Here is a 55,928-nt window from a genome sequence, read left to right on the forward strand (position 1 = left end):
GACCTGATCGGCGGCGCCGACTACACCTTCGACTGCACCGGCAACACCAAGGTGATGCGCCAGGCGCTGGAATCGTCGCATCGCGGTTGGGGCAAGTCGGTCATCATCGGCGTTGCGGGCGCCGGCCAGGAAATCTCGACGCGTCCGTTCCAGCTGGTCACCGGCCGCAACTGGATGGGCACCGCCTTCGGTGGCGCGCGCGGCCGCACCGATGTGCCGAAGATCGTCGACTGGTACATGGAAGGCAAGATCCAGATCGACCCGATGATCACCCACACCATGCCGCTCGAAGACATCAACAAGGGCTTCGACCTCATGCACAAGGGCGAGAGCATCCGCGGCGTAGTGGTCTATTGACCACCTCACCCAACTACACGGTCGACGCGCGGAGGCTCGATGGGCTCTCCGCCGTCGAGCTGTACGCTCTGCTGAAGATGCGCGTCGACGTCTTCGTCGTCGAGCAGAACTGCCCCTATCCGGAACTCGACGGCAAGGATGCGGACGCCCTGCATCTGCGCCTCCTGCAAAACGGCGACCTGATCGCCGCCGCCCGCATCTTCGCCCCGGCGGACAAGGACGCACCCGCTAAGATCGGCCGCGTCGTCGTCTCCCCGGCTCATCGTGGCAAGCGCCTCGGCGACGCCGTCATGCGCGAGGCCATTTCGGCTTGCGAGAAGCTGTTCCCGCAAGCGCCGATCTACCTCTCCGCCCAAAGCCACCTCTCGCGCTTCTACGGCAGCTTCGGCTTCGAGACGAGCTCAGAGGAATATCTCGAAGACGGCATCCCGCACGTCGACATGGTCAGGGCGGTATGCTGACGTGAAGCCTGACACCAGCGAATTCCACCATGCGGATTCGCTGGTTTTCATCAGGCCGGTTTGTTAGATTTGCATTCGACGTCCGACCCTGCCCAACAGGGCTCTGGGAGCGCCCACGCCACCCACCACGCAATGCGGCACGACTTTGAAATGGCCGGCGGCTTTTTCACAAATCAGTCCTGATTTGGGAGCCATCGGCAGCTGAGGAGGAGAAGCTGAGCATGGCATCCCAGGTATCTATCCACCCCGCGCTCGATGGCGGGGTCAAGAAAGGCCAAGCGAATTTCGGTGGCGGCACACTCGTCTGCGCCTGCGCCAGCCGCCCGGTCAAACTCGCGGTGAAGGGCACGGTCGCCCACAACCATGCCTGCGGCTGCACCAAGTGCTGGAAGCCGAAGGGCGCCGTCTTCTCGGTGGTCGCGGTCGCCTCGACCGACAACATCACCGTTCTCGAAAATGGCGACAAGCTTGCGGTCGTCGACAAGGACGCATTGATCCAGCGCCACGCCTGCAGGGAGTGCGGCGTCCACATGTACGGCCCCGTCGAGCGCGACCACGCCTTCAAGGGACTGTCCTTCTTGCATCCCGAACGCTTTGAGGAGGCAGGATGGCCCGAGCCGACCTTTGCCGCCTTCGTCTCTTCGATCATCGAGAGCGGCACGCCGCCCTCGGCCATGGCCGACGTACGCAGCCGCCTGGGCGACCTCGGACTTCCGCCCTACGACTGCCTGAACCCAACCTTGATGGACGCGCTAGCGACCTTCGCCGCGAGGAAGGCCGGCACGCTGAAGGAGGCGTGACGATCCAGCGAGTTATCAGCAGAGCCGCTGCGCGCCGCCCGGCGCGTAGCTTTCGGCCGGACAAAACGACGCGTCGCAAACCTGTGCGCAAACCGGTCTGCCAGACACGTCGCCATGTGGTGACGACGCTGGTTTTCCTCGCAAAGAGTTGAAATATTTGGTACCACCCCCCCGCGCTCCTTCGTTCTCGCTGCGCAGCGGACCGGAGCCATCGCACCAGACTATCGCACGAGCGCATCGACAGGACACCGACGAACACCCATGCACCACATCTACGTTGACGCAGACGCCTGCCCGGTCAAACCAGAGGTCCTCAAGGTTGCGGAGCGCCTGTCGATCGAGGTCACCTTCGTCGCCAATTCCGGCCTGCGCCCCTCGCGCGATCCTATGGTGCATAACGTCATTGTCTCCAACGCCTTCGACGCCGCCGACAACTGGATCGCCGAGCATGCCGGCCCGGGCGACGTAGTCGTGACCGCCGACGTGCCGCTCGCGGTGCGCTGCGTCACGGCCGGCGCCTTCGTCACCGGTCCCACCGGCCGCGTCTTCGACGACACCAATATCGGCATGGCGAGCGCCATGCGTGATCTCGGCGCGCATCTGCGCGAGACCGGCGAAAGCAAGGGCTACAACGCCGCATTCAGCCCACGGGATCGCTCTCAGTTTCTCGAGACATTCGACCGGCTGTGCCGCCGCGCCAAAGCCGTCACGCCACCATCAGGAGAATAGAATGAACATCCTATCCCAGGCGACCGCCTTCGGCGGCATGCAGGGCGTCTTTAGCCACACCTCGGAGGCCTGCAAGTGCGACATGACCTTTGCGGCCTTCGTGCCCCCGCAAGCGATCAAGGAGCCCTGCCCCGTCCTCTGGTATCTGTCGGGTTTGACCTGCACGCACGCCAACGTCATGGAAAAGGGTGAATACCGACGGATGGCCGCAGAACTCGGCTTGATCATCATCTGCCCAGACACGAGCCCGCGCGGCAACGATGTGCCCGACGAGCTGACAAACTGGCAAATGGGCAAAGGCGCAGGCTTCTATTTAGATGCGACCGAGAAGCCGTGGGCTGAAAACTACCAGATGTACAGCTACATCACCGAAGAGCTGCCCGCCTTCGTCAGCCAGCACTTCCGGACGGACATGAGCCGTCAGGGCATCTTCGGTCACTCGATGGGCGGTCACGGCGCAATGACGATCGCCTTGAAAAATCCCGACCGTTTCAAGAGTTGCTCTGCCTTCGCGCCGATCGTCGAACCGTCGACCGCGGACTGGTCCGTACCGGCCTTCGAAAAATATCTCGGCTCCGATCGCGCCGCCTGGCGTCAGTATGACGCCTGCTCATTGGTCAGCGACGGCGCACGCTTTCCCGAGTTCCTGATCGACCAGGGCAACGCCGATGGCTTCCTGGAGAATGGTCTGCGACCGTGGCTGTTCGAGGAAGCGGTAAAGGACACGGACATCAAGCTGACCCTGCGCATGCATGAGCGCTACGACCATTCCTACTACTTCATCTCCACCTTCATGGATGACCATCTTCAGTGGCATGCGGAGCGCCTCGCCTGAGGCGCCCTCGCGGGTAGTTTAAATTCCCCAAAACTGTTGCGGCCGCCCTTCCGGCCGCCGCAGTGATAATCAGGCAGCTTTGCGCTTATCGACCGACAACGCGCCTGCACCTGCGAAGAACAAGAACAGGAATACGAAGCAGAAGAGAATGGCGCCGTCGCCACCGTTCAGCGCCGGGTAGAAGCTCTTCGGATAGTGCGCCATGAAATAGGCAAACGCCATTTCACCGGAAAGAATGAAAGCAATCGGCCGCGTCAGGAAGCCGACGAGCACGAGTACGCCGCCGACGACCTCAAGCAGGGCGGCAACCAGCATCAGCGGAGGCAACGAGCCCTCCATCTGAGCGGCAGGAAACGCAAAAAGCTTCATCGTGCCGTGTTCGATGAACAGCAATGCGGTGATGATGCGAAGAGCGGCGAGCGCGTAGGGCTGATACGCGCTCAGACGTTCTAAACTGGACATGAAAACTCTCCTATTAAGTAAAGACAAGCGAGCGTTAGCCGGTCCGTCAAATGAAATGAATACACGGATTACTGACGTGCAATCACTTCCTTTTGATTTTACTCGGCTTTTGACAATACTTCACTTCAAAGTGGAATATTGTCGTGCTTCTTCCACGGATTTGCCAAATCCTTATTCCGCAACATCTTCAGTCCACGCGCAAGCCGTCTGCGGGTCGAGTGAGGCATGATGACCTCATCGACGTAGCCACGCTCCGCCGCGACGAACGGCGAAAGGAAGCGGTCTTCGTACATCTTCGTGTGGGCCGCGATCTTCTCCGGATCGGCAATATCCTTGCGGAAAATGATCTCCACTGCGCCCTTCGCGCCCATGACAGCAATCTGTGCCGTCGGCCAAGCGTAGTTGAGATCGCCGCGCAGATGCTTCGATGCCATCACGTCGTAGGCGCCGCCGAATGCCTTGCGCGTGATGACAGTCAGCTTCGGCACCGTCGCCTCGGCATAGGCAAACAAAAGCTTCGCGCCATGCTTGATCAGCCCGCCGTATTCCTGCGCGGTACCCGGTAGGAACCCCGGCACGTCGACGAAGGTGACGATCGGAATATTGAAGCAGTCGCAAAAACGCACGAAGCGCGCGGCCTTGCGTGACGCATCACTGTCGAGCACGCCGGCCAGAACCATCGGCTGATTCGCGACGAAGCCGACCGTCGATCCCTCGACACGGCCGAAGCCGCAGACGATGTTTTTCGCAAAGCTCGCCTGGATCTCGAAGAAATCGCCCTCGTCCACCGTCTTCAGGATCAGTTCTTTGATGTCGTACGGCTTGTTGGCGTTCGCCGGAACCAGCGTGTCCAGAGACGAATCGATATCGGTCACCGACTGGTAACATTCGACCTCCGGCAAGGAAGATGTGTTCGATTGCGGCAGAAGGTCGATCAGACGTCGCACCTGCAACAGCGCTTCGACGTCGTTGTCGTAGGCACCGTCTGCGATGGACGAGCGCGTCGTGTGGACCGATGCCCCGCCGAGTTCCTCGGCCGTGACCGTCTCGTTCGTCACCGTCTTGACTACATCCGGTCCGGTCACGAACATGTAGGACGTATCGCGCACCATGAAGATGAAATCGGTCATGGCAGGCGAATAGACGTCGCCACCGGCGCACGGCCCCATGATCACCGAAATCTGCGGAATGACACCCGAGGCCAGAACATTGCGCTGGAATACCTCGGCGTAGCCCCCGAGCGCTGCCACGCCTTCCTGGATGCGCGCCCCGCCCGCGTCGTAGATGCCGATGATCGGCGCTCGATTCTTGAGCGCCATGTCCTGCACCTTCATGATTTTCTCTGCGTGCGCCTCGGAAAGCGAGCCGCCGAAAACCGTGAAATCCTTCGCGAAGACGAATACCGTGCGTCCGTTGACCGTGCCCCAGCCGGTGACTACGCCATCGCCGGCAATCCGGTTCTTTTCCATCCCGAAGTCGCTGGAGCGATGCTCGACAAACATGTCGAACTCCTCGAAGGACCCCTCGTCGAGAAACAGGTCGATGCGTTCGCGCGCGGTAAGCTTTCCGCGCTGGTGCTGTGCATCGATCCGCTGCTGCCCGCCGCCCAACTTGGCGACACCACGGCGGCGCTCGAGTTCTTCGAGAATTTCCTTCATGGACACTCCTCGCCGCCAAGGCGGCTGCTGATTACGCGGGGCCGGCCTTGAGCGTGAAGATCGAGCGAATCCGCGCCGAAATATCCTCGGCCAGGATTTCGTCGGCCGAGCTGGAATTGTTGGATACGCTGGTTACGGAGAACTTGCTGACGGCAATGACCGAACCGTCTTCGACAGAGGCAGCATCGATGGTGATGTCGGCCACAGTCTGGTTCTTCTCGTAGCCCTGCTGCCGCCTGATCGACACGATGCGGATCGTGAGCACGACCCGAGGATAAACCTCGGTGCGCACGGTGGTGTTGATCGCCTTGTTGACGCGATCGCCTATGCCGGAAAGCAGAGCCGGAGGCATGTTCGGCCCGGAGAGAATGATCGCGTTACGGACATCATAAACCGGGCCGGGATCCTGCTTTCCAAACAGGGAAGCACAAGACGCCAAAGCCATGCAGACAAGTGCGACCCGAAAAAAGCACGACTTGAACCAGTTCATTCAAAAATCCGCATCCGCCCCCGATAGAGTCGCAGATTTTCGCTATAACCGGCATCAAGGCAACTGGTTTCAGCCCTTCAAGGCCAAAAAAACGTCCGTGGCAGCCTTGAAATCTTCGAAGCGCTGAGCGCGCCTCTGTTCCGCCTCTTCGTCCTGCCCCCAATGCTCGATCGTCCAGTCCTCATCGAGATGAGCAAGCGACCAGATATCGTCAGGCGGAAGAAACGCCTCGGCGAATGCCAGCGCCAGCAGCGCCGACCCCGTCAGCGTCGTCAACGTATGAAGTGCAGCCAGCTCAACAGCGCTCGAGTGCCGGCGCAGAGCCGCTGAAAAGGCCGAGATGGCTTCGCCGGGCTGAGCACGGTGGATAATGCCCTCGATCAGGATGAAGCGCGCACCGAAGGCTTCCGCCGCCCAGTCGAGAACGGGATCCCAGCGATCTCTCTGGCGATCCACAAGCTCTTTCGGTCCGTCCGCGCGGTAGCAGAGCAGATCGCTTGTCGAAAAGCGCAGGATATCTTCAAAAACCGCCTGCGTGTCGGTGGCGACCCCGTCGATCGCAGTGTTCACGAGCCTGGTGACCGGCATCGTCGCGGGATCGATCACATCAGCCTGTGCTTCCCACTCCCGCGCAACCAGTTCGGCCAACGATCTTGTCGGAACGGCAAGCACGTGACGCGCGGGGGTGAGGACGGCCTTGCCGTCGAGCGCAAGGGCGAAATCCTCGTCGCGCGGTGTGATTTCGACATTCTTGTAGAAGCGCTTCGGCAGCGGCTTCTTCATCTGAACCTGTGCCCGCCGGATCGGATCGGGATGGCTCAGGCCCTCGGACAAGTCGTTCAGAAGATCGCGCATGGTTACCCTCGCGGAAAGTGTTTCAGAATGTCGTCCGGGTGATCGGCGATGCTATCGGCGCCAGCAGCGACGAGATCGCTGACACTGGCATAGCCCCACGAGACGCCCACGGCGGTCGCACCGGCTGCCTTTGCCATTTGCATATCGTAAACAGCATCGCCGATGACAATGGTATCCGCTGGATTCATTCCCGTTTCATCGCAGCATTCGCTGACCATGGCCGGATGAGGCTTCGACGGGCAATCGTCGGCGGTCCGCGAGACGATGAAATGCGGCGCAAATCCGTGGGTTTCAAGCACATGCACAAGGCCACGCCTGGATTTGCCGGTTACCGCGCCAATCAGGATTTCATCCTGTGCGGCCAATGTGTTGACGAGCAGGTTGATGCCGTCGAACAGACGTACATCCATACCCGGCTCGTCGCGAACATCTGCGTAGATCGCCTTGTAATGCGCCGTCATCGCAACAGCCTCGTCATCGACATGCGGTTTGCCCAGCATGCGAGCGATGGCGATATCAAGCGTCAGACCGATGATAGATTTGGTCAGCGCAATGGGGGGGCAGTCATAGCCGAAATGCACGAATGTCCGAGCCATGACCTCATGGATCAGCCCGGCGCTGTCGACGAGCGTGCCATCGCAATCGAACAACGCCAGTTTCATTCGTAGTCTTCCCTGTCTGCGGATGCGAGATCGAGGCCGAGCAGATTCCAGGTCTGGACCATGTGCGGCGGCAGCGGCGCGGTAACGCGCAGCCGGCCACCGTTGGGATGCGGGATATCGATCTTGCGCGCATGCAGGTGCAGCTTCTTCTGCACGCCGCCCGGGAACGGCCAGTTGAGATCGTCGTCGAAGTACTTGGGGTCGCCGATAATCGGATGGCCGATATGGAGCGCGTGGACGCGCAGCTGGTGCGTGCGGCCGGTATACGGCTCCATCTCCAGCCAGGCGAGGTTCTGCGCCGCGGTCTCGCGCACACGGTAATAGGAGATCGCGTGGTCGGCGCCCTCCTCGCCATGCTTGCACACCCGCATCCGGTCGCCGTCCGGCGTCTGTTCCTTGACGAGCCAGGTCGAGATCTTATCCTCGTGCTTGCGCGGCACGCCCTTGACCAGCGACCAGTAGGTCTTCTTGGTGTCGCGCTCGCGAAACGCCGCCGTCAGCTTCTGTGCGGCCCCGCGCGTACGGGCGATGACGAGCACGCCAGAGGTATCGCGGTCGAGGCGATGCACCAGGCGCGGCTTCTCGCCCTTCGGGCTCGTCCATGCCTCCAGCATCTTGTCGATGTTGCGCGTCACGCCGGAGCCGCCTTGGACGGCAAGGCCGGCCGGCTTGTTCAGCACGATCACCTTGTCGTCCTCGTGGAGCACCATGCGCTGCAGGAGCTCGTAGTCGCCGCCGTGCTTCAGGTCGTGGCTGGCGATGGGCCCGGTCTTCTTCGCGTCGACATCCAGCGGCGGCACGCGCACCATCTGGCCGGGCTGAACGCGCGCGTCGGTCTTGACGCGACCGCCGTCCACACGCACCTGGCCGGACCGCAGAAGCTTCTGCAGCGGCCCGAAGCCAAGCCCGGGGTAATGGATCTTGAACCATCGGTCGAGCCGCATGCCCGCCTCGTCCGGCTCCACCTTGATGTGTTCGATACCTGCCATGATGATCTTTCGGAAAGAGTTGCGCGCATGAGGCGCGGCCTTTGCCCGTGGCTTTAGAGCATTTTCGCCAAAAACGGAAACCGGAATCTCAAAGCAGCGCGCGCATGATTGCAAGTCCGGCAAAGACGGCGCCTATCGAAAGACCAACGCTGGCGATCATATATATCGTTCCCTCGACTATCGCGCCGCGTTCAAAGAGCGCGATCGAGTCGAGTGAAAAGGTCGAGAACGTCGTGAGGCCGCCGAGGAAACCGGTCATGAGCAGCATCCGCAACTCAGGCGAGCCGCCGAACCTGCGCCCGATCAGCTCCGAAAGTACCCCGATGACGAAGCAGCCGACGACATTCACGGTCAAGGTGCCCCAGGGAAATGCCGGGCCGGCCAGCCGCAGCGCCCACTGCCCGACATAATACCTCACAACGGAACCAAGCGCACCACCAAGTGCAACGAGAAGAGCTTGTGTCATCCGATGGGTCTAGCGCAACTTTGCGCTCCAAGCCAATTGTCCGAAGAGACAGGTTTCACAATCACTTAAAATGCCAGCCTTTTTATTAGCCGGATGCCAAGAGCGGTCCGCTATTCTTATGCGATGTCAGTCTCGCTTATCTCCATATCCGCCGACACCGCCGTTGTGGCGCTGGAAAGCCTGAGAATCCCGAAGCGCGTTCCCGCCAGTATCGCCGCGAAGGAAGCGCGACGCGTTGCCGAGCGGCGCGAAAAGCTCGATGCCGGCGCGGATATCGATGACACTGCCGCAATCATCCAGTCGACGGAAGTGGCGCTTGACTTGATGACGATGGGCCAGCGCCAGCCGCAGGCAAGTCTCAACCAGGCTCTCAAACTCTACGAAGAAGACTGATCGTTCGCCGGCGTCCTCCCGAGACTCGCGACAAAAATTTGCTCGGCGGCGACATTCCCCCCTTGCCAAGTGCAGCCATCGCCAGATAATTGCGCTCAACCTTGTTGGGAGAAGCCGGCTCGTCGCAGTCGGTGCCGAAGGAGCAACCGCCCCGGAAACTCTCAGGCAAAAGGACCAGCAAGGGGCAGACGGAACTCTGGAGAGATGCGTTCTTGAAACGCGCGCCGAAGGGATAACAATCTCAGGCAAACAGACAGAGGGGGCTCGAAACAAGGCGCAACCGCGCCCGAATATTTGAGCCCGCGCATGGAACCCACGCGCAAACACCGGAGGCGTCCTTGGACGATACTGCTGCCCTGAAGAAAACCCCGCTGCATGACCTGCATCTGTCGCTCGGCGCCCGCATGGTTCCCTTCGCGGGCTATGACATGCCGGTGCAATATCCAGCCGGCGTCATGAAGGAACATCTGCAGACCCGCGCAGCCGCCGGTCTCTTCGATGTGTCCCACATGGGCCAGGTCGTCATCAAGGCGAAGTCAGGCAAGTATGAGGACGTCGCGCTTGCGCTCGAAAGCCTCGTTCCCGTCGACATCCTCGGGCTTGCCGAGGGACGCCAGCGCTACGGTTTCTTCACCGATGAAAACGGCGGCATTCTCGACGACCTGATGATCACCCATCTCGACGACCACCTCTTCGTCGTCGTCAACGCCGCCTGCAAGGATGCCGACGTCGCGCATCTGAAGAAGCACCTTTCCGACACCTGCGACATCACGGTGCTCGACCGCGCGCTGATCGCGCTGCAGGGTCCGCGCGCCGTCGAGGCCCTGGCCGAACTCTGGGCCGATGTCGCCGCCATGAAGTTCATGGACGTGCGCCACTGCCGCCTGCACGACGTCTCCTGTCTCGTCTCGCGCTCCGGCTACAGCGGCGAGGATGGCTACGAGATCTCGATCCCTTCGGACATGGCCGTTGATGTCACCAAGCGGTTGCTCGAGCACCCCGACGTCGAGCCGGTCGGCCTCGGCGCCCGCGACAGCCTGCGACTCGAAGCCGGCCTCTGCCTCTACGGCAACGACATCGACACCACCACGACCCCCGTCGAGGCAGCCCTCGTCTGGGCCATCCAGAAGGCCCGCAAGACCGGCGGCGCCCGCGCCAGCGGCTTCCCGGGCGCTGAGCGCATCCTCTCCGACCTCGACCACGGCGCCATCCGCCGCCGCGTCGGCCTGAAACCCGATGGCAAGGCGCCGGTGCGCGGCCACGCCAAGCTCTACGCCGACCAGGAAGGCACGACCGAAATCGGCGAAGTGACCTCAGGCGGCTTCGGCCCGAGCGTCGAAGGCCCGGTCGCTATGGGCTACGTGCCGGTCGCGTCTGCCGACGTCGGAACGGTCGTCTACGCCGAGGTTCGCGGCAAGTACCTGCCGGTGACAGTCGCGGCCCTGCCCTTCGTCACGCCGACTTACAAGCGCTAGGAATAACGGATGTCTGCGCCGGGTTATACCCCCTCTGGCCTGCCGGCCATCTCCCCCACAAGGGGGGACAAGACCCGTGGCACAGCCGCCGGGTTAAGCCCTCCCCCTTGTGAGGAGGGTTGGGAGGGTCTTTCCCGGTCTCCACCGCACTATCTCATTTCAATATCACACCCCATTCCCCAGAGAGGACCATCCCATGCTGAAATTCACCGAAGAACACGAATGGCTGCAGATCGAAGCCGGTGTCGCCACCGTCGGCATCACCACCTATGCCGTTGAACAACTCGGCGATCTGGTGTTCGTGGAACTGCCTGAAGTCGGCGCCACCTTCGGCAAGAACGACAACGCCGCCACCGTCGAATCCGTCAAGGCCGCCTCGGATGTCTACTGCCCGCTCGCTGGCGAAATCACTGAAGTGAACCCCGCCATCGTCGCCGATCCGTCGCTGGTCAATTCCGACCCGCAGGGCGCCGGCTGGTTTTTCAAGCTGAAGCTCGCCAACGCCGCCGATGCCGACGGCCTGCTCGACGAAGCGGCCTACAAGGAGCTCACCGCGTAATGACGACGCCGACGGAATTCCAGTTTACCGACTACCAGCCCTACGACTTCGCCAATCGTCGTCACATCGGCCCCTCGCCGGCCGAAATGACCGATATGCTGAAGGTTATCGGCTATAACAGCCTCGACGGGCTGATCGACGCGACCGTCCCGCCCTCCATCCGCCAGAAGGCGCCGCTCCTCTGGGGCGCGCCGATGACGGAGCGCGAGGCGCTCGACAAGCTGCGCGAAACCGCAAACAAGAACAAGGTCCTGACCTCGCTGATCGGCCAGGGCTATTACGGCACGATCACGCCGCCGGTCATCCAGCGCAACATCCTGGAAAACCCGGCCTGGTACACGGCCTACACGCCTTACCAGCCGGAAATCTCCCAGGGCCGCCTCGAGGCGCTCCTGAACTACCAGACGATGATCTGCGACCTCACCGGCCTCGACGTCGCCAACGCCTCGCTGCTCGATGAAGCGACCGCTGCCGCCGAAGGCATGGCCATGGCCGAACGCGTCTCCAAGTCGAAGGCCAAGGCCTTCTTCGTCGACGCCGCCTGCCATCCGCAGACGATCGAGCTGATCAAGACCCGCGCCGAGCCGCTCGGCTGGAGCGTCGTCATCGGCAACCCCTTCACCGATCTCGACCCGGTCGACGTCTTCGGCGCCATCTTCCAGTATCCGGGCACGCACGGTCATGTGCATGATTTCACCGGCCTGATCTCGCGCCTGCACCAGACCGGCGCCATCGCCATCGTCGCCGCCGACATCCTGGCGCTGACGCTGCTGAAGTCGCCCGGCGAAATGGGCGCCGACATCGCCATCGGCTCGTCGCAGCGCTTCGGTGTTCCCGTCGGCTACGGCGGCCCGCACGCGGCCTACATGTCGGTCAAGGACGCCCATAAGCGCTCTATGCCCGGCCGTCTGGTCGGCGTCTCGGTCGATGCCCGCGGCAACCGCGCCTATCGCCTGTCGCTGCAGACCCGCGAACAGCACATCCGCCGCGAAAAGGCGACGTCGAACATCTGCACCGCGCAGGTTCTGCTCGCCGTCATGGCCTCGATGTACGCCGTCTTCCACGGCCCCAAGGGCATCAAGGCGATCGCCCAGCAGGTCCACCAGAAGGCCGTTCTGATGGCCAAGGGCCTGGAAAAGCTCGGTTACACCATCGAGCCCGAGACCTTCTTCGACACCATCACCGTCGATGTCGGCCACATGCAGGGCGTCATCCTGCGCGCGGCGGTCGCCGAAGGCGTCAACCTGCGCAAGGTCGGCGCCACCAAGGTCGGCATGAGCCTCGACGAGCGTACCCGCCCGGCGACGCTGGAAGCCGTCTGGCGCGCCTTCGGCGGCAACTTCGCCGTCGCCGATTTCGAGCCGAGCTATCGCCTGCCAAAGGGCCTCGCCCGCACCAGCGAGTACCTGACGCATCCGATCTTCCACATGAACCGCGCCGAAAGCGAGATGACGCGTTACATCCGTCGTCTGTCGGACCGCGATCTCGCGCTCGACCGGTCGATGATCCCGCTCGGCTCCTGCACGATGAAACTCAACGCCACGGCGGAAATGCTGCCGATCACATGGCCGGAGTTTTCGGATATCCATCCCTTCGTGCCGGCTGATCAAGCGCTCGGTTATCGCGAGATGATCGATGATCTCACCGAAAAGCTCTGCGCCGTCACCGGCTACGACGCCTTCTCCATGCAGCCGAACTCCGGCGCGCAGGGCGAGTATGCGGGCCTCTTGACGATCCGCAACTACCACATCGCCAACGGCAACGGCCATCGCGACGTCTGCCTGATCCCGACTTCTGCGCACGGCACCAACCCGGCATCCGCCCAGATGGTCGGCATGAAGGTCGTGGTCGTCAAGGTTCGCGAAAACGGCGACATCGACCTCGACGACTTCCGCGCCAAGGCCGAGCAGTATTCGGACAACCTCTCCTGCTGCATGATCACCTACCCCTCGACGCATGGCGTGTTCGAGGAAACGGTGAAGGAGATCTGCGATCTCGTGCACAAGCACGGCGGCCAGGTCTATCTCGACGGCGCCAACATGAACGCCATGGTCGGCCTGTCCCGCCCCGGTGACATCGGCTCCGACGTCAGCCACCTCAATCTGCACAAGACCTTCTGCATCCCGCATGGCGGCGGCGGTCCCGGCATGGGCCCGATCGGCGTCAAGTCGCACCTCGCCCCGCATCTGCCCGGCCATCCGGAAACCGACGGTCGTTCGGGCGCGGTATCGGCAGCAGCCTTCGGCTCGGCATCCATCCTGCCGATTTCCTGGAGCTACTGCCTGATGATGGGCGGCGAAGGCCTGACACAGGCGACCAAGGTGGCGATCCTCAACGCCAACTACATCGCCGCCCGGCTCAAGGGCGCCTACGACGTGCTCTACAAGTCCGAGGCCGGCCGCGTGGCGCACGAGTGCATCATCGACACGCGTCCGCTGGTCGACAGTTCAGGCGTGACCGTCGACGACGTCGCCAAACGCCTGATCGACTGCGGCTTCCACGCGCCGACCATGAGCTGGCCGGTAGCAGGCACGCTGATGATCGAGCCAACTGAATCGGAAACCAAGGCCGAACTCGACCGCTTCTGCGAGGCCATGCTGGCGATCCGCCAGGAAGCCCGCGACATCGAGGAAGGCCGCTCGGACAAGACCAACAACCCGCTGAAGAACGCCCCGCACACGGTCGAAGACCTCGTCGGCGAATGGGACCGCCCCTATTCGCGCGAACAGGCCTGCTTCCCCCCCGGCGCCTTCCGCGTGGACAAGTACTGGTCCCCGGTCAACCGCGTCGACAACGTCTTCGGCGACCGCAACCTGATCTGCACCTGCCCGCCTCTGGAGGATTACGCCGAAGCGGCCGAGTAAGGATACGAGATCGAAACGCCCGGCTTTGCCCGGGCGTTTTGGTATCTTCGGGGCATCCAACACCCCAACGCCCGAACTTCAAGGCTTCTCTACCGCGCAACCGCCGCCGCCGACACACAAGCTCACCACGGCGACGAACCCGCCATCATCGGTCAATGGTTGATATCAGCGTCTTTCCGCTTGCCGCCGCACGCCCGCCGCTCTAAGCAAGCCGCCACTCGACAACAGACAACAGGTGACCAGTCCCATGGCAAAATCCGACGGCGATATCACCCAGCAGCCCTGGCCGCACCCCGTCATGCTGGCGCTGGAAGAGCCCGGCGAGTACGTCACCATCGCTACGACCCAGGCAGCTTCCTGGGCGATGATCGAGGACTGGCCGACGGAAGACGGCCCCGCCCTCGACAAGGCCCTGCTCATCTGCGCCGACGTCATCAAGGGCAAGCGCAGCAACGAAGACGCTCGCAAGGCCTTCATCGCCGCCGCCATCGAGGCTGGCATCGATATCAAGAACGACTGAGCGGGAGGCTAACCCTCACGCGGCACGGTCAGCGGCGGTCCTAGAAACTCGACGTCCCAGGTTCTGGCGAAGACGTTGAGCGCTACTGTATCCGGTCGCCCGTCGCGCATGACGCCGGCAAGCCCGAGGAAGAAGGCTTTTGCATCAAGCCCGGGCGCGATCAGGATATACTGCCGCGCCGGCCGGTCAGTGACGTTGACGAAGGCATGCGCCGCCCCACCCGGCACGGTGACGACGTCGCCCTCCTCGGCGTAAAACTGGCGGCCATCCACCTCGAACAGATACCGCCCCTCCATCACCCGGAAAACTTCCGTCTCGCGATGCCGATGGCGTGGCGGCCCGAAGCCCGGCGCGTTGATCGTGTCGATGAAGCAGAACTGCCCACCCGTCGTCGAAGGGTCGACCCGGACGCTGAGTTCCAGCCCGATCGCAGGGATCTTGATGACCTCCTCGGTCGATTTCGAGTGAAACATCTGGCTGGTCATGAACAGGATCCCTGAGCGGACAGAAGGGGCCGCCGTTCCCGGCTATCGCACATAGCTTCGCAGCGTGGTCACGCGATTCTTGCGAATTCAGGAGGGTCCAAACAAATTTGTGAAAAGAAATACTACAGAGAAATAAAAAACAAATCGAAACGGATATTTGGAACTGTGCAGTTCCATAAATATAGCAGACCCGGTCACGACAATTTTATACTTAAATTCACCAAGAATACTCTACCAACTTTTTGGTAAGTTGGAGTTGACGCTATCCTTGTGTAGCGTGCTAATCGAAATAGTTATGCGGAGATGCGACCGATGGAAAGTAAAATCCGTAGAGCCCTTGCCAGCCACGCGAAGCTTGCGGTCGATGCCGGCGAAATTTCCAACACCCAGAATCTGTTTGACGTCGGGCTCACCTCGTTTGCCTGCGTTCAGCTGATGATGCGCCTCGAAGAGGTTTTCGACGTCGAGTTTCCCGATGAACTCCTCAAGAAGGCGACCTTCGAGAGCATCGCTGCAATCGAGCAGAATATCGAGCGCTTGAGCGAGGATACCGGCACCGTGAGCGGCATCACCAGCCTGCCGGGCCTGCTTGGTATGGGCACGATAATGTTCGCCGGTGCCTTCCACCGATCGCTGATGGCGGCCGCTGATATTGGCATCCTCTAAAGCGGCCGGTTGTCAGGCAGCCCTAGAGGTAAGAATAGGCGGCTGAGCCGAGCGCCAGAATTCCGAATGCGATCAGCAGATAGCTCGTGGCGCGCAGGACTTTGCCGGTAAAATCCTGCGGCAACCGTCTTCTGGCGAGGCTCACCGCACCACTCAGGAAAAACCACCAGGCAAGAGAGCCGCTGAAGACACCGCCGACAATGACGGCGGAGCTGAAACGCCGCGTTTCCTCCGTCAGGCCAAAGCCGGCGAAGAGTGCTCCAAAAGACAGGATCGTTGCAGGATTGGAGACTGTGAGCAGGAACGTCGCCAATGTCGTTCCGAGCAGCCCGCCTGCCTTGATATCGGCAGCCTGGATGGGATCATGGTTGAGTCCGCGATATCCGAGCCACAACAGGAGTAGGCCGCCGCCGATTGCCAATGGCAACGTTGCCGCCGACATGGTCTGCTGAAACACCGCAATACCGGTCACGGCCACAAGCGCATAGCTTGCGTCGCCAACCGCAGTTCCGAAACCACACGAAAAGCCTGCGGCAAAGCCGCGCTCGAGCGTGCGGTTGATGCAGAGCATTCCGATCGGTCCTAGCGGCGCGGTGATGATGACACCCAGAAGAGCGCCCTTCAGGAACAACAAAAGCATTTCGTCGGTCTATTCCTCTTCCGCGGCGGTGATGGCACGGCGTACAGCCAAGGCCCTTAAAGCCCGGCTGCGGCGAGGTAAAATGAAAAAGGCCACCGAGACGGCGGCCTTGTCGATAATTCGGTCGATAGTGGCAATCAGTGCGCCGGAACGACGGCGTTGCCCTCGGCGGCAAGCGCTGCGAGATCGGCCGGCTTCAACTCGACAGATTCGCCGCAGCCGCAGGCTGAGGTCTGATTCGGATTGGTGAAGGTGAAGCCCGAACGCAATGTCGTGCTTTCGAAGCCCATTTCGGTCCCGAGCAGGTAGAGCACGGCCGAAGGTTCGACCCAGACCCTGGCGCCATCCCGCTCGATCAGGTCGTCCTTCGCATTCGGTTCGGTCACGAGGTCGATGGTATATTCCATCCCTGCGCAGCCGCCCTTCTTGATCCCGACGCGAAGGCCCTTGGCTTCCGGTCCGGAATTTTCGACGATAGCCTTCACGCGGTTCGCGGCGGCCTCCGTCATGCTCATTATTGCAAAGCCCATGGGCCTCTTCTCCTTCCGCGCACGGATTAAAGGTCCGGCGTTTCACGATTCAAATGTAGTGCCAGCAGCTTAACCGATCAATACCAGGCGCGCGGCAAGATCGGATCAGTACCAGCCGACCGCGACCTGCGCCTCTTCCGACATGCGATCGGGTGTCCACGGCGGATCGAAGGTCATCCCGACCTCGACGCCGGATACGCCTTCGACAGCGCCAACGGCGTTCTCCACCCAGCCCGGCATCTCGCCGGCAACGGGGCAACCAGGCGCCGTCAGCGTCATCATGATCTTGACCATGCGGTCGTCTTCGATGTCGATCTTGTAGATCAGCCCGAGTTCGAAAATGTCGGCGGGAATTTCCGGGTCATAGACGGTCTTCAGCGCCATGATGACGTCGTCGCTGAGGCGCGCCAGTTCATCGGCCGGAATGCTGGAATGCACGATTCCTTCGCGCACGTCGATCTTCTGTTCGCTGTCATCGAGGCTCATACGGCCTACTCCTTATGCAAAGAACTTGCGCGCATACTCAAGCGCGTCGGCCAAGGCATCCACCTCGGCGCGGGTATTGTACATGCCGAAGGATGCACGGCATGTGGAGGTCACGCCGAAGCGTTTCAAGAGCGGCATGGCGCAATGGGTCCCTGCGCGAACTGCAACACCCTGCCGGTCGATCACCATCGACACGTCATGCGCATGCAGTCCGGCGAGTTCAAAGGAGAAAATTCCGCCCTTGCCTGGCGCAGTTCCGAACACCCGCAACGAATTGACCGCCTGTAGTCGCTCCGCGGCGTAGGCAGCTAGACCCGCCTCGTGCTTTGCAATCGCCTCGCGGCCGACCTTCTCCATGTAATCAAGCGCATAGCCAAGCCCGATCGCCTGCACGATCGGCGGCGTTCCGGCTTCGAAGCGGTGCGGCGGATCGTTGTAGGTCACGGCATCCTCCGTCACCTCGAAGATCATCTCGCCGCCGCCCTGGAAGGGCCGCATCTCGCGCAGCCGATCCTTCTTGCCATAGAGCACGCCGATGCCCGACGGCCCGTAGAGCTTGTGGCCGGTCATCACGTACCAGTCGCAATCGATGTCCTGCACGTCGACAGGCATATGGACGGCGCCCTGCGAGCCGTCGACCAGCACCGGAATGCCGCGTTCATGGGCGATACGGCAAATTTCCTTGACCGGAACCACGGTGCCGAGCGCATTCGACATATGCGTGATCGCAACGAGCTTCGTCCGTTCCGTCAGGCTCTTTTCGAAATCCTCGATATGGAACGCGCCCTCGTCGTCGACGGGCACCCACACCAGCTTGGCGCCCTGCCGCTCGCGGATAAAATGCCAAGGCACGATATTGGAGTGATGCTCCATGATCGAGATGACAATCTCGTCGCCCTCGCCGATGTTGGGCATTCCCCAGCCATAGGCGACGGTGTTGATCGCTTCCGTCGAAGACTTCGTGAAGATGATGTCGTTGACATCGGGCGCATTGAGAAAGCGCCTGACCTTCTCGCGTGCCCCCTCATAAGCGTCCGTTGCCGCGTTCGAGAGAAAATGCAGGCCGCGATGAACGTTCGCATACTCGTTCGAATAGGCGTTCGAGATCGCATCGATGACGACCTGCGGCTTCTGTGCGGAGGCGCCGTTGTCGAGATAGACCAGCGGCTTGCCATAGACTTCCTTCGCAAGGATCGGAAAATCCTTGCGAATGGCTTCGACGTCGTATGCGGTGGCCGGAACTATCTTGTCCATGACGCTATCCGATCACGCGTGCTTTTCGAGCCAAGCCGAGATGACGCCTTCCAGCGACTCGACCAGGGCTTCGTCTTCAAGTTCCTCGACGATCTCGGCAACGAACGCATTGACGAGCATTGCGCGCGCCTTGTTCTCCGGAATGCCGCGGGCCATCAGATAGTAGAGATGGTTGTGGTCGATATCGGCGACCGTGGCGCCATGACCGCATTGAACGTCGTCAGCGAAGATCTCGAGCTCCGGCTTCACCGAGAATTCGGCGTCGTCGGACATCAGCAGCGTGTTGCACGCCATCTTGGCATCGGTCTTCTGCGCATCAGGCGCAACGCGAATCATCCCCTGGAAGACACCCTTGGCGCGGTCGAAGACGACGTTGCGGATGACTTCGGTGGAACCCGTATGCGGAACGTTGTGGCCGAGAACCATGGTCACGTCGGTATGGGTTTCGGCGCCCAGCAGATTGATGCCGCGTAGCGTCAGATCGGCGCCCTCGCCCGTCACCTTGATATGCAGTTCCTGACGAACCAGCTTGCCACCGGCATTGATGACGAACAGCTTCAGCTTGGCATCGGCGCCGAGGTCGACGCGGATCTGGCCGAGGTGCGTATCGTCGGCACCCTGCTGCTGGATGATGATCCAGGTAAGCTCGGCGCCTTCACCGACCGTGATGTCGCTGACATGCGACACGAAGGCCGCATCCGGTGTCACCGCCAGGTGACGCTCGATGATAGTCCCTTTGACGTTGGCGCCGAAGTTGACCGGCAGGCGCGTATGCGCTTGGCCGCCGGCGTGAACGAACTGGATCTCCAGCGGCTCTTCAAGCGACGTGCCGGCAGCAACGTCAATGACGTAGCCATCGCGAACGAAGCTGCCGTTGATACGACCGATCGCGTCGTCGCTGCTGAGCGCACCGAGGCTGGTAGCAGCAGCACCGCTGGAGAGCTGAGCCGCGTAGCCGGATACGGCAAGGCCGTCGATCGAACGCTTGAGATCGGGTACACCCTGAATGACGGAGAGAACCGAGGACTCTTCGACTAGCGGATCGCGGGCTTCGGAGCCGGCGTCGCCAGCTTGATCAGGAATGGCGCGCAGCAGGGTCTTGAGGTCGGTATAGTGCCAGGCCTCGACGCGGCGCGTCGGCAGGCCGGCCTTCTTCAGATCGTCAAGCAGGCGGTCACGGATGGCGATAACAGAACCGTCGCCCGGCAGTTCGCCGATCTGATTGTTGAAAGCCTCGATGAGCGCCGCTTCCGCAGCGGTCTGGCGGCTCGTCGTCTGCATGTTCATGAGACTCGTCCTTTCCGCCCTAATCAGGCTGCCGCACCGATGATGTCGGCGTAACCATTGGCTTCCAGCTCATGCGCCAGTGTCTTGTCACCCGACTTGATCACCTGGCCCTTGTAGAGAACGTGAACCGTATCCGGAACGATATAGTCGAGCAGGCGCTGGTAGTGGGTGATGACGATGACGGCGCGATCCGGCGAACGAAGCGCGTTGACGCCATCGGCGACGATCTTCAGTGCGTCGATGTCGAGACCGCTATCGGTTTCGTCGAGAACGCAAAGCTGCGGCTGCAGCAGCGCCATCTGCAGGATTTCGGCGCGCTTCTTCTCGCCACCGGAGAAGCCGACGTTCAGCGGACGCTTCAGCATCTCGGTGTTGATCTGCAGCTTGGCGGCAGCGTCCTTTACCAGGCGCATGAAGTCAGGCGTCTTCAACTCCTCTTCGCCGCGAGCCTTGCGCTGCTCGTTCATCGCCACCTTGAGGAACTGCATCGTGGCAACGCCCGGAATTTCGACGGGATACTGGAAGGCCAGGAAGATGCCCTTGGCGGCACGCTCGGCAGCGTCGAGCTCCAGGATGCTCTCGCCATTGTAAAGGATGTCACCCTCGGTCACTTCATAGTCGCTGCGGCCGGAGAGAATGTAGGACAGCGTCGACTTGCCGGAGCCGTTCGGGCCCATGATGGCGGCGACTTCGCCTGCCTTCACGGTGAGGTTCAGGCCGCGGATGATCTCGGTGCCGTCTTCGGCGATGCGGGCGTGCAGGTTCTTAATCTCAAGCATGGTCATGTCCCATAAAAAGCAATCGGAGAAAGGCGCGATCAACGCGCCCTCGCGCATTCAATGTCTTATTGCGTCAGCCGACGCTGCCTTCGAGCGAGATGCTGATGAGCTTCTGCGCCTCGACAGCAAATTCCATCGGCAGTTCCTGCAGGACTTCCTTGACGAAGCCGTTGACGATCAGGGCGATCGCCGCTTCCGTCGGGATGCCGCGCTGCAGGCAGTAGAACAGCTGATCCTCGGAGATTTTCGAGGTCGTTGCTTCGTGCTCGAACTGCGCCGTTGAATTCTTCGCCTCGATGTAGGGCACCGTATGCGCGCCGCACTTGTCGCCGATCAGCAGCGAGTCGCACTGCGTGAAGTTGCGCGCGTTCGACGCCTTGCGGTGGGCCGAGACCTGGCCGCGATAGGTGTTCTGCGACACGCCGGCGGCGATGCCCTTGGAGACGATGCGGCTCGACGTGTTCTTGCCGAGATGGATCATCTTGGTGCCCGAATCGATCTGCTGATGGCCGTTCGACACGGCGATCGAGTAGAACTCGCCTCTGGAGTCGTCGCCGCGCAGGATGCAGGACGGATACTTCCAGGTAATGGCGGATCCGGTTTCGACCTGCGTCCAGGAGATTTTCGACCGATCACCACGGCAATCGCCGCGCTTGGTGACGAAGTTGTAGATACCGCCCTTGCCCTGCGCATCACCGGGATACCAGTTCTGGACAGTCGAATATTTGATTTCGGCATCATCGAGCGCAACGAGCTCGACGACGGCAGCATGCAGCTGGTTTTCGTCGCGCTGTGGCGCGGTGCAGCCTTCGAGATAGGAGACGTAGGCGCCTTCTTCGGCGATGATCAGCGTGCGCTCGAACTGGCCGGTGTTCTTCTCGTTGATGCGGAAGTAGGTGGACAGCTCCATCGGGCAACGAACGCCCTTCGGAACGAACACGAACGATCCGTCGGTGAAAACAGCCGAGTTCAGCGTCGCATAGTAGTTATCGGAGGTCGGGACGACGGAGCCGAGATACTTCTGCACCAGTTCCGGATGCTCGCGGATCGCTTCCGAGATCGACATGAAGATCACGCCGGCCTTCTTCAGCTCTTCCTTGAAAGTCGTGACGACGGACACGGAGTCGAAAACGGCATCGACGGCGATCTTCGGCCTTTCGACACCGGCCAGGATTTCCTGCTCCTTGAGCGGAATACCGAGCTTCTCGTAAACCTTGAGGATTTCCGGATCGACCTCATCAAGCGACTTCGGCCCCGGCGTGCTTTTCGGCGCCGCGTAATAGTAGAGGTCGTTGAAATCGATCTTCGGATAATCGACGCGTGCCCAAGTGGGCTCTTCCAACGTCAGCCAGCGCTTGTAGGCTTCCAGACGCCATTCCAGCATCCATTCCGGCTCCTGCTTCTTGGCGGAGATGAAACGAATGATGTCTTCGGACAGGCCCTTGGGTGCCTTGTCCGTTTCGATGATGGTCTCGAAACCGTATTTGTACTGATCGACGTCAATCTCGCGAACGCGATCAACCGTTTCCTGGACGGCGGGCATGTTATTCTCCAATCTCGCCGGAGAAAAGGTCCGGCAGCTTGTCGTGCGGGCAGTATTGTTTGCCCCGTATGTAGGTGGCCAAAAGGGACTTTTCAGCCCGAATGGCAAGCGGAAATTTGCGTTTCCGCAAATTTATGAAGCAGTCACGCCGCCTCTCCGGCCGGCCTGCGCCGGGCGGCAATTTTCGCGAATATGGAAATCGCTCTGTCGATCTCCTCCTCGGTGGTGGCGAAGCCCAGCGAAATGCGAAGAGCGCCGAGCTTGGGGTCATGTCCCATGGCAACCAGAACATGGCTTTCGCCGACCTTGCCGGACGAGCATGCGGATCCCGCGGAAAGCGCCACACCTTCGAGATCGAACGCGATCTGCCCCGTTTCGGCTTTTAGTCCCGGCAGGGTGAAGAAGGTCGTGTTCGAGACGCGCTCACCCTCGGCACCGTAGATGACAACATCGGGCGCCGCGCCGCGCATGCCGCTCTCCAGCCGGTCACGCAGCACCGAAATTGCTGCGTTGCGGGCCTCGAACTCCGCGACAGCGGCTTCCGCGGCAGCGCCAAAGCCGATCACCGCAAGCGAATTCTCCGTGCCCGAGCGGTGGCCTTTCTCCTGGCCTCCGCCATGGATCAATGGCCTTGGCATCAACACTTCACCGCGTGTAACGAGGGCGCCGGCGCCCTTTGGGCCGCCGATCTTGTGCGACGACACGATCAGGAAGTCGGCGCCGAGCGCGTTGATATCGAGCTTCAGGCGCCCTGCAGCCTGCACGGCATCGACAACAAGCAACCCGCCCTGCGCCTGCACGATCTGCGCGATATCGGCAATCGGCTGAACGATGCCGGTCTCGTTGTTGACGAGCATGACCGCGACCATCGGCAACCCTGCCGACTTGTTATGAGCAGCAAGCAACGCGCCAAGACCGTCAAGATCGACAAGGCCGTGAGCCGTCACCGGGATTTCCGTCGTCTTTTCCTTTGGAAACCGCCCACCCTCGCGCACGGCAGGATGCTCGACCGCCGAATAGTAGAGCCGGCCGATCGCGAGCGGCGTCCGCCCCATCTTGAAATCAGGCGTCAGCACCATGTTGGCTGCTTCGGTAGCGCCGCTGGTAAAAATCACATGCGCGGGATCGGCACTCGTGAGGCCAGCGACCTGCCGGCGTGCCTGTTCGATCGCAGCCCGGACGCTGCGGCCTTCACCATGCACCGAGTTCGGATTACCGAACAAATCCATGGCACGCAGAACCGCGTCGCGTGCGTTGGGATGCAGCGGCGAAGTCGCGTTCCAATCGAGATAAAGGCGTGGCGGCGCCATGATCTTTCGTCCTGCGCTTTAAGCTTGCACGACGCCTCGGCTCATTTTCCTTGAAATTTCGGCCGGGCTTGCCTTATGACACATCCCACAATGCGTGGATCGCCATGCAAGTTTCGAATTGTTCTAAACTGCGTTTTAGAAAAGCTGACAACGTCCGTCAAGTCTGCGCAGCATGAACGCGAAGAAATAAACGCCGGAGTACCGATGCCCGAAGTCATTTTCAACGGCCCCGCAGGCCGCCTTGAAGGCCGCTACCAGCCCTCCAAGGAGAAAAGCGCGCCGATTGCCCTCATTCTGCACCCGCACCCACAGTTCGGCGGCACGATGAACAACCAGATCGTCTACCAACTCTTCTACATGTTCCAGAAGCGCGGGTTCACGACTTTGCGCTTCAACTTCCGTGGAATCGGTCGCAGCCAGGGCGAGTTCGACCACGGCGCCGGCGAGCTATCGGACGCGGCTTCCGCGCTCGACTGGGTGCAGAGCCTGCATCCCGATTCGAAGACCTGCTGGGTTGCCGGCTATTCCTTCGGCTCGTGGATCGGCATGCAGTTGCTGATGCGTCGTCCTGAGATCGAAGGCTTCATGTCGATCGCGCCGCAGCCGAACACCTACGACTTCTCCTTCCTGGCACCCTGCCCGTCGTCCGGCCTGATCATCAATGGCGACGCCGACAAGGTTGCGCCGGAGAAAGACGTCAACGGTCTGGTCGAAAAGCTGAAGACGCAGAAGGGCATCCTGATCACGCACCGCACGGTGCCGGGCGCCAACCATTTCTTCAACGGCCAGGTGGAAACGCTAATGGGCGAATGCGAGGACTACCTCGACCGCCGCCTCAACGGCGAACTGGTCCCCGAACCGGCCGCCAAGCGCATCCGCTAGGCCGACCGCATCCCGGCGGTCATTTCGAACGTCGGGCAGGACAATCCGTCAATGATCATAGGCATGCGGCTTCGCATGCCTATTTTTGTCAGGACATGCTGGGACACGCTGTTGTCCGGATGGGTGAATGCGATGAACTTTTCCGCAAAGTTCCGCCGGAAAAACCAGTCCATCAGGCCGCTTGCAATCTCCGTCGCATAGCCCTTGCCCCACTCCTGCTGGCGGAATGAGTAGCCGAGCTCAAAATCCTGCCTGTCGCCGCCGAACAGCGAAAAACCCGCCCGACCGATGAAGCGGCCATCCTCACGGCTGAGGATCTTGTATTTCGTCGTTCCATCTCGCGCCTGCTCGCTGAACCAGGTGCGCAACCGTTCTTCGGCCCTCTCCCGCGACCATGGGGCGGCGCCGGAAAGATATCGCGTCGTCTCGATCGTCGAGTGAAGCTCCTGAATGAGACCCGCATCGTCGGGTTCCCACATGACAGCGACGAGCCGCGTCGTCTCCAGAATGACCTGCGTCACGGCTTCACCAGCACGCCGCCGCTGACAGGCACGCGGACCCCGGTCGTTCCCGGAAATGTCAGAGGCAGGTCGTCCAACGATCGAACAGCCAGATAGGCCCAGGCTTCCGCCTCCATGGAATCGCCGTTGAACCCAGCCTCTTCCGCTGCGATCACTTTGGCGCCCGTGCTTTGCGCGAGGTGCTTCAGGTCCTGCATCAGGACGCGATTGAGGCGACCACCGCCGCAGATGACATAGAGCGTCGGCGTCATCGGAAGGTGACCCGCGGACTTGAAGATCGAGGCGGCAGCGACATAGGCGAGCGTGCGTGCACCGTCGGCGAGCTCTGCGTCTCCCCCCGATGGTGGCGGAAAGTCGTTGCGATCAAGCGAGCGGCGCTTCTCGGCCGTAAAGAACGGGCTGCTCAAATAGCGATCTGCGAGATCTCCGATGACCCGTCCCTCCGAGGCGATCATGCCGCCTTGGTCGAACGGCACCCCCGCATGCGTCTCGACCCATTGATCGATCAGCGTATTGCCCGGCCCGCTGTCGTAGCCGACGATGACGCCGTCAGCGCCGATGTAGGTCAGGTTGGAAATCCCGCCGATATTGACGAAGCAGACCGGCAAGGTCGCATCCGCCACATTGGCGGCAAGCGCCGCGTGGTAGACCGGGACCAGGGGTGCACCCTGGCCGCCGTGGACCATGTCGTTGGCGCGGAGGTCGTAGGCGACCGGTATCCCCGTCTCGCGGGCGAGACGAGCCCCATCGCCGATCTGGACCGTCAGCGCCTCGTCCGGACGGTGCAGAACCGTCTGTCCATGAAAGCCGATGACGTCGATCGAGGATGCATCCAGCGCGTTCGCGATCAGAAATTCCTTAACGGCAGCTGCATGACGTAACGTAAGCTCTCGCTCGATCGACACCAGATCACCCGGCCGCTGCTCACGCTGCGTGATGCTCTTTGCCTGCTCCAGCGCCAGCTTCAGCCGGTCGCGGAAGGCGGGATCGTAGGCAACGCCAACCGACGGCCCCCGCTCGACTAGGTCGCGGCCGTCGGTGTGCAGCAGCGCCACATCGATGCCATCCATCGAGGTACCGCTCATCAGGCCGATCGCCGTGCGTATCTTTCCCATGCTTCCCCCGCATCCAACAAGGCGGTGACTCAATCAACCAAGTGGTGACTGTGCGCGAAAACAGTGCTAAACGCGCCGCTCCACATCAACAATAGCCAATCCGAAAATCCTGATCCGAAAGCAAAAGGTCATGACCGAGTTCAAATCCGATTTCCTCCGCACGCTGAAAGAGCGTGGCTTCATTCATCAGATATCCGATGAATCCGGCCTCGACGACCTCTTCGCCAAGGAAACCGTGACGGCATATATCGGCTTCGACCCGACCGCCCCTTCGCTGCATGCGGGCGGCCTGATCCAGATCATGATGCTCCACTGGATGCAGAAGACCGGCCACCGGCCGATCTCGCTCATGGGCGGCGGCACCGGCATGGTTGGCGATCCGTCCTTCAAGGATGACGCCCGCCAGCTGATGACCATCGATACGATCGAAAGCAACATCGCTTCGATCAAGCGCGTCTTCGCCAACTACCTCTCTTACGGTGAGGGGCCGAAGGACGCGATGATGATCAACAACGGCGACTGGCTGCGGGAGATCAATTACCTCGAGTTCCTGCGCGACGTCGGCCGTCATTTCTCGGTCAACCGCATGCTGTCCTTCGACAGCGTCAAGACGCGTCTCGATCGCGAACAGTCGCTGTCCTTCCTCGAATTCAACTACATGATCCTGCAGGCCTACGATTTCGTGGAGCTCAACAAGCGCTACGATTGCCGCCTGCAGATGGGCGGTTCCGACCAGTGGGGCAACATCGTCAACGGCATCGATCTCGGTCACCGCATGGGGACGCCGCAGCTCTACGCGCTGACCTCGCCGCTGCTCACCACCGCCTCCGGCGCCAAGATGGGCAAGTCGCTGAACGGTGCCGTCTGGCTGAACCCGGACATGCTGTCGGCATACGACTTCTGGCAATACTGGCGCAACACCGAGGACGCGGACGTCTCGCGCTTCCTGAAGCTCTACACCACTCTGCCGATGGACGAGATCGCTCGGCTTTCGGCACTCGCCGGCTCGGAGCTCAACGAGGTCAAGAAGATCCTCGCGACCGAGGTGACGGCGATGCTGCACGGCCGTGAAAACGCCGAGCAGGCCGCCGAAACGGCGCGCAAAACCTTCGAGGAAGGCGCGCTTGCCGACAACCTGCCCTCGATCGATGTTCCGGCAGCCGAACTCGATGCCGGCATCGGCCTGCTGGCGCTGATCGTCAAGGCTGGTCTCGCCGCCTCCAACGGCGAAGCTCGCCGTCACGTCCAGGGCGGCGCGGTGCGCATCAACGATGCGGCGATTTCCGACGAGCGCAAGGTGATCGGCTCGGGTGAGATCACCGCCGACGGCGTGATCAAGCTCTCGCTCGGCAAGAAGAAGCACATCCTGATCCGCCGCGCGGCATAAGCGCGGCAAAGACATCAGATGAAGAGCCGGCCTCGCGCCGGCTTTTTTTGTGCCTACTGGAATTCGAAGATGTTGCGGAACACGCCAGGCGCGATGATCGACAACGGATTGATCGTCAGGTTCGGAGCTTCCAGCTTGCCGGTCAGCTTGAAGGTGATTCCGATGAGGCCGCGATCCGTTCCGTTGCCGAGGATAATGCCGATGAGCGGCAGTTCGGCAAACAATCTGTTCAGGCCGTAAGCCGGCATGAAGGTTCCCGTCATGTCCATGTTGCCCCGTTTGTCACGCAACATGCCCTGAAACACCGCGCCGACCTGGTCGCCGCGCGCTACGCCATTCTCGATGCTGACGACGCCATCCTGCGATACGATGCGAGCAAAGCCGCGCTGGAACCGCTGGGCCGACGTGTCGATGCTCCGCTTGACCGCGGAATTCAGGCTTCGTTGCTCCTGTCCCACCGGGGTCGACACAATCGAATGCAGGCGCTGTTCGTTGACCAGCGAGAAGCGCCGAACATCGATCGAGCCGTTCCAGTTGCCGCCCGGCCCAAGGCGAATGGCGAGGTTGAGCAAACCGCCGCTCATGTGTTGATAAAGGTCGGCGAAGCGGGACACTGATCCGGCGTCGCCGCTCGTGATGTTGATGACGCCGGAATCCCTCGTCTGCGCGACGACCGCTTCGCCGCTATCGCTAACGCCTGAAAGATTCAGTGCCTGAATGCGACTACCTTGAGCAACATAAGTACCGGAGACGTTGCGCAGTTTCTCATCGTTGAAGCCGATGACCCGGTCGAGCTTGGCGCGCACGGAAATGCTGCTTCCGCCCTTGTTGCCGTCTCCGTCGCCCTTGCCGTTGTCCGACTTGAGGTTGGCGATAATCGGCCTGGCGTCGGCGCTCGTCCCTGACACGGAAACATCCATGCCATTCTTGTCGCGGCGCAGTGAAACCGCGAAATCGTCGAGCGACGACAGCTTTACGCTGTCGAAATCGGCCTTGGTCAAATTGCCCTTGTTGAGCATCAGCGCACCGCTCGCGCCGAACCCGTCGCCCTTCAGGTTGAAGTTCTTGATCTGCAGATTGTCATCCGGACCAGAAATCTCAAAGGTCGCATTTGCTCCGATCCCGCTGCCCTTCGACCACCCGATCCATGGCAAGTCGAGCCGCGCCTTGCCGAAGTCGATAGATACGGACTGCCGGTCCTTGTCGATGCGGTTAAGCTCGACACTGATGTTACCATCGACGATATCGGAGAGGCCGGGCAGTATCTTCTCGCGTTGGTCGTTGCTCAGCAGCGCGCTGATCGACTGCTGCGGTTGGACGTCCGAGGATTTGTCTGTCGGCTCCACCAGAGTGATTTCAGCGGGCACGCCGTCGATATTGCCTTTGCCGTCAAGGCTGACCTGCTTCGGGTCGGCCGTCAAAGTCCCATTGAGACTGGTGATCTTACGGCCGGAGATCGGTTTGGCGACGTCAACACCCTGCAACTGCAGCGTTGCCTTCCAATCCGGTGGCGGTGGATTTTGAGACGATATCAATCCAATTCGCGCCTGGACATTGGCGGTGATCTTGCCCTTCAGATCCTCCGGCACGAAACCCGCGCGTTGCAGCACCTGGATCGGCTTGAACGTCAACAGCTCGCCGATTGCATCCGCCGCGCCGGAGATTGGCAGGTTGAGGTCCGCCATCAGCGGCTTGTCGTAGGTGGACGGAAGGACGAACGTCCCTTGCCCGACGTCAACAGAGCGCCCGGAAGCAAAGAAGGATTTGCCGCTCTTGATCGAAATCGTCGCCTTCGGTCCGGTCAGATCGAAATGCGCACTGGTATCGCGGATCGGTGGTATGTCCCCCGTGATATTCATTCGGGTGTCGTCGATGTCGAATGCGATCTTGATCTGGTTCTCATCCAGCCGGAGGCCCTTGCCAACCGCCTCGTCGAGCCGGCCGAAGGGAATGAAGACCGAGAGCGAGGCGTCGGTAACCGTGCCTCCGAACAGATTGCGCTCCACCCATTCTCTCGCCTTCGGCGCCATCCAGAATGGCCAAAGCTGCTTGACTGCGGTGGTCTGAAGCTGCTGCGATTGACCGACGAAGCTGATTTCGGGCGAAACGTCGCTCAGGCGAAGGTGAAGCGATCCGTAGAACGATCCAGCCGGGCTGGAGACTGTCATGTTCTGGAATTGCAGCTCGCGAGAAGCCACGAAATAACGGCCGGTCGCCTGTATATCGAAGGGCAGCGGCTGCTCGCCGGAGCCTGCGGGGGCCGCGACACCTCCGTTGACAAGCAGATCGATGCCAAATCCCTTGCCAGCCTGTGGGTCGATCTTGTCGAGATCGATAACGGCGCCGTTGAACGGGACCTTGGTTCCGGCAAACTGCATCTGCGACTGGACTATCTCCAGCGTCTGCTTGGCAAAGTCATAGCCGAGGTTCAAGCGACCGCCGCTCAGATCCTGCTCGTCGCCATCCATGTAGAGCTGGCCGGGCTTGAAATCGACCGTGGCCGCAAGTGCCGGTTGCGCATCGTCAGCCGAGCGAACGGCCGAAACCATCAGGTCGGCAAAGCCATCGATGCCCTGCCGGATCTGGCCGAGAGCATTGCGCTTCAGAACGAACGGTCCCAGATCGGCGTTCCGTAGCTGGCCGGTCAACTTCGATGTCTGATCGCCGGTCTTGCTTGCCAACAGGCTCAACTGCGCCTTCTGGCCGTTGATCCCGATTTCGCCGTCGAGCTGCAGCCCGCCTTCCGGGGTGCGCGAGAACACGAGACTATCGATGACGATCGCCAACGGCCCGTTGGACGTGTCTGCAAGCTTGATGTTTATGCCTTCGAGTTTGATGGAGCGGGTGCCGCCTCGGTCGACGAAACTGTCGATCGTATCGAGTTGCTGGAATACGGTCTCCATTGCCGCCGGAATCTCGTCGACACGAAGGTCGTCGAGCTTGAGCGGCTTGCCCGATGGCAACAAGGCGGTATCGAGGGCAATTTCCTCGGCCTCGATTTGCGCAATCGCGATTTTGCCGCGGAAAAGCTGCAGCGGATCGAGCGCCATTCGCATCGCACCCGTGGTCGACAGATGCTGGCCCGTCTTCTCATCGATCATGTTGACGTCGCGTGCCTCGAGCGCAAGCCGCATGTCCGATGTAAAGCGAATGACTGTGGATCCGACTTCGGCGCGGTAGCGTGGCCCGATCGCGCTGTTCAAGGCCGACTGCGCCTGCCGGGACAGCGGCTGATCGAAAACGCCGCTCTCGACGGTAATGACGATCGCCATCAGAATGAAAAGCACCAATCCGATACAACCACCGGCCATCCCAGCGGTCCGCCGCATGTGCGAACGTTCAGGCGGGCAATGCACAATCAGAGGGTCTTCAGCCTTGGCGGAAGGAAGCTCGTGCAAGGCGATGATATCTTTTTTGCGGAATGTAATCTTTTCGCCGCGGATCGCCGACATGCGCCTCGCCTGACTCCATAAAACATGTGATGGACCAGACTGGCTGGACGCATGTTCGTCCAATATATATCTGGCAAACCACCTGTCATCACATAAACCCGGCAAAAGAAAGGTTTTCCCAATGGCGGATATTGGCATCGGCTCCACTGCGCCCGACTTCGATCTTCCCAGAGACGGTGGTGGCCGTGTCAAACTCGGCGATTTCAGCGGCAAGCCCTTGGTGCTCTTCTTCTATCCGAAAGACGACACCACGGGCTGCACAACCGAATCACTGGCTTTCACGGCGCTCGCGCCGGAGTTCGCGAAGGCCGGCATTGCCGTCCTCGGCATGTCGCCAGACTCGGTGAAGTGCCATGATCGTTTTATCAAGAAGCACAGCCTCATGGTGATCCTGGCTTCCGACGAGGAACGAACGACCCTGGAAGCCTACGGTGTGTGGAAGCAGAAGAGCATGTATGGCCGTAGCTACATGGGCGTCGAACGCACGACTCTTCTGATCCGTCCGGACGGAACGATCGCGACGATATGGCAGAAGGTAAAGGTGGCCGGTCACGCCGAAGCGGTGCTAGTTGCCGCACAAAACCTGCACCAATGACGCTCTCGCATGTAGCGTCGCTTCGTGGCGGCGCCATCCCGGCTATTCGCGCCGTCGATCTCGATGAAAAGACCGGTCTGGCCTAGGAAGCTGCCGTCGCTGGCACGACCTCAAGCTCTCGCTTCGGTCGCCACTGGACGGTCCACCTAAAGCCGCCCCTTCAACGATCTAGCTCGCGCCGAGGCCGGCTTGACACCGCCCTTTTATCGTTCGCTGACATCGACAAGTCGCGGCTGACGAACCGCTCTCTTCGGCACTCAATAAGCACTTTGTTAACCTTAACAGTGTGTAATCACGGCAATTGAGGCAAGGTCTTCAATTGGGAGATTCTCCGTGACGCACGCACAGCAAAGCCACGTATTCGGCAAGAGAAAACAGGAACATATCCTGATCTTGGCCAGTGGTGATCGAGTGCGTCACCTGACGGTTCGCCCCTGGATGGCAGCGCTCGCCATCTGCTTCGTCGGCTTGTTTTCGATCGGCTATCTCATCGCGACGTCATATCTGGTGCTCCGCGACGACCTGATTGGCGCGACGATGGCGCGGCAGGCCCGCATGCAGCACGATTACGAAGACAGAATTGCCGCGCTTCGCGCACAGGTCGATCGGGTCACGTCACGCCAGCTTCTCGACCAGCAGGTCGTCGAGAACAAGGTCGACAAGCTGATGGAGCAGCAGATGGCGTTGACATCGCGCCACGGCAAGCTCGGCGAACTCCTCGATCGCGCAGCAAACTCCGGCCTGGATGAGAAGGCGCAGACCGTTGCACCTGATGCGAAGGACAAGCGTGCAGCGCTGACCGGCGGCATGCAGGCAATCGAAAACCAGCTGGTGGGCAGTGCCGAACCGACCGATGCCACCCCCGAGAACACCACTCTAGCCTATGTTCCCGCCCGTGAAACGACAGGCGACCGCGCCGACCGGGTTTTCTCGAAGGTCACCCTAGCTCTCAAGGGCATCGAACAGCATCAGCGTGATCGTGTCGAGCAGTTGACCGCGGATGCCGGCGATAGCGCCGACGCGATATCGCGCGTCCTCACCCGGTTTCGCATAGCAGTTCCAGCCGAGAGCGCCTCGCCCAAGCCGCAGGACCAGAGCGCGGTCGGCGGTCCCTATGTCGCACCCGAAAGTGCTGACGATTTCGACAATTCGCTGACACAGCTCGATAGCGCCCTGACGCGGCTGGAGACGGTGCGGGGCACGGCTGAAGCCCTTCCCTTTCAAAGCCCGGCAATCGGCAAGGAAATCACCAGCCCGTTCGGAAATCGCCGCGATCCGTTTCTCGGCCAGCTTGCGCTGCATTCGGGGATAGACTTTCGCTTCGCGCCCGGCGAACGCATTCGACCCACCGCCCCAGGCAAGGTAATCGCCGCCGGCTGGACAGGCGGTTATGGCAACATGGTCGAAGTCGACCACGGGAACGGTATCTCCACGCGCTATGGCCATATGTCCGAGATACTGGTAAAGGTCGGGGATACCGTCGGACGCCGCGATGTCATCGGATTGGCGGGAAGTACGGGACGCTCGACGGGCACGCATCTTCACTACGAAGTACGTCAGGATGGCCGCGCTATCGATCCGATCTACTTCATGAATGCAGGCACGAAACTCGCCTCCTACATGAAATAGCGTCTTTTACTAACCGCGCCTTTACCTCTGCAGCGGTTGCAAACCGCGTATTCCTTGACTTCTCGGCTGTTTCAGACTATTCCGCGCTGCATTGCGGCACGCAATCACGCCGGCTCAACCCGAGTCCGGCCGAACCGGAACGGAAACAGTTTTCCCTTTGACGACATTTGCTGATCTTGGCTTGAGCCAAAAAGTGCTTTCCGCTGTTACAGATGCGGGCTACACGACGCCAACCCCTATCCAGGCTGGCGCGATCCCGTTTGCCCTTCAGCGCCGCGATATTTGCGGCATTGCACAGACCGGAACGGGAAAGACTGCCTCGTTCGTTCTTCCCATGCTGTCGCTGTTGGAAAAGGGACGCGCACGCGCACGCATGCCGCGGACGCTGATCCTGGAGCCTACCCGCGAACTTGCTGCCCAGGTGGCTGAGAACTTCGAGAAGTACGGCAAGAACCACCGTCTCAACGTTGCGTTGCTGATTGGTGGCGTCTCCTTCGAAGATCAGGATCGCAAGCTGGAACGCGGTGCCGATGTGCTGATCTGCACGCCCGGTCGTCTGCTCGACCATTTCGAGCGCGGCAAGCTGCTGATGAGCGGCGTCGAAATTCTCGTCATCGATGAAGCCGACCGCATGCTCGACATGGGCTTCATTCCCGATATCGAACGCATCGCCAAGATGATCCCGTTCACCCGCCAAACGCTGTTCTTCTCGGCCACCATGCCGCCGGAGATCCAGAAGCTGGCCGACCGCTTCCTTCAGAACCCGGAACGCGTCGAAGTCGCCAAGCCCGCCTCGGCATCCAAGACCATCACGCAGCGCCTGGTCGCGGCGCATGGCAAGGATTACGAAAAGCGTTCGACGCTGCGCGACCTCATCCGCGCCCAGGAAGAACTGAAGAACGCCATCATTTTCTGCAACCGCAAGAAGGACGTCGCCGATCTGTTCCGCTCGTTGGAACGCCACGGCTTCTCCGTCGGCGCGCTGCATGGCGACATGGACCAGCGCTCGCGCACGACCATGCTGCAGAACTTCCGCGACGGTCAACTCCAGCTTCTGGTTGCCTCCGACGTCGCTGCCCGTGGCCTCGACATCCCCGATGTCAGCCACGTCTTCAATTTCGATGTACCCATCCACGCTGAGGATTACGTACACCGCATCGGCCGTACCGGCCGCGCAGGCCGTGCAGGCGCTGCTTTTACCATCGTCACCAGCCGCGACCAGAAGTTCACCGACGCAATCGAAAAGCTGATCGGTGAGAAGATCGAATGGCACAATGGCAATCTCTCCACGTTGCCGCCGGCCGAGCCGAGCCGTGACGACGATCGTTCGCGCCGCAAAGGCGGTCGCGAGCGGGACAAGGACCGTGGCCGCGGCCGAAATCGTTCGGGTCATAAATCTGATATCGCCGCCGACGATAATGGCGTCGAGACGATCGAAACAACAGCCGCACCGGTACAAGCCGCACCAGCAAGGGTCGAAAGCGTGAAGCAAGAGCGCAAAGCAGAGAACAACAAGACGCACAACCATTCGCGCAACAGCCGGCCCTATCCTGCCAACGACGACAATCGCGAGCGCCGCCGTTATCGCGATCACGACGATGGTCCGACACCGATCGGCTTCGGCGATGAAATTCCTGCGTTCATGCTGATCACGGCCAGCGCCAAGGCGTAATTGACCATGGGTCTGCCTGGCATCGATTTTCCGGGCCTCGGCGTAGGCCTGGTCATTTTGCGTGACCGGAAGATCCTGCTTTATCGTCGGATGCGTGCGCCCGAGGCAGGGCATTGGAGCATTGTCGGCGGCAAGGTCGATCATATGGAGCCGGCCTCACAGGCCGCCCGGCGTGAAGCCGAGGAGGAGACGGGGCTATCTATCGGCCGCGTCGACCTGCTGGGCCCGGCCGAAGTCCTGACCGAGGCAGACGGTCATCACTGGATTTCACTTCTCTACATCGCGTCGGAGTTCGAGGGCGAACCGCAGCTGACGGAGCCGGACAAGCTTTCCGCCTTCGGTTGGTTCTCGCGGGCCGATCTTCCTCAGCCTCTGTCCGCTTTTGCCGAAGCGGCGATCGCGCACCTCGACATGAGCATTTTCGAATAACGCCGTTTAATTAGCCGGCTCTCAATGCAGCCTCGTAAGCGAGCCGCACCCAACGCGCCATCAGATCCGGATCATCGAAAGCGTCCTCGGGTATGGACCAATACGGCATCATGACCGGCGTGCCCTTCTTTCCTTCGTAGACCCATTGCGAGGCGCCTGCTTCGGCAAACTCCGCGCTGCTTACCTCATCCGCCTTGAGCAGCATCTCGCCCCTGAGTTCAATGGCGATGATGCGCCCCAGATGATAGATGCCCTTGCCACCGAACATCCGTTTGATGGTGACCGGCCCAAGCCCTTGAAACATCTCTTCGATCGCTGCTGCGTCCATTGCCTATTCCTTCAGAGTGCCGCCCGCAGCGACCACCGCTTCGGGCGTATCGACGTCGAGATGCGCGCCATCTCCGATTTCAACGTCGATGACGGGAAGCCCGGAGCTTTCAATGATATGCCGCGCGCCAATATCGCCTTCGAGGTGCAGGACCGCATCCCGAAGCGCGCGTGGCAGGACAACCGGATTGCCACGCTTGCCACGGCTTACCGCTCTGACGATCGCATGTCCCCCACAGCGGCGGAAAGCAGTGATGAGCAGATCCATGTCGCTTGAGGATACGTCGGGCATGTCCGCAAGCAGGACCAGAACGCCATCAGCTCGCGCCGCCTCCGATGAAGCAAATCCGGCTCCGAGCGAGGAGGCCATCCCGGACGCAAAATCCGGATTGTGAACGAGAGCCACATCGAGCCCGTCTAGTTTCGCCTCTATTTCATGCTGTCGATGACCAGTCACAACACTGACGGAAGCGGCACCGCTTTCAAGCGCGGCGAGCGCGCAACGCCGCACGAGGGGTATCCCCGCGAATTCAGCAAGCAGCTTGTGTGGTCCGCCCTCGCCCATCCGTCGCGCACGGCCTGCGGCCAGAACAACGGCAGCGACCGTGGTTTCCTTGACATCGGCGACCTGCGGCTCGCGCAACTGCGGCCGCGAACGAATCTCCATCAACAGACCTCCGACACCCATGCCGCTAATGTCCAGCGCGGTGATCGGCTCGCCGGCAAGAATGCGATTGAGTACCCAATCGAAACCATTCTCCTTGGGACTCCGCGCGCAACCCGGCGCGCCCACGACTGGAATATTCCCGACACGGCCCAGCACAAGCAGATTGCCGGGATCGACCGGCATGCCCACCTGGATCACCTCACCGCCTGCAAGACGTATCGCCTCGGGGATAACGTCGTGCGCGTCGATAACGGCAGAGGCGCCGAAGACCACGATCATCCTGGGACCGGCACCGGCTCGCGATGCGGCATTCCGGATCGCACCCGCGACCGCATCCGCCCGGTGTGCCACCCGGTCCTCGCCAATCAAGCGGCTACCCGACGGCGCAAGGCGCTGTGCGAGTATACGAGCCGTCTTGTCCATGACAGCATGCTTCAGCGACGGAAGCTCCGTTGCAACCAGCCATACGGCATGCGCCTCGAACGGCTTGACCTCAAAGGCAGTCGCCGCCCGCAGGACGGCGCAGGCTTCATTGATCTTCTCACCGGCAACAGCAAGAGGAATGATCTTGAACGTCGCCACCATGTCGCCGGCTCGCACCGGCACATGGTCGTTCAAGCAAGCAAGCGTAATGCCCGGATCAACTCTGTTGACGCGATCGACGACATCTCGGCCGACCACGAAAAGCCCTTCTAAGGCGGAATAGACGTTCACTCGTCCGGTGGCCGCTTCCGAAAAGGTAAGATGATCCGGCTCTATCGCTTCGGCGAGCTTTTTTGCAGCAATATCCTCACCGAGGTCACCGTCTTCAAGCCGCGCGGCGATCACCGATCCAACTTTCGCCGCCTGAAGCTTCTCTATATCCTCGCCCGTCAACCGACGGCCCTTCGGGAAGCTTTGGCCAGCAAATCTGACGGAATGCGCGAGCACTACGCCTTCGGCGTCTGCGGTCGGGAACTCGCCGAACTTCATAGCCGAACGCTTTCCCCGGCCACGATCGCGCGCGACCTCAGCGACTGAACGACCTCCGCCAGGATCGCCACGGCGATCTCCGCCGGGTTGGATGCGCCGATATTGAGCCCGATCGGCGCATGGATCCCTGCAAGCACGGCGTCGTCGAAACCCTCGGCCCGAAGCCGCTCGAGCCGCGAGGAATGCGTCTTGCGGCTTCCGAGCGCCCCGACATAAAAACAACCCGTTCTCAAAGCCTCGGCAATCGCGAAGTCATCGATCTTGGGATCGTGCGTCACCGCAACCAGCGCGGTGTAGCGATCAAGAGGCCGCTCCTTCAGCACATCGATCGGCCAGTCGGCGGCGAGTTCGACGTCCGAGAAGCGATCCGGCGTGGCAAACGCCGTTCGCGGATCGATGATCCTGACATCGAAGCCCGCGAACTTTGCCATCGGCGCAAGCACCTGGCTGATATGAACCGCGCCAATGGCGACAATCTCGGGAGGCGGCAAATAGACATTGAGAAAGAATGTCTTGCCGTTGTGTTCGACCAAGGCTGATTTCCCGGATCGAAATGCTCCGTCCAGAACTGCGCCAAGCGCTGGCGCCACCTCTTGTCCTTCTGCCGCGATGTAGGCCCTGCCGTCGTCGAGCGACGTTATCAGGGCCACGGCCTCGCGCCGTTTGCGACAGTCGTTCAGCCGCTCGATATCGAAATTCAAGCTCTCGACATGAACCCGAATGCGCCCTCCGCAAGAAAGCCCAACGCGCCACGCAGTTTCATCGGCAACCCCGAACTCCAGGGTCTTTGCCGCCCCGTCAGCGATCACATCCAGGGCCTCGGCGATAACGGCGCCTTCGACACAGCCTCCCGATACCGACCCCTCGAAATTTCCCGCGCCGTCGATCACAAGATGGCTGCCGACCGGCCGCGGGGCAGATCCCCAAGTTTCTATGACCGTTGCGATCGCAACCTCGCGGCCGGCCTTCTTCCACGCCTCCGCGATTGCCAATGGGTGCAACAGACCTTCGCTCATGGCTGGCCCTTCATTCGAACGAGAAATCGCCGCGGATCGTAAGCAGCCGAGCGGCTCTCGCCAAGGGCCGCCGCGAGATCGGCAAGCGACGAGAGATTGTGAACCGGCCGGAATTCATCGACATGGGGCAACATCGCTCTCACGCCCCGGGCTCGCGGTTCGAAGCCATCGAAACGAAGCAGTGGGTTGAGCCAGATCAGCCGTCGACAGGATCGATGCAGCCGGTCCATCTCCGCCGCGAGGAGCTCGGTCCCCTCCCGCTCTAGGCCATCGGTGATCAGCAAGACGACCGCGCCCTGGCCAAGCACGCGTCGCGCCCAGAGCCTGTTGAATTCCTTGAGCGTCTCGCCGATGCGCGTCCCGCCAGACCAGTCCCTGACGGCCGCCGCGCATTCGTCCATCGCCTCGTCAGAATCCTTGTGACGCATCTGGCGCGTGACATTCGTCAATCGCGTCCCGAACAGGAACGTATGCACCCGCCGCCGCTTCTCGCTCAGCACGTGCATGAAGTGCAAAAAAATCCGGGTGTACTGGCTCATCGAGCCGGAGATATCCGCCAGCACCACCAGTGGCGGCTGGATCTCCCTGATCTCCCGGTATCGCGGCAAAATGAGCGCACCGCCGCTGCGCAGGCTCGCGCGCATGGTGCCGCGAGGGTCGACATGCGCATGTATGTGCGACGGCCAGAACCGTCGTGTCCGGACACGATCGTCAGGCAAGGTCAGGCTGGCGAGCGCCTTCTTCGCTGCGGCGATCTCGGTCACCGACATCTGCGCAAAGTCCATTCTCCTGAAGACTTCGCTGCCCGACATCGTGAACCGGGCATCGATCTCTATCGCGGGATCTTCGCGCGGAAGTCGCTTATCAGGCCGATCCCCAAGCAAGGCATCGCTGGCGCGGCTCTCGCCCGGCCGCGCCTTTTCCTTCTGCTGCGGCATAGCCCGTGGCGACATCATCGCGATCATCTTCTCGACGAGGTCGCGGGATCGCCAGAACAGCCGGAAAGCCTCGTCGAAGACGGCTTTGTCCTCATGCCGCTTCACGAAGACGGCAAAGAGCGCCGAATGGAACTCCTCTCGCGAGCCGATACCGATTGCATCGACCGCCTCGATCGCATCCGCGATGGCACCCGGACCTATCTTCAACCCCGCCTTGCGCAACGTCCGACCGAAAAGAACGATGTTATCAGCGAAGCGCCCACCAGCCACTGGCGGCGAAGTCTGCACAATAGCGTCCCGCTGTTCAAATCCTTGCATTGCTATCCTGCTGCCTGCAGCTCGCGCCTTACCTCGTCGAGCACCTTCGTCCCTTCGCCGCCTGTGATCCTGGCGATATCGTCCTGATATTTGAGGAGTGCGCCGAGCGTGTCCGAAATCGTCTCCGGATCAAGCGCCAGCCGGTCCAGTTCGGTCAAGGCCGTTGCCCAATCGATGGTCTCCGCGACGCCGGGATTCTTGAAGAGATCGAGTGTCCGCAACTTCTGAACATAGGCGACGATCTGTTCCGATAGAGCTGCGTCGCACCCCGGAACCTTCCGCCTGATGATCTCGAGTTCCTGTGCGGCTGCGGGATAGTCGACCCAATGATAGAGGCATCGACGCTTCAGCGCGTCATGAACCTCACGCGTGCGGTTGGTCGTGATGATGACGATCGGGGGCTCGGTCGCTTTGATCGTTCCGAGTTCCGGGATGGTGACCTGAAAATCGGAGAGCACTTCCAACAGAAAGGCTTCGAAGGCCTCGTCCGTCCGGTCGAGCTCGTCGATGAGGAAGACCGGCGCCTTTCCAGCAACCGACGACAACGCCTGCAGGACCGGTCGCCTGATCAGATAGCGCTCTGAAAAGATATCGGATTCAATACGGCTTCGATCGGTTGTCCCCGAGGCCTCGGCAAGGCGGATTTCCAGCATCTGTGCCGGATAGTTCCATTCATAGACCGCGGACGCAATGTCGAGGCCCTCGTAGCATTGCAGCCGGATGAGCGGTCGGTCCAGCGCACTCGCGAGGACCTTGGCGATCTCGGTCTTGCCGACACCCGCCTCTCCCTCCAGGAAGAGCGGACGCTTCATCTTGAGCGCGAGGAAGATAACGGTCGCGAGCGGTCGCCCGGCGAGATAATTCTGATCGCCCAGCAACCTGATCGTATCGTCAATGGACGACGGCAGTAGCGGATCCGGCATGCGCACTCCCTTTTAGGGAAGTTATAGCGCGTGATAGTCCCGGTTCATATAGAGCAAGGCCGGCTTTTGTTCATCGAACCTGACAGCCAGCACTTCACCGAAGATGATGTGATGGGTCGTCATCTCCTTGATCTCCGTCACCCGGCAATCGAACGCCGCCAGCGCGTCGCTCAATATGGGGGCGCCTGTCACCAGCGTGTCGAACTTGCCGGTGGCGAACCGTTCCTCGTTGGTGAATTGTGTACGGCCAGAAAAGGCATCCGCAAGCGCCTGATGATGCGCGCCCAGCGTGTTCAAAGCGAAGATTCCGCTGCTGAAGAAAATCTCGTTCTTAGGATTGCTGTTGTTCAGGCAGACCAGAACGGTCGCTGGATTGTCCGAAACGGAGCAAGCTGCCGTGATCGTGACGCCTCGTCTTTGGTCACCGGAGGCGGTGGTAACAAGCTGCACATGTCCGCCAAAACGGCTCATTGCGTCTCGGTAAAGGCGGGGATCGATCGGTTGCTTGTTCAACAAGTGCATTCTCCATCCGGCAGCGCCGGCCTATATATGTCCCTGCTACTATGACGACGATCCGTTACCTTTTCTACAAACATCAAGCGAAAACCTGACAATTCGTGCGTTTTTCTTTGACGATTGGGCACGGACGGATAAAAGAACATGAAAAAGGTCAGGGGCGTGTAAGTTTTATGAATATCTTGCGTGGCTTAGGATTTCTCCCGCTGCTGCTTATCGCGGCCGGGGAAAGCCATGCGGCGGGTCTCACGATCGGCGTTGTCGCACCGCAAGAAGGCAATTTCGCCAATCTTGGCGCCCAGATTTTCGCCGGCGCAGAAGGCAAGATCCGGCAGAACGGCGACACCATCGTTCGCGTCCCGGAAAATTGCGAAGAGAACAGCGGCGGCTCGGTCGCCGATGCGCTGATCGCAGCAAAAGTCCAGATCGCTGTCGGCTTTCTCTGCTCAGAGACCCTTGAGGGTGCTCTTCCTAAGCTGAAGGATGCAAACATACCGGCGATATCAGTCTCGGTACGGTCCCGCATTCTCATGGAAGACGCGCTGAAGAATGGTTGGCCGTTCTATCGCCTTGCACCGAGCGACCGCGCCGAGGCCGCCAAGATTATCGAGGTCATCCTGCGCGACTGGTCCGCGGAGCCCATCGCCCTGGTCGAAGACGGCACGATCCACGGCCGCGAGCTTACCGAAGCGGTTCGCAACGCCCTGGAGGAAAAGGGCCTCAAGCCGGTCTTCACCGACACCTATCGTCCCGGCCAGGAGCAGCAGATCGGGCTCGTTCGCCGCCTGAAAAGAGCCGGCGCCACCAAGGTTTTCGTCGGTGGCGATCGCGCCGATATCACCATACTCGCCCGCGATGCCGCAGCCGAAAAGATCCCGTTGACGCTGATGGGTGGCGACGCCATGCGGGCCGCCGACCAGCCCTTGCCGCTTGCCGATGGTGTTCTAGCCGTTGCGTTGCCGGAATACGCAGCGCGCCCCGAAGCCGCCGCCGTGGTCGCGACGCTGCGCGCGGCCGGCGCCGAACCGGAGGGCTACACCCTGCCCGCTTACGCGGCAACCGAGGTTGCCATCAAGGCGGCACAGGATGCCGGCGGTGACGAGCGCCCGATCGCCCAGCATCTCGGCGGCATGCCATTCGATACCGTCGTCGGACCTGTTTCGTTCGACGCCGGACACGAGTTGACCGACAATCCCTATCAGCTTCAGCAATGGCGCAGCGGCATGTTTGTGCCTGCGGCTCCACCGGCTGAATGACGCTGCCCGCGACAGGGCACCAATGGAGAGACGACATGACCAAGCCCATCCGAATTGCTCCTTCCGTACTTGCGGCGGATTTCGCAAAACTCGGCCAGGAAGTCCGCGATGTGACCGCCGCCGGCGCCGACTGGATCCATCTTGATGTCATGGATGGACACTTCGTTCCGAATATTTCTTTCGGACCGGATGTCATCAAGTCGTTGCGCTCCTATACCGATGCCACATTCGATTGCCATTTGATGATCGCACCGGTCGATCCCTATCTCGAAGCCTTCGCCAAGGCCGGTTGCGATCGGATCACCGTACATGCAGAGGCCGGTCCGCATCTCCATCGATCGCTGCAGACGATCCGTAACCTCGGCAAGAAGGTCGGCGTGACGCTCAACCCGGCAACGCCGTTGTCGGTGATAGAGAACGTCCTCGACGATATCGACCTCATTCTCATCATGTCGGTAAACCCCGGCTTCGGCGGCCAGAAGTTCATTCCGGCAATGACGGACAAGATCGCGGCGGCAAAGGCTCTGATCGGTGACAGGCCGATCGATCTCGAGGTGGATGGTGGCGTGACGATCGAGACCGCCGCGATGATCGGCAAGGCAGGCGCGGACGTTCTCGTTGCCGGCTCGGCGATCTTCAAGGGAGGCTCGGTTGAAGCCTACAAGGCGACGATCGCCGCCCTTCGAGACGCCGCGTCGGGACTACAGGCCTGAGCGAGGATGCCAAACCTCTGCCGGGACGACTGAGGGCCGCCCTGCCGCCCTATTCCGACCTGCTGCTCGGCGCCATTCTCTGGGCGTGCCAGATGTTGCTCTCGGCCGGACTGGCGCTCTATATCCGCAACAGGCTTGAAACGAGCCACAGCGTCGAGCTGGCGGCGCTCTATTTTTTCGGAGCACTCCTGGCTTGGCCGCTTGCGCTTCCCTGCGCCCGGTTCATTGCCTATCGGCGGCGCGTCGAGACGCGCTTCGCAGCTTTCTTCCTGTCGCTTGCTGCCTTCACGATCCTGATGACCGCGTTTCTGTTCGCGATGGACTATCGGGTGTTCTATTCTCAATGGCATGCGCCGTTCGGCAGCGTGACCTGGGTTTTCCAGTTCGTATTCACCGGCGCCAGCGCGGTCTATCAGTTCTCTGTACTGGGCCTGCGGCTGTTCATGCCCCTTGGTTTGCTGTGCCTGTTCGGCACGAGTTTCATCCTTGCCAAACGCATGCGTTGAGATTGCCGCCCGTCTTTGCTACAGGGGCGCCAGCATTCCATCAGAACGAAAGCAGGAAGCCCATGATCCCGCGCTATTCCAGACCAGAAATGGTCGCCATCTGGTCGCCCGAAACCAAGTTTCGCATTTGGTTCGAGATCGAGGCCTATGCCTGCGATGCGCTGGCTGACATCGGTGTCATCCCGAAATCCGCTGCCGCGACCATCTGGGAAAAGGGCGGCGCTGCCCAGTTCGACGTTGCCCGGATCGACGAGATCGAAGCCGTTACCAAGCATGACGTCATCGCCTTCCTGACTCATCTGGCCGAGTTCGTCGGCCCCGACAGCCGCTTCATCCACCAGGGCATGACGTCATCGGACGTTCTCGACACGACGCTGAACATCCAGCTCGTGCGCGCCGCCGATCTTCTCCTCGCCGATCTCGACCGCGTGCTCGCGGCGCTGAAGAAGCGCGCGTTTGAACACAAGGACACGGTGCGCATCGGCCGCAGCCATGGCATCCATGCCGAACCGACGACGATGGGCCTGACCTTCGCTCGTTTCTACGCCGAGATGGAACGCAACCGCACCCGCCTCGTCAACGCCCGCGCCGAGATCGCGACCGGCGCTATCTCGGGTGCCGTCGGCACCTTCGCCAACATCGACCCGTCGGTCGAGGAACACGTCTGCGCCAAGCTCGGCCTCATCCCTGAGCCCGTTTCCACTCAGGTCATCCCGCGCGACCGTCACGCGATGTTCTTCGCGACGCTCGGCGTCATCGCCTCGTCGATCGAGAATGTCGCGATCGAAATCCGCCACATGCAGCGCACCGAAGTCCTGGAAGCCGAGGAATTCTTCTCGCCCGGCCAGAAGGGTTCGTCGGCCATGCCGCACAAGCGCAACCCGGTTCTGACGGAAAACCTGACCGGCCTCGCCCGCCTCGTGCGGATGTCGGTCACGCCGGCGATGGAAAACGTCGCCTTGTGGCACGAGCGCGATATCTCGCACTCCTCAGTCGAGCGCGCTATCTGCCCCGACACCACGATCACGCTCGACTTCGCGCTGAACCGTCTGGCCGGCGTCATCGAGAAGCTGGTGATCTATCCCGAAAACATGCTCGCCAACATGAACAAGTTTCGCGGCCTCATCATGAGCCAGCGCGTCCTTCTGGCGCTCACGCAGGCCGGCGTATCGCGCGAGGACAGCTACCGGCTGGTTCAGCGCAACGCCATGAAGGTTTGGGAACAGGGCAAGGATTTCCTTGAGGAATTGCTAGCCGACGCGGAAGTCCGTGCGGCGCTGCCCGAAGAGGAAATTCGCGAAAAATTCGACCTCGGCTACCACACGAAACACGTCGACACGATTTTCCGTCGGGTGTTCGGCAACGCCTAACGAAACGATCAGGACGGCGCCTTCTCGGGCGCCGTCCTTCTTTTCCGCTTTATCTGCGGTGGCGACGTCTGCTGCTGCTCCGTGTTCTCCGCGATATCGGCCCTGCGCCCTTTGGCTGCCTTGGCGACAAGCCGGTCCAGGTGCTTCAAATCCTCCTCGTCGAGATGTTCGATGCCGATGAAGCGATTTTCCGCATGGCTGGTCAGAATGAGCTCGTCGAGCTTTGCCTGTATGGCCCGGGTGTCGCGGCTCTGCGCGTTCTGAAGAACGAAGACCATCAGGAACGTCACGATCGTCGTTCCGGTATTGATGACGAGCTGCCACGTTTCCGAGAAATCGAACAGCGGCCCGGTAAGAGCCCACGCCACCACCAGAACGACGGCTAACACGAAGGTCAGAGGCTTGCCGGTCCACGCGGATGCGGCGGTCGCGAAGCGAGCGAAGATATGCTTGCCAGCCATGAAATACCTCCCTCGAAGCCTGCTGGAAGCAAACTCCGAAAGAGGCTGTCAGTTCCATGCCACCGGCTGAGTATTCAGACGATCGGCGGTGCGATCAGCTTGCGGTAAAGATGCCAGGTCGAATGACCGAGGATCGGGATCACCAGGGCAAGGCCGATGAACACGGGTATCGTCCCGACGACCAGCAAAGCCGCCACGATCAGCCCCCAGCAGAAGACAGGGATCGGGTTCGCAAGCGTTGCACGCAGAGACGCTTCCATGGCAGCAACCAGACCGACGTCACGATCCAGCAGCATCGGGAAGGTGACCACGGTCGTTGCCAGCACGATGACGGCAAAGCCGAAACCGAGCAGGTTGCCCCAGAGGATCAACTGCATACCCTCCGGCGTACCGAAGACTTCTGACATGAACGTCGAGATGGAACGGGGGAAGACGTCACCAAATACGTTTGCATAAAGCGTCTGCGCAGCCACCAGCCAGACGATGAAGAAGGCAAACAGCATCAGGCCGCCAGCGATGATCGATGGAAATGCCGGCGAATGCGTCACGTCGAGCGCCCGGCGCCAGGATGTATCCATGCCTGCCTCCCGCCGCCGGCTGATCTCATAAAGACCGATGGCTGCGATCGGGCCGATCAGGGCAAGACCTGATATGAGCGGAAAGATCATGGGCAGAAGATTGGCACTCGATGTCGCGAGCGCGAGAAAGACACCCGCAATCGGATACATCAGACATAGGAACACGTAATGCGAGGGCTTTTCGCGAAAGTCGTCGAGGCCCTGCCGAAGTGCGTCGAAAACATCTGCTACGCTGATTTTATTGACCACCGGACGCGTATAGCTATCGGTTGCGCCGGACATGACATGAAATGCCGTCATGGCTTTTTCCTCCTCAGCCAAGCTTGGCCGGCAAGCTCGCAGATCGGCGGAAGCCGATAAGACAGATACAACCGGCGTGCCAAAGATAACAAAATTCGGCCCGGTTGTCCCGCTTTCCCTTGACATTGCCGTGCCGTCTTCTCACATCGGCGCACTATGAAAGCTTCAGACGCCGATATCCTCATCATCCCCGGTTACACCAATTCCGGCCCCGAACACTGGCAAAGCCGCTGGGAGGCAAAACTCAGCACCGCCCGCCGTGTGGAACAGGCGGAGTGGTCAAAGCCTGTCCGCGAGGATTGGGTCAAGAGAATCGCCGAGGAGGTCAACCAGTCGACGCGCCCGGTTGTTCTCGTGGCGCATTCTCTAGGCATTCCGTCGGTCATTCATGCCATTCCGCATTTCACCCAGAAGGTTGCGGGTGCGTTCTTCGTCGCCCCGCCGGATGTCGCCAATCCAGGTATCCGGCCCAAGCATCTGATGACGTTTGGACCCTACCCGCGTGACCCGCTTCCGTTCCCAACGATGACAGTCGCCAGTCGCAACGATCCGTTCGGAAGCTACGAACACGCGGACGATATCGCCGCGAGCTGGGGATCTTTGCTTGTCGACGCGGGCGAGTCAGGACACATCAACACCGATTCCGGCCACGGTCCGTGGCCGGAAGGCACGATGGTCTTCGGACAGTTCCTCAGCCGCTTGAAATAGGCGCCCGATGCGCCGTGCCGCTATGGCGGCACGGATCGACTACATCGCGCTAGTCGCCCTCGCCGCGGATGAGGACCACGCTGGCAAGTCCGATAAGAACGATGCATTGCATGATGTACATGGGCCAATCCTGAGCCATGGTGCGGTCCTCCTTCGACAGGGATGTAGGGCGCCGCCGATAGATTTTGCCCCCTTCTGCCGATCCGGCACCAAAAAAGATGCCCCGCCAAGCGCCACAGCGCGCCCTAACGGCAGAAAGCTTCGCGGATTCAGCTAATTTTAAGAGCTATTTAATTTAGGCAAACCAAAATCCACTCGCCAGCTGAGCGAGTATAGCCATTGACGCAGAATAAACCGGACCCGGCGGTCGGTCTCTCAGATAACGTCCCAGATGCTTCGCCATCCACTGAAGGCAGTAGAATCGAAGCGAACCTGGGCGAGCGTGAAAGTCGATGGAACTACGCGCTTGTGGGTTCCGGGCTCGGTGTCTGGGATCACAATCTCAAACATGGAACGCGCTATTATTCCGAAACCTGGAAAACTATGCGCGGCATGGCCCCGGATGAAGAGGCCGATGGCGACTATGAATCCTGGCTCTCGCTCATCCATCCCGACGACCGCGATTTTGTCGTAAAGGCGATCGACCACCAGAACGCCGGCGACCCCGACTATCAGGTGTTCGAGTATCGCGAACGGCATCGGGACGGTGGCTGGATCTGGATCGAATGCCGCGGCGCCTGCGTGGAATGGAACGAGGACGGAAGCCCCGCCAGACTGGTTGGCACCGACTACGACATTACCGCCCGCAAGGAAGCCGAAGAGCACCTCGCGCATATGTCGCGCCGTCTCGACCTCGCCCTCGACATTTCCAGCATCGGCGTGTTTGAAGCCGATATCGAGGCCGGCACCGTGGAATGGGATTCGCGCCTGATGGCGATCTACGGGATACACATCGGCTCGCCCAAGGTGGCAAACGATGTGTGGACCGAGGCATTGCACCCCGACGACAGGGAGCGGGTCGTTGCCACGATCAACGACAGCGTCGCGCAGAACCGAAGCTTCCAGCACGAGTTCCGGATCATCCGGGGCGATGGTGCCGAGCGGGTCATTCGCGCAAAAGGCGGTTTCTTCGTCGACGGCACCGGACGCCGTAAGCTGATCGGCGCAAACTGGGATGTCACCGACGAAGTCCTGCTGAACAGTGAACTGCAACGCGCCAAGACGCTCGCCGAAGCGCGCAATCAAGAACTCGAAGCCGCCAAGGAGAGCATCGAGCATCTGGCGCTTCACGACTATCTCACGGGATTGCCAAACCGCCGCTATCTGGACCGGATGCTCGACCAGTACGCGGCAAAATGCGTCAGCATGGATCTGACGCTCGCCGTCCTGCACATCGACCTCGATCGTTTCAAGCAGATCAACGACACGCTGGGGCACCGCGCCGGCGACGCCATGCTCATGCACGCCGCCAAGGTGCTCAAGGCGAATGTGCGCGCCGACGACTTCGTGGCCCGCATCGGTGGCGACGAGTTCGTCGTCCTCTGCACGATGGACGTAACGCCAAGGAAGATTGGAAATCTGGCGCAGAGGATCATTCAAGAACTCTGCCGCCCCATTCGTTACGAAAACCACGATTGCCGCTTCGGGGCGAGTATCGGGATCGCCACCGGCAGTGGCGAGGCTCTCGACGCCAAGCAACTGCTGCTCAACGCCGACATCGCCCTCTATCGCGCCAAGAGCGGCGGCCGAAACAGGCATGAATTCTTCTCGACCGATGCCCGCCGCCGCATCATCGCCAGCAAGCGCTTGGCAGACGACATTCTGCGCGGGCTCGAGCGCGGCGAATTCATTCCCTTCTACCAGCCGCAGTTCCACGCCCGCACGCTGAACATCGCTGGAACCGAAACGCTCGCGCGCTGGCAGCATCCGGAATTCGGACTGCTCGCGCCCGACAAGTTCCTGGCGATCGCCGAAGACATCAACGTCGTCGCTGCGATTGACGGGCTTATTCTCGAGCAGGCCCTCGCTGACCGCCGGGAATGGGCGGCCCAAGGCGTCACCGTGCCGAAGATCGCCGTCAACGTGTCCTCGAAGCGCCTCGACGACCCAAATCTTGGCAAGAAGCTGCGCGCGCTGAAGATCGAGCCCGGCACGGTCGCTTTCGAACTGCTGGAATCCATCTCTCTGGACGATTGCGATGCGGCGGTGACGGCAAACCTCCGGCAGCTTCGAAAGCTCGGCATCGACATCGAGATCGACGATTTCGGCACCGGCCACGCTTCGATTGTCAGCCTGCTGAAGCTCAGCCCGCGGACGCTGAAGATCGATCGCCAGCTGATCAAGATGCTGCCAAGCTCCTCCGAACAGCGCAAGCTCGTCCGGTCGATTATCGACATCGGCCGCTCCCTCAACATCCTCGTCACCGCCGAAGGCGTCGAAACTAGCGACCATGTACGCATTCTTGGTGAGCTCGGCTGCGACGTGCTGCAGGGATATGCGCTGGCGAGACCCATGCCCGCGCAGCAGATCCCGGCCTTCATCCGCTCTTCAAGCTGGCGAAACGTCGACTCTGGCGCTCGCGCGCTGCAGTCGACCCTTCAAGGCTCCATCGCCGCGAAGAGCGGGAAATAAAACCCGGTAAAACCGACCCGCCATGAAGCCGTCATTTCGTTGTGGCTGAAAACGCTGTAAACTTCAGCTCGCAAGCCCTTCGATTCTCAGCATTACGCTGAACAAGCCGGAATCCGGGGAAGGAGTGACAGGCGGATTGTGAAACCCTCGCTTTTCCTTTAAGGGGACGCCACGAGATCGATCCACTCGCGCTATCCCAAGAGCGCCAACGATAGAGAACAATCGAAATGAACCGTCGCCGCCGTATTTACGAGGGCAAGGCCAAGATCCTGTATGAGGGCCCGGAACCGGGCACGCTGATCCAGTTCTTCAAAGACGATGCCACTGCCTTCAACAAGAAAAAGCACGAAGTTATCGATGGCAAAGGCGTTCTGAATAACCGTATTTCGGAATACATCTTCAGCCATCTGAACAAGATCGGCATTCCCACGCACTTCATCCGCCGCCTCAACATGCGAGAGCAGCTGATCAAGGAAGTGGAGATGATCCCGCTTGAGATCGTCGTCCGCAACGTTGCCGCCGGCTCGCTCGCTAAGCGCCTCGGGATCGAAGAAGGCGTGGTGTTGCCGCGCTCCATCATCGAGTTCTACTACAAGTCGGACTCGCTCGATGACCCGATGGTCTCCGAAGAGCACATCACGGCGTTCGGCTGGGCAAATCCCGCCGAACTCGACGACATCATGGCATTGGCCATCCGCGTCAATGACTTCATGACCGGCCTTTTCCTTGGCGTCGGCATTCAGCTGGTCGATTTCAAGATCGAGTGCGGTCGCCTCTATGAAGGCGACATGATGCGGATCATCCTGGCCGACGAAATCTCTCCCGACTCCTGCCGCCTCTGGGACATCGAGACCCATGAGAAGATGGACAAGGATCGCTTCCGCCGTGACATGGGTGGTTTGCTCGAGGCTTATTCGGAAGTTGCCCGTCGCCTCGGCATCATCAACGAAAACGAGCCCGTGCGCGGTACCGGCCCGGTTCTCGTGAAGTAAACATTCGCTCAAGCAGACAGGAAAGACAAAAGTGATCAAGGCTCGTGTAACCGTCACCCTCAAGAACGGCGTTCTCGATCCGCAGGGCAAGGCGATCGAAGGCGCGCTCGGTGCGCTCGGCTTCGACGGCGTCGGCCACGTCCGTCAGGGCAAGGTCTTCGACGTCGAGATCGAAGGCGCCGACAAGTCGAAGGCGGAAAGCGATCTCAAGGCGATGTGCGACAAGCTTCTCGCCAACACCGTGATCGAAAACTACACGATCTCCCTCGATTGATGCACTAGGCCGGCACATCCGAGCGGTTGTGCCGGACGCCCTGGGCGGGCGAAGATGGAAGCGACAGCATAGTCATGCTAATGCACATCCCGCGCCTTCCGAACATAGCGCAACCAGTCTCGTCTCCGAGAACAAGCAAGGTTTGAGCATACCGATGAAATCAGCCGTCGTTCAACTCCCGGGTCTCAATCGCGATCGCGACATGATCGCCGCTCTCACCAAGATCTCCGGTCACGCACCGGTGACGATCTGGCAGACGGAGACCGACATACCGGACGTTGACCTGATCGTCATCCCGGGTGGCTTTTCCTACGGAGACTACCTGCGTTGCGGCGCCATCGCCGCTCGCATGCCGGTCATGCAGGCCATCATCGAAAAGGCCAACAAGGGCGTCAAGGTTCTCGGCGTCTGCAACGGCTTCCAGATTCTGGTCGAAGCGGGCCTTCTGCCGGGCGCCTTGATGCGCAACGCTTCGCTGAAGTTTGTGTGCCGCGAAATCAAGCTCGAAGTCGCCAACGCCGAGACCGACTTCACCCGCGCCTACGAAAACGGCCAGATCATCCGCTGCCCTGTGGCCCATCACGATGGCAACTACTTCGCAGATCCGGAGACCCTAGCGACGATCGAAGGCAACGGTCAGGTCGTGTTCCGTTATGCCGAAGGCACCAATCCGAACGGCTCCGTCAACGACATCGCAGCGGTGATGAACACGGGTGGCAACGTCCTCGGCATGATGCCGCATCCCGAAAACCTGATCGAAGCGGCGCACGGCGGCTCTGACGGACGTGCATTGTTCGCATCTGCGCTCAGCGTAATCGCCGCTTAACCTTCAGCCTTTAAGAGGCCGTCTATCCGGTCCATTGGAGCAAGATCGATGCGCCCTCGCCTCGCGGTTAAATCTGTATTCTCCATTGCGGCCGCCGCGTTGCTTCTGGCTGCCTGCCAGTCGAAGGTACCGCCAAGCGGTCCTGATCGCAGCGCGCTTTCGACGATGGAGCGCGTCGCCGTCGCTGCGAATACCTGCTGGTTCAAATCCGGGGATCCCGCATTTGCCGCCTACCGCCTGGCGCCTGAACTGAATTCCTTCTCAGGACGTCCGCGCATCCTCGTCGTGCATAAGGGCAGCCCCGAGAGCCGCCCGCTGCTTGTCGTGCAGGCGGAAGGCAATCCGTCCAAGATGGATGCGTTCGGCCCGATGATGCAGTCGCCGGCCTCTCCGCGCATCGTTCACGATGTCACGCGCTGGGGGTCCGGCAACAAGTCCTGCAGCTGATCATTGATCCCAGAAGAATGACTTGCCGACTTCCTTGCGCGCTTGCGAGCGCGTAATTCCGATATCGCGCAGCTCATCGTCTGTCAGGAACTGCAAGGTCCGGCGACTTTCCCGCTTGGCGTGCCAAGAGCGCATCGCACGCAAGACCCGCGCAATCGGGCTTTCCTCAACTGGCCGACGCATTATACCCGTGCGTGCCAGCCTGTCATTCATCGAAAATAGCGACATGTTCGTCTCCGAGACGCATTGCACCTGTCGCGGTGATAGCCTTGACAAGTGAAGGGTGACAATCTAGTAAATTGTCATCATGACAACTTGGCTTCCAGACCTCTCCCGCGGCTCCGGCCCTGTCTATCTCCGTTTGGCAGACAACATCGAGTCCGCGATCGCCAGCGGCGCGCTGCCTGCCGGCAGCAAGTTGCCGCCGCAGCGCAACCTTGCCTATGACATCGGAGTGACAATCGGCACAATCGGCAGGGCTTACGCGTTGGTCCACGAAAGAGGTCTAGTTGCCGGGGAAGTCGGCCGCGGGACATATGTGCTGGATCGCGCGGAAACGGCGCCAGGCAATCAACCGGACCCGTTGACCATTGCACTCGGTGGAACGAGGACAATCGAAGCGCCCGCGGACAAAATCCGCTTCGATACGACAGCCGCCCCCGACCTCGGCCAGGGAAAGGTGATCGGCCGAATCCTCGCCGATGTCGGGGAAGAACACTTGACCGAGATATCCTCATATTCCCGCGTCTTCCCAGCAAACTGGTACGAGGCCGGACGGCGCTGGCTTGCGCGCAACGACTGGACACCGGACGCCGAAAACATAGTACCGACGCTCGGCGCCCATGCCGCTGCCATCGCCGTCATCGCGGCCGTGTCATCACCCGGAGACAAGATCGTCTTCGAGAACCTGAGTTACACTCAGGTCAGCCGCAGTGCCCGCATCTTGGGACGACGCACGATCACCGTCGATTCAGATGAAAACGGCGTCCTCCCTGACGATTTCGAGCGGGTCTGCCAGCAGCAGCATCCGAAGCTGGCGTTCCTGATGCCGACCGCCCACAACCCGACGCTCGCCACGATGCCTGCGGACAGGCGCGCAAGCATCGCCGAGATCGCACGCCGGCACGGCGTCTGGCTGATCGAAGACGATCTCTATGGTGGAATGACCGGCGACCAGAACCCGCTGCTGGCAGCGCTTGCGCCGGACAGGACGTTCCTGATCAGCGGCCTCTCGAAATCCGTCGCAGCCGGAATACGCGGAGGCTGGGTCGCATGCCCACCGCATTTCGCCCAGCGCATCAAGGTCACGCACAAGATGATCACCGGCGGTTTGCCGTTTATCCTGGCGGAAGTGGGCGCGCGCCTCATCGAGAGCGGCAAGGCACACGAAATCCGCCAGGCATGCGTCGCCGAACTGAGCGCTCGCGAGCGTCTTGCACGGGAAAGCCTTGATGGCTTTGACTTCGTCTCGCATCCGCATGTGCCGTTCCTCTGGCTGAAGCTTCCCGATCCATGGCTGTCAGGGACGTTCAAGAACGCAGCGTTCCGGGATGGCGTGCTTATCGACGACGAAGATGAATTCAAGGCGGCTCGCGTGGACAAAGTCTACCATCGCGTGCGCATAAGCTTCTCGTCTCCCGCAAACCGAGAAGAAATGGTTGCAGGTTTTATGACATTGCGACGCCTGCTTGAAAGTGGCGGCGCCTCTTACGCCGGTGAGATCTGAAAACGTTGCAGATCAGCCGCACTTCCTGGAAACCGGCCTTCCGGCAGATAAGTTGCTTTACCGACTCACGATGAATGCTACCACTGCATAAGACTTTGGTGATTTGCGACGAGCACGAGGCGGCGCATGGCAGTGAATATTTGTGAATTGGTACCACTGTCTCGGAAGACAGTGCTGGCTGCGTTTGTTGCCAATATGTCGCTATTTTCCGTTGCAGCGCATGCTGACGGCCAGATCTTCGATGAACTGCGTTTCGGCGCATCGGCATCGATCCAGAACGGTCATGAGCGCGAAGACGGCGTGTTTCCCGAGGTGACGGTCTTTTTCGATCCCTTCGATCAGGATGCCGCGACCAACTGGCAGCAGCAGCTCGCGAGACCGCGCATTAACTTGGGAACCTCGATCGGAACATCCGGTCAGGCAACGCAGGTGTTCGGCGGCTTTGCCTGGACCGTGAATTTCAACGAGAAGATTTTTGCTGAGGCTGGCTTCGGCGGCGTCTGGCACAATGGCGCACTCAATAATAACACCGATGGCCCGGATCTCGGCTGTCACTGGCTGTTTCACGAGTACCTTGGCGCCGGCTATCGCTTCGACGCGCATTGGAACGTCATCGCTCAGGTCGCCCACTCGTCGCATGCCAATCTCTGTGACGGCCCGAACAATGGCATGACCCGCGCGGGTCTCCAGGTCGGCTACAAGTTCTAAGCCTGCCGATTAGGCGCTATCCATGCCCGCTGTCTGTTAACAGCGGGCATTTTCCTGTCGCACGTTTCATTCACTTAGGCTAAAGACAGCGGAAATCGCGCAACGGCAGGGACTTCCGAGAGCTCATGACCATTTCCAATACCCGCCCGATCACTCCAGAACTCATCGCCGCCCACGGCCTCAAGCCGGACGAATACCAGCGGATACTGGATCTGATCGGTCGCGAGCCGACCTTCACCGAGCTCGGCATCTTTTCGGCGATGTGGAACGAGCACTGCTCCTACAAGTCCTCCAAGAAGTGGCTGCGCACGCTGCCGACCAAGGGTCCGCGCGTCATTCAGGGTCCTGGCGAGAATGCCGGCGTGGTCGACATCGATGACGGCGATTGCGTCGTCTTCAAGATGGAAAGCCACAACCACCCGTCCTACATCGAGCCTTACCAGGGCGCGGCAACCGGCGTCGGCGGCATCCTGCGGGACGTCTTCACCATGGGCGCGCGCCCGGTCGCTGCGATGAACGCGCTTCGATTCGGTGAGCCGGATCATCCGAAGACGCGCCACCTCGTCTCCGGCGTCGTCTCGGGCGTTGGCGGCTATGGCAATTCCTTCGGCGTTCCGACCGTTGGCGGCGAGGTCGAGTTCGATGCCCGCTATAACGGCAACATCCTCGTCAACGCATTCGCGGCCGGCCTTGCGAAGTCGAACGCAATCTTCCTTTCCGAGGCAAAGGGCGTTGGCCTGCCGGTGGTCTATCTTGGCGCAAAGACCGGCCGCGACGGCGTCGGCGGCGCCACCATGGCCTCGGCCGAATTCGACGAATCCATCGAAGAGAAGCGCCCGACCGTCCAGGTCGGCGACCCCTTCACCGAAAAGTGCCTGCTCGAAGCCTGCCTCGAGCTGATGCAGACGGGCGCCGTCATCGCCATCCAGGACATGGGTGCAGCCGGCCTTACCTGCTCCGCCGTTGAAATGGGCGCCAAGGGCGACCTCGGCATCCTTCTCGATCTGGACAGCGTTCCGGTCCGCGAAGAGCGCATGACCGCCTATGAAATGATGCTTTCGGAGAGCCAGGAGCGCATGCTCATGGTTCTGGAGCCCGAGAAGGAAGCCGTTGCAAAGGCGATCTTCGTAAAGTGGGGTCTTGATTTCGCGATCGTCGGCAAGACCACGGACGATCTGCGCTTCCGCATCATGCATCAGGGCGTGGAGGTTGCTGATCTTCCGATCAAGGATCTCGGGGACCAGGCTCCCGAATATGACCGCCCCTGGCGCGAGCCGGGCAAGCGCGCCGCCCTGCCCGCCAATCTCGTTGCCGAACCGGCCGATTACGCCAAGGCTGTGCTTCAGCTGGTCGGATCCCCGAACCAGTCCAGCCGCCGCTGGGTCTACGAGCAGTACGACACTCTGATCCAGGGCAATTCGCTGCAGCTCCCCGGCGGTGATGCCGGCGTCGTCCGCGTCGAGGGTCATCCGACCAAGGCCTTGGCTTTCTCCTCCGACGTGACCCCGCGTTACGTCG

The 55,928-nt window shown here is 60.8% G+C and carries 58 protein-coding genes and 1 riboswitch (1 of these 59 running past the window's edge); of the genes, 30 read left to right on the forward strand and 28 right to left on the reverse strand.

Annotation, left to right across the window (positions count from 1 at the left end):
- The 5 genes from ASE04_RS06920 to fghA all read left to right on the forward strand — a co-directional run.
- Window positions 1-357, forward strand: a 357-nt coding sequence (locus tag ASE04_RS06920; RefSeq protein WP_156408723.1) for a zinc-binding dehydrogenase, incomplete at its 5' end; no start/stop codon positions are given.
- Window positions 354-818 (forward strand): GNAT family N-acetyltransferase, encoded by a 465-nt coding sequence (locus ASE04_RS06925; RefSeq protein WP_056814119.1) that lies wholly within the window; start codon window positions 354-356, stop codon window positions 816-818. The genes ASE04_RS06920 and ASE04_RS06925, both read left to right, overlap by 4 nt.
- Before the next feature lie 221 nt (window positions 819-1,039).
- A complete protein-coding gene (gene gfa / locus ASE04_RS06930) occupies window positions 1,040-1,618 on the forward strand; it encodes an S-(hydroxymethyl)glutathione synthase (RefSeq protein ID WP_056814121.1) in 579 nt (192 codons plus the stop codon).
- A 261-nt stretch (window positions 1,619-1,879) separates the two neighbouring features.
- Entirely contained in the window at window positions 1,880-2,347 is a 468-nt protein-coding gene (locus ASE04_RS06935) for a YaiI/YqxD family protein (protein ID WP_056814122.1), read from the forward strand.
- A gap of 1 nt (window position 2,348) precedes the next feature.
- Window positions 2,349-3,182, forward strand: coding sequence for an S-formylglutathione hydrolase (gene fghA, locus ASE04_RS06940; RefSeq protein WP_056814126.1), 834 nt, complete (start codon window positions 2,349-2,351; stop codon window positions 3,180-3,182).
- Window positions 3,183-3,251: 69 nt separating this feature from the next.
- Here fghA and ASE04_RS06945 read toward each other — a convergent pair whose 3' ends face one another.
- From ASE04_RS06945 to crcB, 7 genes are all read right to left on the reverse strand, one after another.
- Window positions 3,252-3,644: a DoxX family protein gene (locus tag ASE04_RS06945; RefSeq protein ID WP_056814131.1), complete on the reverse strand. Its 393-nt coding sequence runs from the start codon at window positions 3,642-3,644 to the stop codon at window positions 3,252-3,254.
- A 125-nt stretch (window positions 3,645-3,769) separates the two neighbouring features.
- Window positions 3,770-5,302 carry an acyl-CoA carboxylase subunit beta gene (locus ASE04_RS06950; protein ID WP_056814134.1) on the reverse strand — a complete coding sequence of 511 codons (1,533 nt, stop codon included), beginning with the start codon at window positions 5,300-5,302 and terminating at the stop codon, window positions 3,770-3,772.
- Window positions 5,303-5,333: 31 nt separating this feature from the next.
- A complete protein-coding gene (locus ASE04_RS06955; protein ID WP_056814136.1) occupies window positions 5,334-5,792 on the reverse strand; it encodes a hypothetical protein in 459 nt (152 codons plus the stop codon).
- 69 nt (window positions 5,793-5,861) lie between these two features.
- Entirely contained in the window at window positions 5,862-6,647 is a 786-nt protein-coding gene (locus ASE04_RS06960; protein WP_056814139.1) for an ATP12 family chaperone protein, read from the reverse strand.
- 2 nt (window positions 6,648-6,649) lie between these two features.
- Window positions 6,650-7,309 (reverse strand): HAD-IA family hydrolase, encoded by a 660-nt coding sequence (locus ASE04_RS06965; protein ID WP_056814142.1) that lies wholly within the window; start codon window positions 7,307-7,309, stop codon window positions 6,650-6,652.
- Window positions 7,306-8,298 (reverse strand): RluA family pseudouridine synthase, encoded by a 993-nt coding sequence (locus ASE04_RS06970; RefSeq protein ID WP_056814145.1) that lies wholly within the window; start codon window positions 8,296-8,298, stop codon window positions 7,306-7,308. Before ASE04_RS06970 ends, ASE04_RS06965 begins: the two co-directional genes overlap by 4 nt.
- A gap of 88 nt (window positions 8,299-8,386) precedes the next feature.
- Entirely contained in the window at window positions 8,387-8,764 is a 378-nt protein-coding gene (crcB, locus tag ASE04_RS06975) for a fluoride efflux transporter CrcB (protein WP_056814148.1), read from the reverse strand.
- 123 nt (window positions 8,765-8,887) lie between these two features.
- Between crcB and ASE04_RS06980 the strand changes: the two genes are divergently transcribed.
- The 5 genes from ASE04_RS06980 to ASE04_RS07000 all read left to right on the forward strand — a co-directional run bounded on the left by ASE04_RS06980 (window position 8,888) and on the right by ASE04_RS07000 (window position 14,575).
- Complete coding sequence (locus tag ASE04_RS06980; protein ID WP_056814151.1) at window positions 8,888-9,157, forward strand: hypothetical protein; 270 nt, start codon at window positions 8,888-8,890, stop codon at window positions 9,155-9,157.
- A gap of 95 nt (window positions 9,158-9,252) precedes the next feature.
- A riboswitch (glycine riboswitch) is annotated at window positions 9,253-9,344 on the forward strand.
- 151 nt (window positions 9,345-9,495) lie between these two features.
- Window positions 9,496-10,632 (forward strand): glycine cleavage system aminomethyltransferase GcvT, encoded by a 1,137-nt coding sequence (gcvT, locus tag ASE04_RS06985; protein WP_056814154.1) that lies wholly within the window; start codon window positions 9,496-9,498, stop codon window positions 10,630-10,632.
- 196 nt (window positions 10,633-10,828) lie between these two features.
- Window positions 10,829-11,191: a glycine cleavage system protein GcvH gene (gene gcvH / locus ASE04_RS06990; RefSeq protein WP_056814156.1), complete on the forward strand. Its 363-nt coding sequence runs from the start codon at window positions 10,829-10,831 to the stop codon at window positions 11,189-11,191.
- Complete coding sequence (gcvP, locus tag ASE04_RS06995) at window positions 11,191-14,055, forward strand: aminomethyl-transferring glycine dehydrogenase (protein WP_056814161.1); 2,865 nt, start codon at window positions 11,191-11,193, stop codon at window positions 14,053-14,055. The genes gcvH and gcvP overlap by 1 nt, the downstream gene beginning before the upstream one ends.
- Before the next feature lie 247 nt (window positions 14,056-14,302).
- Window positions 14,303-14,575 carry a DUF982 domain-containing protein gene (locus ASE04_RS07000; RefSeq protein ID WP_056814164.1) on the forward strand — a complete coding sequence of 91 codons (273 nt, stop codon included), beginning with the start codon at window positions 14,303-14,305 and terminating at the stop codon, window positions 14,573-14,575.
- Between the two features lie 8 nt (window positions 14,576-14,583).
- Here the strand turns inward: ASE04_RS07000 and ASE04_RS07005 are convergent, their stop codons facing one another.
- Window positions 14,584-15,060 (reverse strand): cupin domain-containing protein, encoded by a 477-nt coding sequence (locus ASE04_RS07005; RefSeq protein WP_056814167.1) that lies wholly within the window; start codon window positions 15,058-15,060, stop codon window positions 14,584-14,586.
- Window positions 15,061-15,372: 312 nt separating this feature from the next.
- Here ASE04_RS07005 and ASE04_RS29865 point away from each other — a divergent pair, with 312 nt between their 5' ends.
- Complete coding sequence (locus ASE04_RS29865; protein WP_082597280.1) at window positions 15,373-15,726, forward strand: acyl carrier protein; 354 nt, start codon at window positions 15,373-15,375, stop codon at window positions 15,724-15,726.
- Window positions 15,727-15,748: 22 nt separating this feature from the next.
- Here ASE04_RS29865 and ASE04_RS07015 read toward each other — a convergent pair whose 3' ends face one another.
- The 8 genes from ASE04_RS07015 to ASE04_RS07050 form a co-directional block, all read right to left on the reverse strand.
- Entirely contained in the window at window positions 15,749-16,366 is a 618-nt protein-coding gene (locus ASE04_RS07015) for a LysE family translocator (protein ID WP_056814170.1), read from the reverse strand.
- A 137-nt stretch (window positions 16,367-16,503) separates the two neighbouring features.
- Window positions 16,504-16,896 carry a Fe-S cluster assembly scaffold SufA gene (gene sufA, locus ASE04_RS07020; RefSeq protein ID WP_056814173.1) on the reverse strand — a complete coding sequence of 131 codons (393 nt, stop codon included), beginning with the start codon at window positions 16,894-16,896 and terminating at the stop codon, window positions 16,504-16,506.
- A 105-nt stretch (window positions 16,897-17,001) separates the two neighbouring features.
- Window positions 17,002-17,382, reverse strand: a complete 381-nt coding sequence (locus ASE04_RS07025; protein ID WP_056814176.1) for an SUF system Fe-S cluster assembly protein — start codon at window positions 17,380-17,382, stop codon at window positions 17,002-17,004.
- A gap of 12 nt (window positions 17,383-17,394) precedes the next feature.
- The gene (locus ASE04_RS07030) at window positions 17,395-18,636 is read right to left on the reverse strand and encodes a cysteine desulfurase (protein ID WP_056814179.1); all 1,242 of its coding nucleotides are present in this window, start codon (window positions 18,634-18,636) and stop codon (window positions 17,395-17,397) included.
- A 12-nt stretch (window positions 18,637-18,648) separates the two neighbouring features.
- Window positions 18,649-19,923 carry a Fe-S cluster assembly protein SufD gene (gene sufD, locus ASE04_RS07035; protein WP_056814182.1) on the reverse strand — a complete coding sequence of 425 codons (1,275 nt, stop codon included), beginning with the start codon at window positions 19,921-19,923 and terminating at the stop codon, window positions 18,649-18,651.
- 23 nt (window positions 19,924-19,946) lie between these two features.
- Complete coding sequence (sufC, locus tag ASE04_RS07040) at window positions 19,947-20,702, reverse strand: Fe-S cluster assembly ATPase SufC (protein WP_056814755.1); 756 nt, start codon at window positions 20,700-20,702, stop codon at window positions 19,947-19,949.
- Window positions 20,703-20,775: 73 nt separating this feature from the next.
- Complete coding sequence (gene sufB / locus ASE04_RS07045) at window positions 20,776-22,245, reverse strand: Fe-S cluster assembly protein SufB (protein WP_056814185.1); 1,470 nt, start codon at window positions 22,243-22,245, stop codon at window positions 20,776-20,778.
- Between the two features lie 143 nt (window positions 22,246-22,388).
- Window positions 22,389-23,555, reverse strand: a complete 1,167-nt coding sequence (locus ASE04_RS07050) for a cysteine desulfurase family protein (protein ID WP_056814189.1) — start codon at window positions 23,553-23,555, stop codon at window positions 22,389-22,391.
- Between the two features lie 204 nt (window positions 23,556-23,759).
- Between ASE04_RS07050 and ASE04_RS07055 the strand changes: the two genes are divergently transcribed.
- Window positions 23,760-24,437 carry an alpha/beta hydrolase gene (locus tag ASE04_RS07055; protein ID WP_018902229.1) on the forward strand — a complete coding sequence of 226 codons (678 nt, stop codon included), beginning with the start codon at window positions 23,760-23,762 and terminating at the stop codon, window positions 24,435-24,437.
- Here ASE04_RS07055 and ASE04_RS07060 read toward each other — a convergent pair.
- Together ASE04_RS07060 and ASE04_RS07065 are read right to left on the reverse strand one after the other, a co-directional pair.
- Complete coding sequence (locus ASE04_RS07060) at window positions 24,434-24,916, reverse strand: GNAT family N-acetyltransferase (protein WP_056814758.1); 483 nt, start codon at window positions 24,914-24,916, stop codon at window positions 24,434-24,436. The genes ASE04_RS07055 and ASE04_RS07060 overlap by 4 nt on opposite strands.
- A gap of 38 nt (window positions 24,917-24,954) precedes the next feature.
- The gene (locus ASE04_RS07065; RefSeq protein ID WP_056814192.1) at window positions 24,955-26,073 is read right to left on the reverse strand and encodes an anhydro-N-acetylmuramic acid kinase; all 1,119 of its coding nucleotides are present in this window, start codon (window positions 26,071-26,073) and stop codon (window positions 24,955-24,957) included.
- A gap of 130 nt (window positions 26,074-26,203) precedes the next feature.
- Between ASE04_RS07065 and tyrS the strand changes: the two genes are divergently transcribed.
- Window positions 26,204-27,460 (forward strand): tyrosine--tRNA ligase, encoded by a 1,257-nt coding sequence (gene tyrS / locus ASE04_RS07070; RefSeq protein WP_056814196.1) that lies wholly within the window; start codon window positions 26,204-26,206, stop codon window positions 27,458-27,460.
- A gap of 53 nt (window positions 27,461-27,513) precedes the next feature.
- Here the strand turns inward: tyrS and ASE04_RS07075 are convergent, their stop codons facing one another.
- Window positions 27,514-30,912, reverse strand: coding sequence for a YhdP family protein (locus ASE04_RS07075; protein ID WP_056814198.1), 3,399 nt, complete (start codon window positions 30,910-30,912; stop codon window positions 27,514-27,516).
- A 121-nt stretch (window positions 30,913-31,033) separates the two neighbouring features.
- Here ASE04_RS07075 and ASE04_RS07080 point away from each other — a divergent pair, with 121 nt between their 5' ends.
- The 4 genes from ASE04_RS07080 (at window position 31,034) to ASE04_RS07095 (ending at window position 35,237) form a co-directional block, all read left to right on the forward strand.
- Entirely contained in the window at window positions 31,034-31,507 is a 474-nt protein-coding gene (locus tag ASE04_RS07080) for a peroxiredoxin (protein WP_056814203.1), read from the forward strand.
- Window positions 31,508-31,840: 333 nt separating this feature from the next.
- A complete protein-coding gene (locus tag ASE04_RS07085; RefSeq protein WP_056814206.1) occupies window positions 31,841-33,136 on the forward strand; it encodes a M23 family metallopeptidase in 1,296 nt (431 codons plus the stop codon).
- 157 nt (window positions 33,137-33,293) lie between these two features.
- Complete coding sequence (locus ASE04_RS07090; protein WP_056814208.1) at window positions 33,294-34,808, forward strand: DEAD/DEAH box helicase; 1,515 nt, start codon at window positions 33,294-33,296, stop codon at window positions 34,806-34,808.
- A gap of 6 nt (window positions 34,809-34,814) precedes the next feature.
- Window positions 34,815-35,237, forward strand: a complete 423-nt coding sequence (locus ASE04_RS07095) for an NUDIX domain-containing protein (RefSeq protein ID WP_056814211.1) — start codon at window positions 34,815-34,817, stop codon at window positions 35,235-35,237.
- A gap of 10 nt (window positions 35,238-35,247) precedes the next feature.
- Here the strand turns inward: ASE04_RS07095 and ASE04_RS07100 are convergent, their stop codons facing one another.
- From ASE04_RS07100 to ASE04_RS07125, 6 genes are read right to left on the reverse strand one after another with little or no spacing between them, the layout of a single operon-like run.
- Window positions 35,248-35,565, reverse strand: coding sequence for a TfoX/Sxy family protein (locus ASE04_RS07100; RefSeq protein WP_056814214.1), 318 nt, complete (start codon window positions 35,563-35,565; stop codon window positions 35,248-35,250).
- A 3-nt stretch (window positions 35,566-35,568) separates the two neighbouring features.
- Entirely contained in the window at window positions 35,569-37,203 is a 1,635-nt protein-coding gene (locus tag ASE04_RS07105; RefSeq protein ID WP_056814217.1) for an NTP transferase domain-containing protein, read from the reverse strand.
- The gene (locus tag ASE04_RS07110; RefSeq protein WP_056814219.1) at window positions 37,200-38,219 is read right to left on the reverse strand and encodes an XdhC family protein; all 1,020 of its coding nucleotides are present in this window, start codon (window positions 38,217-38,219) and stop codon (window positions 37,200-37,202) included. The genes ASE04_RS07105 and ASE04_RS07110 overlap by 4 nt, the downstream gene beginning before the upstream one ends.
- Window positions 38,216-39,475, reverse strand: a complete 1,260-nt coding sequence (locus tag ASE04_RS07115; RefSeq protein ID WP_056814222.1) for a vWA domain-containing protein — start codon at window positions 39,473-39,475, stop codon at window positions 38,216-38,218. Before ASE04_RS07115 ends, ASE04_RS07110 begins: the two co-directional genes overlap by 4 nt.
- Window positions 39,476-39,477: 2 nt before the next feature.
- On the reverse strand, window positions 39,478-40,398 hold the full coding sequence (locus ASE04_RS07120) for an AAA family ATPase (RefSeq protein ID WP_056814224.1): 921 nt from the start codon (window positions 40,396-40,398) through the stop codon (window positions 39,478-39,480).
- 21 nt (window positions 40,399-40,419) lie between these two features.
- A complete protein-coding gene (locus tag ASE04_RS07125) occupies window positions 40,420-40,920 on the reverse strand; it encodes a flavin reductase (protein ID WP_200960692.1) in 501 nt (166 codons plus the stop codon).
- 167 nt (window positions 40,921-41,087) lie between these two features.
- Between ASE04_RS07125 and ASE04_RS07130 the strand changes: the two genes are divergently transcribed.
- From ASE04_RS07130 to purB, 4 genes are all read left to right on the forward strand, one after another.
- Window positions 41,088-42,170, forward strand: coding sequence for a branched-chain amino acid ABC transporter substrate-binding protein (locus ASE04_RS07130; RefSeq protein ID WP_056814231.1), 1,083 nt, complete (start codon window positions 41,088-41,090; stop codon window positions 42,168-42,170).
- A 35-nt stretch (window positions 42,171-42,205) separates the two neighbouring features.
- The gene (rpe, locus tag ASE04_RS07135) at window positions 42,206-42,883 is read left to right on the forward strand and encodes a ribulose-phosphate 3-epimerase (RefSeq protein WP_056814234.1); all 678 of its coding nucleotides are present in this window, start codon (window positions 42,206-42,208) and stop codon (window positions 42,881-42,883) included.
- Entirely contained in the window at window positions 42,880-43,389 is a 510-nt protein-coding gene (locus tag ASE04_RS07140) for a hypothetical protein (protein ID WP_443216850.1), read from the forward strand. The genes rpe and ASE04_RS07140 overlap by 4 nt, the downstream gene beginning before the upstream one ends.
- A 62-nt stretch (window positions 43,390-43,451) precedes the next feature.
- Window positions 43,452-44,759 carry an adenylosuccinate lyase gene (gene purB, locus ASE04_RS07145; RefSeq protein WP_056814244.1) on the forward strand — a complete coding sequence of 436 codons (1,308 nt, stop codon included), beginning with the start codon at window positions 43,452-43,454 and terminating at the stop codon, window positions 44,757-44,759.
- Window positions 44,760-44,767: 8 nt separating this feature from the next.
- Here the strand turns inward: purB and ASE04_RS07150 are convergent, their stop codons facing one another.
- Both ASE04_RS07150 and ASE04_RS07155 read right to left on the reverse strand, forming a co-directional pair.
- The gene (locus tag ASE04_RS07150; protein WP_056814246.1) at window positions 44,768-45,220 is read right to left on the reverse strand and encodes a low affinity iron permease family protein; all 453 of its coding nucleotides are present in this window, start codon (window positions 45,218-45,220) and stop codon (window positions 44,768-44,770) included.
- Window positions 45,221-45,294: 74 nt separating this feature from the next.
- Window positions 45,295-46,098: a DUF2189 domain-containing protein gene (locus ASE04_RS07155; RefSeq protein WP_056814248.1), complete on the reverse strand. Its 804-nt coding sequence runs from the start codon at window positions 46,096-46,098 to the stop codon at window positions 45,295-45,297.
- Window positions 46,099-46,254: 156 nt separating this feature from the next.
- Here ASE04_RS07155 and ASE04_RS07160 point away from each other — a divergent pair, with 156 nt between their 5' ends.
- The 6 genes from ASE04_RS07160 to ASE04_RS07185 all read left to right on the forward strand — a co-directional run bounded on the left by ASE04_RS07160 (window position 46,255) and on the right by ASE04_RS07185 (window position 51,976).
- Window positions 46,255-46,806: an RBBP9/YdeN family alpha/beta hydrolase gene (locus ASE04_RS07160; protein WP_056814251.1), complete on the forward strand. Its 552-nt coding sequence runs from the start codon at window positions 46,255-46,257 to the stop codon at window positions 46,804-46,806.
- Between the two features lie 339 nt (window positions 46,807-47,145).
- Window positions 47,146-49,437, forward strand: a complete 2,292-nt coding sequence (locus ASE04_RS07165) for a bifunctional diguanylate cyclase/phosphodiesterase (RefSeq protein WP_056814254.1) — start codon at window positions 47,146-47,148, stop codon at window positions 49,435-49,437.
- 227 nt (window positions 49,438-49,664) lie between these two features.
- Window positions 49,665-50,429, forward strand: coding sequence for a phosphoribosylaminoimidazolesuccinocarboxamide synthase (purC, locus tag ASE04_RS07170; protein WP_056814257.1), 765 nt, complete (start codon window positions 49,665-49,667; stop codon window positions 50,427-50,429).
- Window positions 50,430-50,460: 31 nt separating this feature from the next.
- On the forward strand, window positions 50,461-50,703 hold the full coding sequence (purS, locus tag ASE04_RS07175; protein ID WP_056814259.1) for a phosphoribosylformylglycinamidine synthase subunit PurS: 243 nt from the start codon (window positions 50,461-50,463) through the stop codon (window positions 50,701-50,703).
- A gap of 154 nt (window positions 50,704-50,857) precedes the next feature.
- Window positions 50,858-51,529 (forward strand): phosphoribosylformylglycinamidine synthase subunit PurQ, encoded by a 672-nt coding sequence (purQ, locus tag ASE04_RS07180; RefSeq protein WP_056814262.1) that lies wholly within the window; start codon window positions 50,858-50,860, stop codon window positions 51,527-51,529.
- A 48-nt stretch (window positions 51,530-51,577) separates the two neighbouring features.
- Window positions 51,578-51,976: a hypothetical protein gene (locus ASE04_RS07185; protein ID WP_056814266.1), complete on the forward strand. Its 399-nt coding sequence runs from the start codon at window positions 51,578-51,580 to the stop codon at window positions 51,974-51,976.
- On the opposite strand, the gene ASE04_RS32155 is transcribed toward ASE04_RS07185, so the two are convergent.
- Window positions 51,977-52,204, reverse strand: coding sequence for a DUF1127 domain-containing protein (locus ASE04_RS32155; protein ID WP_056814269.1), 228 nt, complete (start codon window positions 52,202-52,204; stop codon window positions 51,977-51,979).
- Window positions 52,205-52,283: 79 nt separating this feature from the next.
- On the opposite strand from ASE04_RS32155, the gene ASE04_RS07195 reads away from it, so the two are divergent.
- The 3 genes from ASE04_RS07195 to purL all read left to right on the forward strand — a co-directional run.
- Window positions 52,284-53,702, forward strand: coding sequence for an aminotransferase-like domain-containing protein (locus ASE04_RS07195; RefSeq protein ID WP_056814272.1), 1,419 nt, complete (start codon window positions 52,284-52,286; stop codon window positions 53,700-53,702).
- Window positions 53,703-53,897: 195 nt separating this feature from the next.
- Window positions 53,898-54,410 (forward strand): acyloxyacyl hydrolase, encoded by a 513-nt coding sequence (locus ASE04_RS07200; RefSeq protein ID WP_443216851.1) that lies wholly within the window; start codon window positions 53,898-53,900, stop codon window positions 54,408-54,410.
- A gap of 125 nt (window positions 54,411-54,535) precedes the next feature.
- Window positions 54,536-55,928, forward strand: partial view of a phosphoribosylformylglycinamidine synthase subunit PurL gene (gene purL, locus ASE04_RS07205; RefSeq protein ID WP_056814278.1) — the 5' portion only. The gene runs 842 nt beyond the window's last position; only the first 1,393 of its 2,235 coding nucleotides appear in the window; its start codon is at window positions 54,536-54,538; the stop codon falls past the right edge of the window.

The sequence above is a fragment of the Rhizobium sp. Root708 genome, assembly GCF_001429725.1.
Lineage (GTDB): Bacteria > Pseudomonadota > Alphaproteobacteria > Rhizobiales > Rhizobiaceae > Rhizobium.

Excerpts from the sequence above, each read along its gene's own strand:
- gfa (WP_056814121.1), top strand. The coding sequence starts at position 1,040 with ATGGCATCCCAGGTATCTATCCACCCCGCGCTCGATGGCGGGGTCAAG.
- ASE04_RS06935 (WP_056814122.1), top strand. The coding sequence starts at position 1,880 with ATGCACCACATCTACGTTGACGCAGACGCCTGCCCGGTCAAACCAGAG.
- fghA (WP_056814126.1), top strand. The coding sequence starts at position 2,349 with ATGAACATCCTATCCCAGGCGACCGCCTTCGGCGGCATGCAGGGCGTC.
- ASE04_RS06945 (WP_056814131.1), bottom strand. The coding sequence starts at position 3,644 with ATGTCCAGTTTAGAACGTCTGAGCGCGTATCAGCCCTACGCGCTCGCC.
- ASE04_RS06950 (WP_056814134.1), bottom strand. The coding sequence starts at position 5,302 with ATGAAGGAAATTCTCGAAGAACTCGAGCGCCGCCGTGGTGTCGCCAAG.
- ASE04_RS06955 (WP_056814136.1), bottom strand. The coding sequence starts at position 5,792 with ATGAACTGGTTCAAGTCGTGCTTTTTTCGGGTCGCACTTGTCTGCATG.
- ASE04_RS06960 (WP_056814139.1), bottom strand. The coding sequence starts at position 6,647 with ATGCGCGATCTTCTGAACGACTTGTCCGAGGGCCTGAGCCATCCCGAT.
- ASE04_RS06965 (WP_056814142.1), bottom strand. The coding sequence starts at position 7,309 with ATGAAACTGGCGTTGTTCGATTGCGATGGCACGCTCGTCGACAGCGCC.
- ASE04_RS06970 (WP_056814145.1), bottom strand. The coding sequence starts at position 8,298 with ATGGCAGGTATCGAACACATCAAGGTGGAGCCGGACGAGGCGGGCATG.
- crcB (WP_056814148.1), bottom strand. The coding sequence starts at position 8,764 with ATGACACAAGCTCTTCTCGTTGCACTTGGTGGTGCGCTTGGTTCCGTT.
- ASE04_RS06980 (WP_056814151.1), top strand. The coding sequence starts at position 8,888 with ATGTCAGTCTCGCTTATCTCCATATCCGCCGACACCGCCGTTGTGGCG.
- gcvH (WP_056814156.1), top strand. The coding sequence starts at position 10,829 with ATGCTGAAATTCACCGAAGAACACGAATGGCTGCAGATCGAAGCCGGT.
- gcvP (WP_056814161.1), top strand. The coding sequence starts at position 11,191 with ATGACGACGCCGACGGAATTCCAGTTTACCGACTACCAGCCCTACGAC.
- ASE04_RS07000 (WP_056814164.1), top strand. The coding sequence starts at position 14,303 with ATGGCAAAATCCGACGGCGATATCACCCAGCAGCCCTGGCCGCACCCC.
- ASE04_RS07005 (WP_056814167.1), bottom strand. The coding sequence starts at position 15,060 with ATGACCAGCCAGATGTTTCACTCGAAATCGACCGAGGAGGTCATCAAG.
- ASE04_RS29865 (WP_082597280.1), top strand. The coding sequence starts at position 15,373 with ATGGAAAGTAAAATCCGTAGAGCCCTTGCCAGCCACGCGAAGCTTGCG.
- ASE04_RS07015 (WP_056814170.1), bottom strand. The coding sequence starts at position 16,366 with ATGCTTTTGTTGTTCCTGAAGGGCGCTCTTCTGGGTGTCATCATCACC.
- sufA (WP_056814173.1), bottom strand. The coding sequence starts at position 16,896 with ATGGGCTTTGCAATAATGAGCATGACGGAGGCCGCCGCGAACCGCGTG.
- ASE04_RS07025 (WP_056814176.1), bottom strand. The coding sequence starts at position 17,382 with ATGAGCCTCGATGACAGCGAACAGAAGATCGACGTGCGCGAAGGAATC.
- ASE04_RS07030 (WP_056814179.1), bottom strand. The coding sequence starts at position 18,636 with ATGGACAAGATAGTTCCGGCCACCGCATACGACGTCGAAGCCATTCGC.
- sufD (WP_056814182.1), bottom strand. The coding sequence starts at position 19,923 with ATGAACATGCAGACGACGAGCCGCCAGACCGCTGCGGAAGCGGCGCTC.
- sufC (WP_056814755.1), bottom strand. The coding sequence starts at position 20,702 with ATGCTTGAGATTAAGAACCTGCACGCCCGCATCGCCGAAGACGGCACC.
- sufB (WP_056814185.1), bottom strand. The coding sequence starts at position 22,245 with ATGCCCGCCGTCCAGGAAACGGTTGATCGCGTTCGCGAGATTGACGTC.
- ASE04_RS07050 (WP_056814189.1), bottom strand. The coding sequence starts at position 23,555 with ATGGCGCCGCCACGCCTTTATCTCGATTGGAACGCGACTTCGCCGCTG.
- ASE04_RS07055 (WP_018902229.1), top strand. The coding sequence starts at position 23,760 with ATGCCCGAAGTCATTTTCAACGGCCCCGCAGGCCGCCTTGAAGGCCGC.
- ASE04_RS07060 (WP_056814758.1), bottom strand. The coding sequence starts at position 24,916 with ATGTGGGAACCCGACGATGCGGGTCTCATTCAGGAGCTTCACTCGACG.
- ASE04_RS07065 (WP_056814192.1), bottom strand. The coding sequence starts at position 26,073 with ATGGGAAAGATACGCACGGCGATCGGCCTGATGAGCGGTACCTCGATG.
- tyrS (WP_056814196.1), top strand. The coding sequence starts at position 26,204 with ATGACCGAGTTCAAATCCGATTTCCTCCGCACGCTGAAAGAGCGTGGC.
- ASE04_RS07075 (WP_056814198.1), bottom strand. The coding sequence starts at position 30,912 with ATGTCGGCGATCCGCGGCGAAAAGATTACATTCCGCAAAAAAGATATC.
- ASE04_RS07080 (WP_056814203.1), top strand. The coding sequence starts at position 31,034 with ATGGCGGATATTGGCATCGGCTCCACTGCGCCCGACTTCGATCTTCCC.
- ASE04_RS07095 (WP_056814211.1), top strand. The coding sequence starts at position 34,815 with ATGGGTCTGCCTGGCATCGATTTTCCGGGCCTCGGCGTAGGCCTGGTC.
- ASE04_RS07100 (WP_056814214.1), bottom strand. The coding sequence starts at position 35,565 with ATGGACGCAGCAGCGATCGAAGAGATGTTTCAAGGGCTTGGGCCGGTC.
- ASE04_RS07105 (WP_056814217.1), bottom strand. The coding sequence starts at position 37,203 with ATGAAGTTCGGCGAGTTCCCGACCGCAGACGCCGAAGGCGTAGTGCTC.
- ASE04_RS07110 (WP_056814219.1), bottom strand. The coding sequence starts at position 38,219 with ATGAGCGAAGGTCTGTTGCACCCATTGGCAATCGCGGAGGCGTGGAAG.
- ASE04_RS07115 (WP_056814222.1), bottom strand. The coding sequence starts at position 39,475 with ATGCAAGGATTTGAACAGCGGGACGCTATTGTGCAGACTTCGCCGCCA.
- ASE04_RS07120 (WP_056814224.1), bottom strand. The coding sequence starts at position 40,398 with ATGCCGGATCCGCTACTGCCGTCGTCCATTGACGATACGATCAGGTTG.
- ASE04_RS07125 (WP_200960692.1), bottom strand. The coding sequence starts at position 40,920 with ATGCACTTGTTGAACAAGCAACCGATCGATCCCCGCCTTTACCGAGAC.
- ASE04_RS07130 (WP_056814231.1), top strand. The coding sequence starts at position 41,088 with ATGAATATCTTGCGTGGCTTAGGATTTCTCCCGCTGCTGCTTATCGCG.
- rpe (WP_056814234.1), top strand. The coding sequence starts at position 42,206 with ATGACCAAGCCCATCCGAATTGCTCCTTCCGTACTTGCGGCGGATTTC.
- purB (WP_056814244.1), top strand. The coding sequence starts at position 43,452 with ATGATCCCGCGCTATTCCAGACCAGAAATGGTCGCCATCTGGTCGCCC.
- ASE04_RS07150 (WP_056814246.1), bottom strand. The coding sequence starts at position 45,220 with ATGGCTGGCAAGCATATCTTCGCTCGCTTCGCGACCGCCGCATCCGCG.
- ASE04_RS07155 (WP_056814248.1), bottom strand. The coding sequence starts at position 46,098 with ATGACGGCATTTCATGTCATGTCCGGCGCAACCGATAGCTATACGCGT.
- ASE04_RS07160 (WP_056814251.1), top strand. The coding sequence starts at position 46,255 with ATGAAAGCTTCAGACGCCGATATCCTCATCATCCCCGGTTACACCAAT.
- purC (WP_056814257.1), top strand. The coding sequence starts at position 49,665 with ATGAACCGTCGCCGCCGTATTTACGAGGGCAAGGCCAAGATCCTGTAT.
- purQ (WP_056814262.1), top strand. The coding sequence starts at position 50,858 with ATGAAATCAGCCGTCGTTCAACTCCCGGGTCTCAATCGCGATCGCGAC.
- ASE04_RS07185 (WP_056814266.1), top strand. The coding sequence starts at position 51,578 with ATGCGCCCTCGCCTCGCGGTTAAATCTGTATTCTCCATTGCGGCCGCC.
- ASE04_RS32155 (WP_056814269.1), bottom strand. The coding sequence starts at position 52,204 with ATGTCGCTATTTTCGATGAATGACAGGCTGGCACGCACGGGTATAATG.
- ASE04_RS07195 (WP_056814272.1), top strand. The coding sequence starts at position 52,284 with ATGACAACTTGGCTTCCAGACCTCTCCCGCGGCTCCGGCCCTGTCTAT.
- ASE04_RS07200 (WP_443216851.1), top strand. The coding sequence starts at position 53,898 with ATGTCGCTATTTTCCGTTGCAGCGCATGCTGACGGCCAGATCTTCGAT.